Below are 57,671 nucleotides of genomic sequence, written 5' to 3'. Positions count from 1 at the left end.
TTCAACCATTAGTTTCCACTATCTGCGTAAATACGCCTATTACGCTGAATGCCAATCCTAATATAATTACCTACCCAATATTATGGAGCACCGGTGAAACCACCCCCAGCATTGAGGTGAACAAGTCTGCTGCCGGGACTTATTATTTTACGGATACCCTGTACAATGGAGTGTGTAAAAGTTATCAAACGGATACATTAAACGTTAGGGCATTGCCTCATCCCACCGTGTTGCCGGATACGCTTAAAAATTGTAGCAACAGTACTTTTACGCTAAACGGCAATACCCCTGAATCCGGTCAGCAGGGAACCTGGATCATTGGTACGCCTGCTAATGGTGCCACCATTGATCCTACGGAAATCCACAACCCCACTGCTACACTTACCGGCCTTATGGCCGATTCCATGGCTTCCCTTGTATGGAATGTTAAGGACACATTATCACTTACCCAATGCGATAGCAGCGCTAAACTGGTAGTGTGGAACAGACCAATACCAACTACAGCGGTCATTAACCAAACCACACTGACCAATTGTACTGGCAGCTTTAACCTGACGGCCAACAATGGCGTAACAGGAGAAACCGGTACGTGGACAATTGTGTCGAACACCAGCGGCGGCAGCACGGGCGTTGTCATTACCAATATCAACAGTGCTAGTACAACGGTTAAGTTGTCTGGCGCCCAAACACAAACCGTGGTACTGGCATGGACACTGAATAATGGTACCTGTGATGGCCCATCTGATCAGGTAACGCTGCATTATGCTGCACCCCCCACCATTACGGTTGGCTCGGTGCCCTCCTCTTGTAGCAACACCGGATCGTTCACGTTGCCCATTACAAGCTTTACCAACAATCCAACGAAGATCTCTATTTCCAATACAGGTACTCCTGTAATGGCTGGCTTTATCCCTGTGGTGAATGACCCGGTGGACTTTACCCAATCATTGCCCATTAATTATACAGTTCATTATCCATTGACTACGCCTGCCGGCACTTATAATTTCACGGTAACTCCGCTGAATGATAGTTCGGCCTGCACTGGCACGCCAGTTACCTTTACCGTGACGATCAATACCCCGTCTTCAGCGCCTACCAGCGTTTCGGCCAGCCCAACTGCCCTTTGTGTAAGTGGTAACAGTACACTTACTGTAAGCGGTGGAACACTGGGGTCTGGTGCAAAATGGCAGTGGACTACCAGCAGTTGCAGTGGTACCGTACTGGGTACCGGTACCGCATCTTCCCAAACGGTAACACTAAACACCACCACTACTTATTTTGTAAAAGCAGTAGACCCTACCAACACTTGCGCCAGCACCATTTGCGCACAGGTGACGGTAAAAGTAGATACCATCCCTGTGGGCAAACTATCGCCAGTTATCAGCAATATCTGCCTAGGCAGTAGTGTGACGCTGGATGCCGCGCCTACCAAAACAGGTTATGGCATTGATTGGAGCACTGGCGCTACTTCCCAAACGATCATTGTAACACCCGCATTGGTGGGTAGCTATCCTTATACAGTTACCTTGAACAACGGGGCCTGTTCCAGTATTCAAAATGCAACGATAAACGTACTGGCTATTCCTACTGCACAGGTAAGTACAAACTCCATAAAACAATGTGAGAATGGTACCTTTACGTTGAGCGGCAATCAGCCCGCAGCCGATGAAACCGGTACTTGGACGTTGATGGAGCCTTTAAACGGTGCCACCATTGCTACTGCCGATATTCATAAGACCAACCCAACCATAACCGGTCTTGCCACCGGACAGCAGGTAATAGCGGTATGGACGGTGACCAACAACACCAACACCCAATGCGCCAGCACAGCTAACGTAGTGTTGTGGAACCGCAACAAACCCACCACCGCCACAGTTACGGATGCCAGCATCCGCCAGTGCAGCAATGTGTTTTCTATCGAGGGCAATCAGCCTGCAGCAGGAGAAACGGGTAAATGGACCGTCGTATCCACCACCGCCGGCACAACGGTATCGTTTGCCAATGCCAGCCAATACGCTACCACGGCCACACTGAGCGGCCCTGCCACCCAGGATGCCATCATTGCCTGGACGCTGAACAATGGTACCTGCGATGGAACATCGGCTACCATCACACTGCATTATGTACCAGTACCCACCATCACAGTGGGTAACCCTGCTGATGCCTGCGATATTTCCACTACCAATTTTACCCTACCGATCACTAAGGTAACGGGTGGTCCTACTTACATCACCATTAAAGCAGTCACGCCAAATAAACTGGCTGGCTTCGTGGATATAATTGATCATGCGTTTGATTCTACTGCAACAAAGTATATCGCAGACCTTCCCGCCAGTATAACAAAGGGCACGTACAACTTTACGGTAAGCGTGAAGAATGATAGCCTGAACTGCGTGGGGGAAGATGTTCCATTTACATTGACAGTAAAAGAATCTGCCAAAGCGCCCGCCAGTGTTTCTGCCAGTCCGGATGTACTTTGCGAAAGTGGTAGTTCCGTCCTTACGGTCAATGGAGGCTCACTAGGCGAGAACGGCCAGTGGCAGTGGTCTACCGGCAGTTGCACGGGTACCGTACTGGGTACCGGCACCGCAACTACCCACACGGTAACACTAAGTACCACCACTACTTATTTTGTAAAAGCAGTAGACCCTACCAACACCTGCGCCAGCACCATCTGTGCACAGGTGACGGTAAAAGTAGATACCATCCCTGTTGGCAAACTATCGCCTGCCACTAGCAATATCTGCCTAGGCAGCAGCGTGACGCTGGATGCCGCGCCTACCAAAACAAGTTATGGCATTAAGTGGAACAGCGGGGTTACTACCCAAACGATCTCCGTATCACCAACCTCGGTGGGTACCTATTCTTATACAGATACTTTGCACAATGGGGCTTGTTTTAGTTATGAAACCGCTACGGTGAACGTGCTGGCTATCCCTATTGCACACGTAAGTATAGATACCGTAAAACAATGTGAGAACGGTACGTTTACACTAAGCGGCAACCAGCCCGCAGCCGATGAAACCGGTACTTGGACGTTAATGGAGCCTTTAAACGGTGCCACCATTGCTGCTGCCGATATTCATAAGACCAACCCAACCATAACCGGTCTTACTACCGGACAGCAGGTAAAAGCAGTATGGTCGGTGACTAACAATACCAACACCCAATGCGCCAGCACAGATACGGTAGTTGTGTGGAACCGCACCAAACCCACCACCGCCACAGTTACGGATGCCAGCATCCGCCAGTGCAGCAATGTGTTTTCTATCGAGGGCAACCAGCCTGCAGCAGGAGAAACGGGTAAATGGACCGTCATATCCACCACCGCCGGCACAACGGTATCTTTTGCCAATGCCAGCCAATACGCTACCACGGCCACACTGAGCGGCCCTGCCACCCAGGATGCCATCATTGCCTGGACGCTGAACAATGGTACCTGTGATGGGGCATCGGCTACCATCACACTGCATTACGTACCGGTACCCACCATCACAGTGGGTAACCCTGCTGATGCCTGCGATATTTCCACTACCAATTTTACCCTGCCGATCACTAAGGTAACAGGTGGGCCCACCTACATCACTATTAAAGCGGCCTCACCGAATAAGTTGCCCGGCTTTGTAGATATAACAGATGCAACATTTGATTCAACAGCGCTTCAGTATATCGTAACCTTGCCTGCAACACTCACGGCGGGTACTTACAACTTCACGGTAAGTGTGCGCAACGACAGTCTGAACTGCACCGGTGTAGCAGTTCCCTTTACACTGAAAATAAAAGCCTCCGCCCAAACGCCGGATAGTCTTACTGCTTCTGTGAAAGAGATCTGTGCCAGCGGCGCGGTAACCCTCACCGTACATGGTGTATTACCGCCGGATGCAGTTTGGGAATGGTCCGACAAATCTTGCGGAGGCGCCATCATTGCCAAAGGCGTGGTGGCTACGCTGACGCGCAATATTACCACTACTACTACCTTCTATGTAAGGGCCGTAGATACCACCGCTACTTGCTCGTCCAGCGCATGTGCCAGTGTGAAGGTTACCGTAGATGCCATGTCTTCTGCACCGGTAGCGGGTAATAATCAGGAACATTGCGATAATGCTAACTTCACTATGACCGCCACCACACCGGTTTCCGGTACCGGCAACTGGATATTATTATCCGGTTCCGCCACCATTGCCAATAAAACCAACCCGCTTACCAATGTAACAGTACCGGTGGGCAAAACAGCGGTGCTGGGCTGGTACACCACCAATGGCATCTGTAATTCAGATACTGCTAAAGTAACCCTGACCAACTATCCGCCACTGTCCAATAATGTGATCAGCGAAAACCAGCGTTTATGCCTTGGGTCCGACCCGGCATTGCTTACTGGCACTATCGCGGGTGGCGATGGTTCTTATACTTACCAATGGCAGTCTGCAGCTACGGCTGATGGAATATTTAATAACATTACCGGTGCTACGGGCGCTACCTATCAGCCCACCCAGTTGACCGACTCTATCTTCTACCGGAGAATTGTAAACGCTAGAACAGGATGTACAGACATCAGTAATGTAGTGCGCATCATCGTGGTAAATAAGGGACCCGTAGTGAAATCCAAATCGCCGGATAAGGTGGTAGAATGTAACGGCAGCGCGGATTATAGCGCCAACTTTACCCAACCGGTATTTGAACATCCGTTTGGATTAAAACTTACCGTAACGCATGCAGATAATGTGAGTGGTAGCTGCCCGATGATCATCGTACGCACCTGGACGGCTACTGACTCCTGTGGTAACAGCACGGCTGCATCACAGCAACTTACCATTCAGGATGTTACGAAACCTACATTCACCACGCCCGTACCAGCAGATGTTACGGTATTGTGCAGCGCCGTGCAGGCACAGATCGATCTGTCGTACACAGACAATTGCAGCCCGCAGGACAAGATTACGTACGAAAAGAAATCCGTTCGTACCAATACCGGCAACTGCGAAAACACTTATACCATTACCAATACCTGGACCATCACCGATGTGTGTGGCAATACGAATTCGGTGCAGCAACTCGTTCATGTGATCGACACCGTGCCGCCGGTATTCACCGTAACGGCCCCGGCAGACATTACGGTGAACTGTGACAAGATACCCACACAGCCCACGCTGTATGCCAAAGACGCCTGCAACCCGAACCCCATCACAGCTGTAGCCGATGAAAGGAGAGAGGATATACCGGGCGCCTGCGCCAACAACTACCGGCTGGTGCGCACCTGGACCGCCTACGACGCCTGTGGCAATAAAGCCACGCTCACGCAGATCGTAACGGTGATAGATAATACAAAACCAACCTTCCCCAACGGCAAGCCGGCCGATAAGACGGTAGAATGTAATGCCATCCCGGTACAGCAGCCTATCCCGGTAGCAGACAATTGCTCCGCCACCGATAAGATCGTGCAGACCATGTACACTTGGAAAGAGGTCATCAGTGGTGCCTGTGCAAACAATTACAAGCTGCATTATACCTGGGTAGCCAAAGACGAATGCGGTAACATAGATTCCGTATCGCAAATCATCACCGTGCGCAATACCCAGAAACCTACCTTCGACCAGGTTATGCCCCGCGACACGACGATCAATTGTGATCAGACATTGGGATGGCCCACCATCACCGCTAGTAGCGCCTGCGGCACCACCGGTAGTGCCAAGGTAGTAACCAGCAAAACCACGAAGACCAGTGGCAGCTGCGCGAAAAACTATACCGAAACCCGCACCTGGACTGCTACGGACGAATGTGGCAATGTGGCCACCTGGAGCCAAAGCATTAATGTACAGGATACTACCCGTCCGGTATTCACGATGAAAATTCCCCGCGACACTACCGTGAGCTGCGATTCCATTCCTGCAGCGCCGCAACTGGCTGGCACCGATAATTGCAGCACCAGCAAAGAACTGAGTGGTTCTTACAGTGTGAAAACGATCAAGGGCAATTGCGCAAATAGCTATACCCTGATCCGCACCTGGATATTGCGCGATGCCTGCGGCAATCAGAACACGGCTACCCAGACCGTCACGGTAAGGGATATGGTAGCACCGGTAATACAGCCTGCCCCCGCAGACATCACTATCTACTGCCAGGATCTTATCCCGGCCCATGTTTCGCTGAATGCTACGGATAACTGTGACGCATCGTTCCCGAAAAAGGCTACCTACTCAGAAGATCCGTATGTGAAAGACATCTGCAATGGGTACACTATCGTACGCAGATGGAGTGCCATAGATGCCTGTGGAAACATAGCGACCCAGGTTATACAGCGCGTAATCATCAAACCTTGCAGCAAACCAGCATTGATAGATTCCCTGGATATCACCTGCTCCAGTAATCCATACGTTACCCTGCGTACCAAAGGCACGGTGAATCGTCCCACCTACACCCTCACTGGTGTAGAACCGGCAGGGATCATCAGCGTACCGGTAAGCCAGACCTACAATGTCTTTAACCTGAAAGGGGCCACCAGTGCTACGTTTATAGTAACTGACGGTCTTACCGGTTGCGTATCCGATCCAAAAACCTACTCGCTGAAATACAACACCAGCCCTGTAGTAAACCTGGGCAAAGACACCACCATCTGCGGTGGCAACAGCCTGGTATTGGATGCCGGCGCGGCTAACTTTAAGTACAATATTGTATGGTCTACCGGCGAAAAGACCCAGCGCATTAACATCAGTAAAGCGGGTACTTACTGGGTAACCGTTACCAATGCCAATTGCGTGGTGAGCGATACCATTAAAGTAGGCCTCATCCCCACACCGCTGGTAAATATTCCTGATACTACTATCTGCCGCGGCCAGACCGTGAAACTAGACGCCTACGTAAAAGACGCAGGTTACCTCTGGAGCAATGGTGCTACTTCCTCATCCATCCTCGTGGGTGCACAGGACGAATATTGGGTGAAAGTGAGCAAAAATGGCTGTATCACCATCGATACGGTAAACGTAACGGTGAATCCGCCGCCGGATATCCAACTGAAGGAGGATACCAGCATCTGCCCTGGTCAGTCTGTAATGCTCACCGTAACTTCCAATGGTGGCCGTATCCGTTGGATCAATGGCTCAACGCAACCATCCATCACGGTCACGAAACCAGGCGGTTATTGGGTAACGGTAACGAAAGATAATTGTGTGGTGAGAGATACTGTGAACGTAAGGGAGAAACCGAAACTGAAATTAGAACTGGGCCCAGATCAATCGCTCTGCCCTGGTACGGAAATCACCCTCGATGCTACCAACGCAGATGCTATTTCCTACCTCTGGAACGATGGCGATCCAAACCCGGTGAAAACGATCGGTAATGCCGGCTTCTACAAGATTGCTGTAATGGACAAGTATTGCCAGATGGTAACCTTCGACAGTGTGAACGTAACCATGAGCAGTATACCGGTGGTGAACCTCGGCAATGATACCATCATGTGCAATGGCGAAGTACTCACACTCACGCCTAAGGGCAGCAATATCCGCAGTGTGCAGTGGTCGGACGGCTCTACCGGCAGCACCCTGAAAGTTACCAAAGCCGGTACGTACACAGTTACCGCTTTCAACGAGTGCGGCAGCAGTACAGACCAGATAACGGTGAGCTTCCAGGATTGTATTCCGGATCCCACCTTCCCGAACGCCTTCTCTCCGAATGGAGATGGTAAAAACGATATCTTCCTGCCCACTGTACGTGGTCCGATGTATAACTACGAACTGCGCATCTTCAACCGTTGGGGCCAGCTCATCTTCCTCAGCACCGATGCGAAGAAAGGATGGGACGGTACCTTTAATGGAGAGCCAGTAGATATTGGCACCTATGTATGGTGGTTATCGTACAAGGTTACCCCCGGAGGACCAGCCAATGTTCTTAAAGGAGCAGTAACCCTGATCCGTTAATTATTCTCGCATTTTCTCAAAGCTGCCCTCCAGATCACCTGGGGGGCTGCTTGTTGTTACCTGAACCTGGTAGCCGCCTTCAGGCTTTTCCAGCTAGATGGGCTGCTATAATACCCCTATGGCACAAGGCATATTTCTCCGGATCAGATCAAAAATTTTCCCTTTTGGAGCAACCCATCTGAACAAAAGAAGGCAGATTTACGCTCATTTGCAGTGCTGGCATCTTCACCTATTGCCACCAAACACAAATACCTTATAAAAAAAGAGACATACTGATAGCATGACGACTACCGGAACTACTTCCAGACAAACCATTTCCCGCAAAAAAAAAGGGGGCAAAACGCGCACCCGCAAAGTCATAGACTGGCTGCACCGCTGGCTGGGGCTGGTGTCTGGCATTGTGGTATTCATCGTGTGCCTAACCGGTTGCCTGTTTGTATTTTCTGAAGAGATTGCCAATGTGGTATATAAAAAAGAGCGTTTCGTAACACCTGGCTCGCAGGTGCTGCCCCTGTCCACCTTGCAAAAAACCGCACAGGAGGCCATTGGCAAAGACAAACCCATTAAATATTTTTCCTTATCGAGAGAGCCCGATCGTACCTGGGAGTTTACTGCCTATTCCATGAACGACAGCGCCATTACCTATGCCGGCATGGTAAATTATTATCGCACTGCCTATGTAAACCCTTATACCGGAAAGGTTACTGTTGTAATGGATGATAAGTGGGAATTTTTCCACGTCGTAAAATATATGCATTGGAGCTTACTGCTCAATACACCTTACGGCCAGCCTATCGTTGGGTGGAGTACATTTATTTTTGTAGTGTTACTCATCACGGGACTTGTTATGTGGTGGCCCAAAAAGTGGAACCGTAAAAACCGCGAAGATAGCTTTACCATACGCTGGAAGGCCCGCTTTAAGCGGCTCAATTACGACCTGCACAATGTGCTGGGTTTTTATAGCCTGCTCGTTGCCCTGGTGCTGGCGTTTACGGGGATGGTATTCTCGTTTCGCTGGTTTATGGCGATCGTGTACGTGCTGGCTTCCGGTACTATTAAACCGCCTCCGCCTGAACCGGTATTAAAGTCGAAAGTACTGGTCCAAACACCTGCCATGTCGGGATTGGATGTGGCTTATCAAAGCGCGCTGCAAATAATTCCCCAGGCCCGCCGCTTCAGTGTTTCCCCAGCCAAGGGAAAAGATGGGGTGATAGCAATTGCAGGTTACCGTGGCAAAGAAACGTACTATGATTACGACAATCTCTCTTTTGATCAGTACAGCGGCAAGCTCCTTTACCGCAACAATTATACACAACGCAACCGGGGGGTGAAGCTGATCAGCATGGATTACGATATTCACGTAGGCGCCATTGCAGGCCTGCCAGGTAAAATCATTGCGTTTATGGCAAGTTTGGTGTGTACCAGCCTGCCGGTAACGGGTTTTATCATCTGGTGGGGAAAGCGCAAAAAGTAAGTTTTGTCGCAGGTGCTGGTGAAGATCACGGCGCCGCTGCGCGCTAACATTTCACCCGCCGTGGTGGCCTATGCAAGGGTAGGGAAAGGGTAGTGGGGGGGTAATAATAGTCAATAGATGGGTAGGAGCCCCAGCAGAAGAGAACTCCCTTTTTCTGTAAATGCTGCCGGAAACCCCTTATTTTTGGAAAATGTATTTACCGGAATGCCCATACAAATAAGAGATAGCCTACTGCTAACCACTGTACTCCAGTACTTTCCAGTAGCCCTACTCACGGCCGTGCAGGATAAACGGCCCGGACTATGATAAGAAGCTTTTGTTAGGTGTTTACAAATGCATATATTTGTTAGAATTAAACAATGTGATAATGGCCACTTTTTTGCAATCTCCGTTTTTGTTCCTAGGGGAAATGAATGGTAAAGAAATCCTGCTGATCGCTTTGGTAATTTTGTTACTGTTTGGCGGTAAGAAAATTCCTGAGCTAATGCGTGGTTTAGGTAAAGGTATCAGTGAATTTAAGAACGCTAAGGGTGAGGATACTACTAAATCCTCCATCTCCGACCAGCAGAATAACGCATAGTTACCCGCGCTTCCAGCGCCTGGGTTATAAATTTTTTCAGGGCTAATGCAAAGGAAACTTTTGCCATTAGCCTTTTTTTGTGCCTGCTACAATTGATTCCGAGTTAAAAATCATACCCTCATACACTTTCATTGAAGGGTCAACAATAGTTAAGCGTGCCGAAAGTACCAGTAAACCAACATGGCCAGCACCAGCAAAACGGCGGATACCCACCCATAGAGCGGCCTTATAAAAATGCCTGCCATCGGCTGGTACAACCGCGCTTCTTTATAGGTATCCGTTTGAAAAGTAGTGCACTCCAGGCGCTGTTGTGGCCAGGGATCTTCCAACTCCAGGCCTTGTAGCAAGGTATAGCCGGTGGCAATGTTAGCGGCATGTAATTCTTCCCAACAACGTTTTGCCTGCTTGTTTTGTGCAATAACTTCCTGTAACAATACGTCGTCTTCCTCATTGATCTCCCCCAGTAATTTCTGCTTGATAAGCTCAAAAATCCAGGCATTATTATACTTTATCATCTGGTAGCTGTTAAATTCATAAAAACAGGAGCATCAAAGCTGGCATCTATAGTAAAGTGTAATGGCAGGTTATACGTTAAAGCAGGTAATCTCCACGCGGGTACACAAAATACCGGTATTGTTTTATTAAAGCTGGTGCAGTAAGCGCAGGTTCCTATATGCCTGTAAATTACCGCAAAAATACAGTTATAACATAGCTTTAGCGTTAATGCATAGTTAACAATACAAAGGCAAGGAAAAATACCTGGAAGAACAAAAGTGTTAGGAAAAGACCGGTACAGTAATTATACCGGACAATGCAGTAGCCAGCCGACCCCTGCTTTAAACTTCAGGCTGTTTATACAATGCCTGCATCACTGCATGTAGCTGTTGGGCGCTGGCCAGTATCATGGAACACAAGCTGCGCAGTTGCCGTGGATTATCGGTTTGCTGCATTATGGTTACCAATCCCATTAAATTGGCCAGGGGCTGCCGCGCCTCGTGCGATGGCAGGGTAGCACGGGGAAAGTTACTGCCCAATAATGGATACCCCGCTTCATCCAGGCAGGCGGCCAGATGGCTGCCCACACAATACACACCGTGAATATGCCCGCTGTTATTTACCATCGCCTGGCACTCCCACTGCGTAAGCATGAAATCCCCATGCCGGTTTGGCTGGCGCACCAGGAAGGGAAATAACTGTTCCGGATACTGCATGCATTGCATACGGGTGTCACGCGCAATGCCAGTATCTTCCGGGTGCAGGAGCAGATCAAATGATTGACCTAAAAACGAACGGCCTTCCGGGCTGAATGACTGGGTATAATGATCGTTGGTGTAGGTGTAATGGCCCTCTAACCCCATGCCGATCAAATAATAGAGGTTAGAGTGGGATAACTGTTGGCAAAGTTGATCAAACTTATACATGAATGCATATTAAAACAAGGGTTATTGAGATGGCCTAATAGAAGGGCCAGCAAACAATGGAAAGGTAAGGAAATTGTAACTACTATTATTGACCGCCTTCCGCAAATTCGCTGGAATAGCAAACTGATTTATTGCATTTATGAATTGCCCTGCCTTTAGAAATAGGAGCTCCTTACAACTGGCATTGGTAAATCGGATCTTATGTAAAAAAATAGCCCCTGTCATATTTAGATGTAGTTCCCCGGTTAAGAAATATTATAATAAGCACTGTATATACCGCTATTTGCCTGGTGGGTGAACAGTAGGGCAGGGAATGCTAAAATATTATTTACATTCATACGTCTTCCTCTAAAAACAATCTCCATGTATACCATTTTAGGCGCCAATGGCAGCATTGCCAATGCACTTGCCACCCTGCTCATCCAGGCTAATAAACCGGTTCGGCTGGTAAGTCGCCATCCGCAATCTATTCCCGGTGCTACCGAAGTACTGGCCGCAGACCTGCTGCATGCATCCCAAACAAAAGCCGCTGTAGACGGGTCTTCTGTGGTATTTTTGCTGGCCGGGTTGCCATACGACCATACTTTATGGGCCCGCCAATGGCCGGTAATCATGCGCAACACCATGGAGGCCTGCAAAGCCAGTAAAGCCAAATTGATCTTCTTGGATAACGTGTATATGTATGGCATTGTAGATGGCCCCATGACGGAGAACACGCCCTATAAGCCCGCTAGCAAAAAAGGAAAGGTGCGTGCGGCCATCGCCACCATGCTGATGGACGAAGTAATAGCCGGCAGGCTTACGGCTTCCATTGCCCGCAGTGCAGATTTCTATGGCCAGGGTGCCGATAAAACCGGCGTACTCAATATTCTCGCGATCAATAATATCCTGAAGGGACGTACGGCGCAAGTAATAGGCAATGACAACTGTGTACATTCCTACACCTATGTGCCAGATGCCGCAAAAGGCCTGCAACTGCTGGCAGAAGATGAACACGCTTGGAATCAGGTTTGGCACCTGCCCACCACCAATCCCGCACCTACGGGCCAGGCATTCATCGAAAAAATTGCCGCCCCTGCCGGCAAACAACCAAAGTATTTTACCCTCAAAAAATGGATGCTGCAACTCTTCGGCCTGTTTAGCAAACAAACTCGCGAACTGGCCGAAATGTACTACCAGTACGACCGCCCCTATATTTTTAACAGCACTAAGTTTGAACAACACTTTCAGTTTCAGCCCACTCCTTATGAAGAAGGCCTGGCAGCCACGATCGGAATGTAATGCTACATAGGGGCAGTAAAGATGCCAATGGCATAGATAAGACCATATGTTGGTATGAACATAGTAGCATGTACATTCTTTATATTTGCCGGATGAAATGGATGTTATGTTTGTGGTTACTACTTGGCAGCTCGGTGGTGGCAAAGGCACAGCAGGATAGTGCGCAGGCGCCTGTTACCGATTCACTGCGGGGGCATTACCATAGTTTTTTCCCGATTCCGGTGCTGGGCTATTCTCCGGAAAAAGGGCTTGAATTTGGCGCGGCTATGCTGTATTCCTTTTATGCAGATAAAAAACATCCTAGTCCTGTAACACGCAATTCCAGCCTTAACCTGGTACCCGCATTTACCACCAAACACCAGTATAAAATAGACCTGCGTGCCGATGTTTGGACCCGCAATAATACTTGGCATGTAAGAGGCGGCATGCGTTATCAATATTTTCCTTTTAGTTTCTATGGGCTGGGCGACTCTACCCATGCCTCCGATAGATCGCTGGTGGATAACCGCCGTTTTCGTGCGCAGGTAGATGGGGAACGCCGCCTTACAGGCCATTTTTATGCAGGCATTTCCCTGGCCTATCAATACGATGAATACAAATCCTCTAACGACAAAGGCATTTATAGCAGTATGCCACTAAACTATAAAGAGGGCGGCCATGAACTGTTTGCAGGCGTTACGGCTGTTTACGACGACCGGGATAATCAGAACTACACGACCCGGGGAACTTTCCTGCGCCTGAACGTGGCCAATGCATTGGCCTTTGCCAGTACGCAAACGGTCTATACTATTGACTTGCGGGGCAACCAGTTCTTTAGTATATCGAAGAAAAGTATCATTGGGCTGAATGGATATTTCCGCTCTGTGCAGGGTGATAATGTCCCATTTTTTTTACTGCCGGAACTGGGCAGCGATCAGATGATGCGGGGTTACTATACCGGCCGTTACCGCGACCGTAATTACCTTACCGCACAAGTAGAATACCGCTATCTGGTAGACCCTAAAATACATATTAAAATAGGCAGGCTGAATACACATCCCAAGTTTGCCCTGGCCGCCTTTGCTGGTGCCGGAGATGTGTTTGGAAACCATCATTTTGACCTGGGCGATTTTAAACCCAGCTTAGGCGGCGGTATTCGTTATTTCTATGACGAGCATGCAAAACTTACCGTGAGGATAGATGGTGCTATCGGGGAGAAACGACCGGGTGAGAGCCGGCAAAAGGGTCTTTATCTTTCGCTGGCAGAGGCGTTTTAATGCACCTATGCTTTTAGTCGCAGCGCTGCCAGATATTTGTCGATATACGCCTGCTGATACCGCGAGCGATACTGCATAATAAACCGGGGATGCTCCAGCGGTACCAGCTTATTAAAAAACTTATACTTATCATTCACCTTAGTTATAAACGCCGCATTTTTTCCCGTACCCAGGCAGTAACCTACGGAGCGGTCTATGCCCCAAGCCAGTTGCTCTTTTAACTTAGCAATCATAAAATCATATACCAGGTCTGTGAGCGCTTTGGTATCGTAATAATTATAATTCACTTCCTTGCCCTTGCCCTTGTCCATTACAAATCCCAGCGGGCACATAGACGTAAAGTAAAAATGCTGGCAAAATTTTTTCAGTCCTCCATATGCATCCATCATATGATGTATAAATACAGCAGAAGGCTCGTGGGTCTGTAATCCGCCATGGAAGCTAATGCCGGTCTTTTCGGTGAGGCGTTTGGTATCGGTGAAGGGTATGCCGGTAACGCCCGAGCCAAAGCGGCCGGGGTTAATGCCGATCAGCATACGGCGCTTCCCAGGACTGTTGTAAAATATGCGGTAAAACTGTTCCATGATGCTGCGGGCTTCTTGGCCCTCTTCAAAAGGGTTCATCATGCGGATGCCGTTGGGCAGCTTACCATCGAAATGAAGGTGGGTATTAAAATCAATTACTTTTTCGCCAAATGTCATGGTACGCAAGATAAACCATCCAGGCAGATCAGTGAGGCAATTGCTCCCGTATTTTGCCATACACCCAGGTGCCTGCAATGGCGCTGAGCAAGGTGGCTATAACTACCGTGGCGCCACTGCCAATCTGTGCATACAGCGGCCCAGGACAGGCCCCGGTTAAAGCCCAGCCCATACCAAAACAAATGCCGCCGAATATTTGCCCTTTCTGAAAAGCCTTGTCCGGAAATGTAACCGGCTGCCCAAAGAAGGTCTTTACCTTATACCGTTTGATGATAAAAATGCTGATCATGCCCACTACCACTGCCGACCCAATGACGCCATACATGTGGAAAGATTGCAGCCGGAACATTTCCTGTATGCGCACCCAGGAAATTACTTCGCCTTTGGTGAGTACCACGCCGAAATAAATACCGGCTAATATATATAACCACCATTTTTTCTCCCAGCGGGTGGTGGCCTTGAAAGTAGGGGTGGTGGCCTGCGGGGCCACTTCAAAATCTGTTTCCTGCATATAAAAAAGTTAAAGCCCTAAAATAAAAGGAAGCACTACATTGGCCACCAGAAAACCGCCTACCATAAAACTGATAGTAGCCACCAGCGAAGGCCATTGAAGATTGGAAAGCCCCATGATGGCATGCCCGCTGGTACAGCCGCCGGCATAGCGAGTGCCAAAACCCACCAGAAAGCCGCCTACGATCATCAGGATAAAACCGCGCAGCGTAAGCAGGGCGCCCCAGTTAAATAATTGTTCCGGCACCAGCGCATTGGTAGCGGTAATGCCATAACCCGCCAGGCTTTGAGCCAGTTTGGGGTGAATAACAATGGGGGCTGGATTGTGCAGCAAGGTAGTAGCCACCACCCCTCCCAGCAGTATGCCGGCAACGAAAAAAAGGTTCCAGGATTCGGCTTTCCAGTTGTAGGTAAAAAAAGGAATATTGCCCGGTATACAGGCGGCGCAAATGTGGCGAAGCGTGGAGGAAATACCGAACTGCCGGTTGCCCAGCAGGAGCAATAACGGTACCGTAAGCCCAATGAGTGGCCCGGCCACATACCAGGGCCAGGGACCATGCAAGGAGTGTATCATAAAAAGGGGTGTTTCACCAAAAGTAGCAAAATGTACCCGCAATTTTTAAATCAGTTAACGATCTAACAGGTATACTCCCATTAGCAACGCGCGCTATTATTTACAGTTAAAAACGGAAGCATCATCCAAATATTTTTGGTAAGTATTACTATACTAATTAATTTAGCTAAATCTTAAACCTTAAAAATATCCCCATGGCTGAAAAAGAGATTCAAACGATATTATCAGCGTTGAAGGCGCTGGAAACTAAATTTGATCACAGATTTGACGTAGTGGAAGAAAGGTTGGGTGACATAGAAGGGCAATTGAAAAGAATAGAAATTTGGACACCGTATAATTCAAATCAAGACACCGTTGCCGAGTTAGCCGCTTTAAAAAAATAATACTTTTACTCATCATATTTCAAAGCCTTGCTGCCATGAGTAGTAGGGCTTTTTTTTACAACAATCATTTGGCAAGCATACTTTGAGGGAACATTCAAATTGGGTATAACTAGTAGATTGCTACCTACACTAACAAGGCCGGTAATCTAACGCTACCGGCCTTGTTACACTGCCTACCTGCTGTAATGGCTTATCCCAAATGCGGTTGCAATACCTGCAACAACTGGTGGGCTGGCATCACGCCACTTTGCCGCCAAAGAAGTTTGCCCGCTTTGAACAGCATTAATGTGGGTACGCCTGTAATCTGCCACTCCTGCGACAATTTCGGGTTCTTATCTACATCTATTTTGAGAATGCGCATTTTATCGCCGGTTTTAGCCTTCACGTCTTCCAGGATAGGGGCCAGCGTTTTACAAGGGCCGCACCACGTTGCCGAAAAATCCAGCAATACCGGTGTGCTGGATTGCAGGATGTCTTGCAGTTGGTTGCCTGTTGGGTCGGATGTATGCATATGAATATTTTTAAACGTTGTAAATGTAATGGTACAAAGTCTCTGCCAGACGCATTTTCCGGCCCTTATGGCAGGCGGGAAGAAATACTAAATAATTTGGCAAAAGGACTAAAATCCCTATCTTCGCCCGGGCTACCCACTACAGCGAATGACACCCACCCATACATTAGACTTAAGTAACGAAACCTTCACGCTGGCCGCGAATTTCGTGATGAATACTACCCGCCATTTATTCCTGACGGGCAAGGCAGGAACTGGCAAAACGACCTTCCTGCGCCACATCCGTGAGCAGGTGAAGAAAAACACCGTGATCGTAGCCCCTACGGGCGTGGCGGCCATCAATGCCGGCGGCGTTACCGTGCACTCTTTTTTCCAACTGCCCTTTGCGCCCTTTTTACCGGAAACCAATGGCCTGTTCCAGCAAGGCCCTGCAGGGAGCAGCCATCACCCTTTGCTCAAAGGCCTGCGCATAGGCGCCGAGAAGAAAGCCCTGATGCTGGAAATGGAACTGCTCATCATCGATGAAGTGTCTATGCTGCGGGCCGATATGCTGGACGCCATAGACCTCATCCTCCGCCACATCCGTAAGCAGCCCGTACAGCCTTTCGGCGGGGTACAGGTTATCTACATCGGCGACCTGTTCCAGTTGCCCCCTGTGGTGCCGCAAGACCAGTGGGAGCTACTGGCCCCACACTATCCCAGCCCCTTCTTTTTCCATGCCTGGGTGGTAAAGCAAAGCCCACCATTGTACGTAGCCCTGCAAAAGATTTACCGGCAAAACGACCGGCAATTCATAGACCTGCTGAACCGGGTGCGCAATAATGAGGTGCAGCCTGCCGACCTGGAACTGCTGAATGCCCGCTTCCTGGCCGATTTCGACCAGGAGCAGCACAAGGGTTATATTACCCTCACCACCCACAACAGTAAGGCCGAGGCGATAAACCTGGATGCGCTGGAGGCCCTGCCCACGGGGCTGCATACCTTTGAAGGCCGCATTACCGGCGATTTTTCCGATAAAGCCCTGCCCACCGAAATGATACTCTCGCTCAAAACCGGCGCACAGGTAATGTTCCTCAAAAACGATACAGAAAAGGTACGCCGTTTCTACAATGGGAAGATCGGCACCATCAAAAGCATAGACCAAAAACGCATACTAGTAACCTTTGAAGGAGAAGACACGGAGCTGGAAGTGGAGGAGGAAACCTGGCACAACATCCGCTATCATTTTAATGTGCAGACAAGAAGAATAGAGGAGGAGGAAATAGGCACTTTTACCCAGTTCCCCATACGCCTGGCCTGGGCCATTACTATCCACAAAAGCCAGGGCCTTACCTTTCAAAAAGCAGTGATAGACGCCGGCGACGCCTTTGCTGCCGGACAGGTGTATGTGGCGCTAAGCCGCTGCGTAAGCATGGAAGGCATGGTATTGCGCAGCCGTATTGGCGCCCACTGTATTCATACCGATGCTGAGGTAATGGCTTTTGCCCGGCGCGAATCGGGCGTACAGGAACTGCACCACCAGTTATCCAACGAAAAACACCGCACGCTGGTACATCACTACCTGTCTATATTCCAGTGGCAGTTTATTACCGACCAACTGCAACACCAGAAAGAAAAAACACAGATGAAAAGCTTCCCCGAGCGGCAGCCAGCCATCGCCTTTTTTAGTGAATTGATTGCAAAGGCGGAAAAGCAGCAGGCCGTGTCGGAAAGCTTCCAGCGCCAACTCCTGCAATTGCTCCAGGACACCATCGCCACCGGCAACACCACCCAGCTGGAAACCCGCCTACAGGCTGGGTTGCAGTACTTTACTAAAATACTACAGGAAGAATTGTTGCAACCCCTGGAGGCTCACATCGAAACCATGAAAACTAAAACCGGGGTAGGGCGTTACCTGGTGCAACTAGAACCCCTGGAAGACCTGCTCCGCGAAAAATTGAAAAGACTACAATCGCCCGGAGCCGTTACGGTGGCATAATGCGTACTGTCCACTTGTTATGCGCTGTGATAATCCACCTGCATTGCATCACATACAGTATTGTACCACGTATTCTACAGATTGACGCGCGTACGCCCGTACTATGCAGGCATCCTCTAGTGTGATGTACGGGCTGGCCTGCTGTTTGTGCGAAAAAACACAAATCAGTTAATCTATGAAAAAGACTTCCGCAAAAAATAAGGCCAGCCGCCCCGGCAAATCTTCGGATGGTCCTGCCGCTGGCCGCGCAAACCGCGCCACCAATGATTCAAAGCGCACTACTTCCGGCAGTGGCAAAGCTGCTGCATCTTCCAGGCCCGCGGCTACCAAATCATCCCGCACCACGGCTAAAACGGCCACCCAAAAAACAGCCGCCCATAGCAACGTGTCCAAACAAAGTACCCCCCGGTCAGTCGCCCGCCAGCAAACACCGCGTGCGACCAATACCGTTGCCCGCGGAAATATTCGCTCGACTACCCGCATACAGCAGTCCAGCGCTAAAGACCTCCTGATGAACTTCTTCCAGGACGAAATCAAGGATATTTACTGGGCAGAAAAACACATTGTAAAAACGCTACCTAAGTTGAAAAAAGCAGCCACCTCGCCACAACTTAAAACCGCCTTTGACCAGCACACCACCCAGTCGCAAGAGCATGTAAACCGTTTGGATAAAGTGTTTCAACACCTGGGTAAAAAAGCCCAGGCCAAGAAGTGCGAGGCTATGAACGGTATTATCCAGGAAGGAGAGGAGATCATTAGCCATACCGAAGCCGGCACCGCTACCCGCGATGTAGGCCTCATCCTGGCCGCACAAAAAGTAGAGCATTATGAAATTGCTACCTACGGCGGCCTGGCACAACTAGCCCGCACCCTTCAACTAAAGCATATTGCGGCCCTGCTGGAAACCACCCTCCGGGAAGAAAAAGAAACAGACACAATCCTCTCCACGATCGCCGAACAACATGTGAACTACGATGCCCTGCATGAAAGTGAAGCCCCACAAGCCGCTGGAGGCAATGAAGATGAGGACGAAGAAGAAACCGATATTGAAATTGAATTTGATGAAGTCGATATTGATGTAGCAGACGACGAAGCAAACGAAGACTTCGATGATATGGAGGAAGACTTAGACGACGAAGAAAGATAGTACACCTACATGGTTGTAGCAACAACCTGCCGGCATGGCCTTGTGTCCATGCCGGCTATTTTATGCTTTCTACCATTTTCACACCTGCATCCATAGGCATTACTGTCCCTGCCGCCCCGCCTGTGTGTGCTGAACGCGCTCTCTGCCGCTGCCGCCTGAAAGCTGCGGGAAACCTGGCACCTGGCAATAGCGCCGCAATAAATAACTGACTTTTTTGTGCATGAAATGGAAATAGCGCAATTTCCTGCCAGCATGGATGGCATAAAGGCAACGGAGCCTTGTATTTTAAAAAGTCATCCTTGCATTTTGGGAATGGTTGAGCTTCATTCGCAGGTGATTGTTTACATTTGAAAGACCAAAAAATTCTACATCATGCTTACTATAGACGGCATCCAATCCCTGCTCGGACAGGAATCAGACTCTTTATTACAGCATACCTGTAACACCATTTCCAAAGATGTGCTACAGCTTCCCGGCGCTAACACGATAGACGAAGTGTATGCATTGAGCAACCGTGGACCGCAGGTTTTGCGCAGCCTGGGGCAGTTATTTAACCATGGCCGTTTGGGTGGCACCGGCTACCTCTCTATCCTGCCGGTAGACCAAGGTATTGAACACAGTGGCGGGGCTTCGTTTGCGAAGAACCCTGCTTATTTTAATCCGCTTAATATAACTAAACTGGCCGTGGAAGGAGGGTGTAACGCCGTAGCTACCACCTTTGGCGCACTGGCCCTGGCCTCCCGTCATTATGCACATAAAATTCCCTTTATCGTAAAACTCAATCACAACGAATTACTCACCTACCCCAATAAATTCGACCAGGTGATGTTTGGTTCAGTACGCGATGCCTGGAACCTGGGTGCCGTGGCCGTGGGCGCCACCATCTATTTCGGTTCTGAACAGTCGGACCGCCAGATTGTGGAAGTGTCCCGCGCGTTTGAAGAAGCACATAGTTTGGGCATGGCCACCATCTTGTGGTGTTACCTGCGCAACGACGCCTTTAAGAAAGATAAAGATTACCACCTTTCTGCCGACCTTACCGGCCAGGCCAACCATATTGGGGTAACCATACAGGCAGATATCATTAAACAAAAGCAGCCTGAAAACAATGGGGGCTACAAAGCTCTGAACACGGGCAATTCCAGCTATGGCAAACTGGACGAACGCATTTATACCCAGCTTACCACCGATCACCCCATAGACCTTTGCCGCTACCAGGTGGCTAATTGTTATATGGGCCGTATAGGACTGATAAATTCCGGTGGCGCATCTTCTGGGGAAAAAGATATGGCCGATGCAGTACGTTCTGCCGTGATCAACAAACGCGCCGGCGGTGCAGGACTGATCTCCGGCAGAAAAGCCTTTCAGCGCCCCATGCAGGAAGGCGTGCAGTTGCTCAATGCTATTCAGGACGTATATCTGGCAAAGGATGTAACCATTGCCTAGTACCCTACTGTATAAAATAGTGAAGGGGTTGACCCAAAAAGTAAATAAAAACTTTGTGAATCGCTTAAACGATAACAGGTCTCCATCAGGTACCCAAATAAAAAGGGGCTGATCAATACTTTTTGGTCAGCCCCTTTTTTAAATAATAAGCCCAGGTAGCCGGGGCATATTTATGCATTTGTATTTTTTATATAAATTCTTTGTAAATATCTAAGCATCTCCTCTTAAGGTCAGTTCTATTTGCAACTTAATGTCATTGGTGAAACCCTCCAGTTCTATTTTTGGATGTTGGTCAAGGTTAATGCAAATCTTTCCATTTTCACTGGCCATGATGTCTTCTAAAGGCTCTAATAGCGCAAATAACAGGTGTTTTGCAGATTCTGCCAACTGGTTTAGAATGGAATCCTCCATTTGAAAATACTCCCTGTTGTTAAAGGAGTAGGTTACTTGTACCATGTAAATAAGGTTTTCGGATACACTGATTGATAAATGACTTCTCTGAGATAAAGATATAAAAAACATTAAATTACAAAAATTTATATCCTTTATTTCAAAGCTGATTGGAAGTTAATGTGGATAACTATTGGAGGAGTTTCATTTTTTTAGGGTTTTACTATTGAATCATGTTAATATTCAGCCAGGTATTTAGTTATCTTTCGGTCTAAACTACTAGTATCGTATGCGTTCGGTATTTTCATTTACGCTTTTAATATTCCTTTGGATTACCTGTTTGGGCAGGTTGTATGCACAAACAATGCCAGATCCTGTACAAAAATGGTCGCCAGACGGACAGTTCCAGTATAAAGCCCTGGGCAAATCTATTGTTGCCGTGCGCCTTGCTACTGGCGAACGTACGGTGGTACTCAAAGATATTAAACCCGCAGGCAGCAGTACTGCACTGGATATTCGCGATTTTTCATTTGCTGCCGACCAGAAAAAGGTGCTGCTATTTTCTAACAGTAAACGCGTATGGCGGTATGAAACCAGGGGCGACTATTTTGTGTACGACACGGTAAGCAAACAAGTGTTACAACTTGGAAAATCACTTCCCGCATCGTCACTGATGTTCGCAAAATTTTCACCAGACGGTTCCCGCGTAGCTTATGTAAGTAATCATAACCTTTACCTGGAAACCCTGGCCACCGGCGAAATAAAACCCCTTACCACCAATGGTACCCGCCATTTTATTAACGGCACCTTCGATTGGGTGTATGAAGAGGAAATGAGTTGCCGCGATGGTTTTCGGTGGAGCCCCGACGGACAGGCTATCGCTTATTGGCAACTGGACGCCAACAATACCCGCGACTTCCTGATGATCGATAATACAGATTCCCTGTATTCCTTTACCGTGCCGGTAGAATATCCGATTGCAGGCCAGGACCCGGCAGCAGCCCGCATTGGCGTTATGAACCTGGCCTCTGGCAACACTACCTGGATGCAACTACCCGGCGATCCTGCCCAACACTACCTCCCCCGCATGGAATGGGCGCCTAATGGCAATAAATTGATTGTACAGCAACTGAACCGCCACCAGAACGAGAGCAAAATTTTTCTTTGCGACGCAACTAACGGTAACGCACATACGGTATTTACAGAAACCGATAGTGCTTGGGTAGATATACGCGCCAGTTGGGACATGGATAATAGTGTAGGCTGGGACTGGTTACAGCAAGGCAAAGCGTTTGTTTGGGTGAGCGAAAAAGACGGCTGGCGTCATGCTTACCGCATTGGCCTGGATGGTAAAGAAACCCTGCTTACCCCAGGCAAATATGACCTGATCAAGATCTGTAAGGTGGATGAAAGAGGCGGCCATATTTACGCCCTGGCCTCGCCGGAAAACGCTACCCAGCAATATTTATATCGCATTCCCCTGAAGGGTGGTGCCGCCGTGCGGCTTACTCCCCAAAACCAACCTGGCACCCATGATTACGTGATAGACCCCTATGGCGATTATGCCGTACATGAGTTTTCTAATTATTATTGTCCACCTGCCAGTGAGTATGTTCATCTGCCCGATCATAAAAGTGTGAAAGGCGAAGTAGCCGGTATGCTAAAGGATGCTAAGAAAGAAAATAGCAAAGTAGAGTTTTACCAGGTAACAACGCCAGAAGGTGTAACCCTGGATGGCTGGATGAGTAAACCCACCAATTTTGACCCGAACAAAAAATACCCTATCGTTTTTTACGTGTATGGCGAACCGGCATCAGCCACGGCAAAAGACGAATATGGCGCTGGCCATGATTTCATGTACCGGGGCGATATGGCTGCGGATGGTTATATCTACGCATCGATGGACAATCGCGGCGCCCCCTTGCCCAAGGGACGCGCCTGGCGCAAGGCGATATATCGCCACATAGGCCGCCTTAATATTCATGACCAGGCCATGGGTGCCAAAGCGTTGCTGGAAAAATATGCTTTCATTGATAGTTCCCGCGTGGCCGTATGGGGCTGGAGCGGTGGCGGCAGCAGTACCTTGAATTTGCTGTTCCAGTTCCCGGAAATTTACAAAACCGGTATTGCCGTGGCAGCAGTGGGCGACCTGCGCACCTATGATAATATTTACCAGGAACGTTATATGGGCATTCCCCAGGAAACCCAGGCCGATTACATTGCCGGATCTGCCGTACATAATGCCCGCAACCTGCGCGGTAACCTGCTCTACATTCATGGCACTGGCGACGATAACGTGCATTATACCAATGCTGAACGCCTGATCAATGAGCTGGTGAAATACAACAAACAATTTCAATTTATGTCTTATCCCAACCGCTCCCATGGCTTGTCGGAAGGGGAGGGTACTTACCTGCATTTATTTACCCTGTACACTAATTACCTGCGCGAACACTGCGCCCCTGGAGCGAGGTAAGGTAATACTAATCGCGAATCATTCATCGTAGTATTGCCACCCTGGTGCGTAGGGGTACCAGGGTGGCAATACCATGATGCACGTTTTGCTTTGCACCAATAACTTTTGATGTAAATTGCAGGCCTTATGACAAAAACAAGCATTATCGGCATAGTGTCCGCAGTGATGGTCATCATCAGCGCTTTCTTGCCGTGGATTACAGTGGAAAGCCGGCATTTCTTGTTTACCGGGCTACAAACCACCGGTTCCGCCTTTGGGCAGCCCGGCATATTGAATATTATACTGGCAACTATAGCTGTTATTTTATTTGGGCTGAACAAAACATGGACCTTCCGCGTGAATATTTTTATTGCCGGCTTTCTCATGGCCTGGACTTTCCGTAATTACCTGATCTTCTCCCGCTGTGAAGCTGGGGAGTGCCCGGACCAAAAAATAGGCCTGTACCTTTCCCTCATCGGCGGTATTCTCTGTTTTGTGTGTGTGGTGCTAAACCGGCAAAAGCCTAAAGAAAATAAAAACGGTCTTTAAATCGGCAGAAAATATCCCAATAACCAACTGCCCAATATAATGCCCACCGCCGTAAGCAACGTACGCAATACCACCGGCAGGGCTTTCTGCTGGGTAAGCGTTGCTTTTATCAAGGCAAACACCACCGTTGCCACTAGCAGGATGTAAGTGCTTTGCCGGCCTGCCTGTCCGAAGTTTTCATTGGCAAGGTAGGACCACAGTGGCAGGTAGCCGCCCAGTAAAAAGGAAAAGGCAGTAGCAATGGCACTGCGGATAGCGGCACCCATTACGAAAGGCACCCGCTGCACCTGCTCATTTTTTAAGGTGGTTTCCCACTGCTCCGCATCATCCGCCATTCCTTGCTGAATGTCGCCTATCAGCTGGTCGGTAAGCTCCAGTCTTTTTAACCGACCTTTCTCCACCTCCGTCATCGTTTCTTCATGCAGACTACCGGCGCCCCGGTTGGTAAAGAAGCTGGAAATACCTACCAGCAATGAAAAGCCCAGCCATATCCATAAATGAATATTGTAAAAATACTGCACGTTCACGTGCGCTGCCAGGACATGCGTCGTAAAATATAAAAGAAATAACCCGTCTGGGAAGCCCACGAGGAAGTCTGTTTTCCAACCCGTGCTGCGAACGGCGTTTTTACGTGTAGGCATAAACGTTAATCGAGTATTGAAAGGCTTTTTTGAATTATACCCACACTGTCTTTTATCTGTGCAGCCGTGATGAGCAGGGGCGGTGCAAGGCGAATGATATGGCCATGGGTAGGTTTGGCCAGCAGCCCGTTTTCTTTCAACGTCAGGCAAACTTGCCAGGCTGCGTCGGGGTTAGGGTGTTGAATTACGATAGCGTTGAGCAGTCCTTTACCACGGATCACGGCCACGTGGGACGATTGAATAGCTTGTAATTGGTCGCGGAGCAAAGTGCCCATGGCGGCAGCATTATCTGCCATTTTTTCTTTTTTCAATACTTCCATTGCAGCAATGGCCACCTTACTGGCCAGCGGGTTACCGCCGTAAGTAGAACCATGTTCGCCTGGCTTCAGGGTGAGCATTATCTCATCGTCTGCCAGTACGGCCGATATGGGCAATGTACCGCCAGACAAGGCTTTCCCCAGGATAAGAATATCCGCTCTCACCTGTTCATGATCGCAGGCTAGCATTTTGCCGGTGCGGGCCAGGCCGGTCTGTATTTCATCGGCAATGAATAACACCTGGGCGTCGGCACAGTACTGACGGGCACTAGCCAGGTATCCGTCGTCGGGCACCACCACGCCGGCCTCGCCCTGTATAGGCTCTACCAGAAAGCCGGCCACGTTTTTATCCTGCAAGGCCTTTTCGAGTGCAGGCAAATTATTGTAAGGAATTATTTCATAACCCGGCATGAAGGGGCCAAACTGGGCGCGGGCACTGGGATCGGTGCTGAACGATACTACGTTGAGGGTGCGGCCATGAAAGTTCTCGGCACATACAATGATCTTGGCCTTGTCTGCCGGAATGCCCTTTACTGCATAACCCCAGCGGCGGCATAGTTTCAGCGCTGTTTCCACCGCTTCCACGCCGGTATTCATGGGCAATACTTTATCGTACCCGAAATAGCGGGTAATGTATGCTTCATATTCGCCTAAACGATCGTTGTAAAATGCCCGGGAAGTAAGGGTGAGTTTATGCGCCTGCTGTACCAGCGCATTAACGATCTCCGGATGGCAATGTCCCTGGTTTACCGCAGAATAGCCCGACAGGAAATCGTAATAACGCTTATCATCTACATCCCACAGGTGTACACCTTCGCCCCGCGTAAGCACTACCGGTAAAGGATGATAATTATGCGCGCCATATTGTTCCTCCAGCGCTAAAAAATGCCGGGTTTTTTCACTTGCTGTAAATGCGGGTACCATGTGTCAAAGATACTGTATTGTGTACAATGTAGCGGACTATGTATAAGCGGCTGCGAAAGCTGTAATGGTACAGGCCTTGTGCTTTTCCCGTAAAACAATTACCCTTTCAGTTTTGCCACCAGCTCAATATACTCCTGTTCGGCGGCTGCAGTGGTTTTGCCTTTCAGGCCTGCCCAGGCGTCGTGCTTGGCCTTGGCCACAAAGTCAAACGGGTTGGCAGGGCCGTCGCCGCTGGCATCTCCTTCGGTGGCTTGTTTGTAAAGGGAATAGAGCTGTAGCAGCACGTCGTTGCCCGGTTTTTCAGACAAGGTTTTGCTGGCGGCTACGGCGGCTTCAAATGCAGGGGTCTGGCTCATGAAAACGGATTTTAGCCAGGCAATATACTCAATTTAATCTGCCGGAAATATGCTACCTTCGCGCCTTGAAGCACGGGTCAGATCTTGCTGTTCCGGCCTATCCAAAATATTTATGAAGAATATCCGCAATTTCTGCATTATCGCCCACATCGACCATGGGAAAAGTACCCTGGCAGACCGGCTACTGGAACATACAAAGACGATCGCTGACCGTGATATGCAAGCGCAGGTGCTGGACGATATGGACCTGGAACGCGAAAAAGGCATTACCATTAAAAGCCACGCCATTCAGATGGACTATATCTTCAAGGGCCAGCAATATACCTTCAACTTGATAGATACCCCCGGACACGTAGATTTTAGCTACGAAGTTTCTCGCGCACTCGCCGCCTGTGAAGGCGCTTTGCTGCTGGTAGACGCTAGCCAGGGCATTCAGGCCCAGACCATCAGCAATCTTTACCTGGCCCTTGAAAATGATCTGGAGATCATACCCGTGATCAATAAGATCGATATGGAAGGTGCCATGATCCCCGAAGTAAAAGACCAAATCATAGAACTGATCGGCTGTAAGGAAGAAGATATTCTCCTGGCATCTGGTAAGTCCGGCATCGGTATTGAAGAGATCCTGCAAGCAATTGTAGACCGCATTCCCGCCCCCAAAGGCGACGAAACGGCTCCGCTACAGGCACTGATTTTCGATAGCGTATTTAATTCCTTCCGGGGTATTATCGCCTATTTCCGCGTGTTCAACGGTACCCTTCGTGCGGGTGAAAAGATCCGCTTCATCAACACGGGCGAGGAATACGACGCCGCCGAAGTAGGTATCCTGAAACTAGGTTTGGAAAGTCGCAAGCAAGTAAAAGCCGGTGACGTAGGATATATTATCACCGGCATTAAAAACGCCAAGGAAGTGAAAGTAGGGGATACCATTACCGCAGTAGTGAATCCCAGCCCCGATTCTATAAATGGTTTTGAGGAAGTGAAACCCATGGTATTTGCCGGTATATTTCCCGTGAATACCGACGAATTTGAAGAGCTGCGTGACTGCATGGACAAACTGCAACTAAACGACGCTTCCCTGACCTACGAGCTGGAAACCTCCCAGGCACTTGGTTTTGGCTTTCGTTGCGGATTTCTGGGGATGCTGCACATGGAAATTATTCAGGAAAGGCTGGAAAGGGAGTTTAACCAAACCGTGATCACTACTGTGCCCAATGTGAGCTTCATTGCCCACACCACGCGCAAGGAAGTAGTGATCGTGAACAATCCCACGGAAATGCCCGACCCCAGCCGCATAGAACGGATAGAAGAACCTTACATCCGTGCGCAAATTATCAGTAAGCCGGATTATATTGGCAACATCATGACCCTGTGCCTGGGCAAGCGCGGCATCCTGCTGAACCAGAGCTATCTCACGCCCACCCGGGTGGAGCTGTCGTTCGAGATTCCCCTCACGGAAATCGTGTTCGACTTCTACGACAAATTAAAAAGCCAGACCCGTGGTTATGCCTCTTTCGATTACACCCCGATCGGTTACCGCGATTCAGATATTGTGAAAATGGACATCCTGCTGAACGGCGAAAAAATAGACGCCCTAAGTGCGCTTATTCACCGCCAGCGTGCCAACGATTTTGGCCGCAAGCTTTGCGAAAAACTCCGGGAGCTTTTGCCCCGTCAGCAATTCGTGATCGCCATTCAGGCCGCTATTGGCGCCAAAATCATTTCCCGCGAAACGATCAGCGCTATGCGCAAAGACGTTACTGCCAAATGTTATGGTGGTGACATATCCCGTAAACGCAAACTCCTGGAAAAACAAAAAGAAGGGAAGAAACGCATGCGCCAAATAGGCAACGTAGAAGTACCCCAAGAAGCTTTCCTGGCAGTACTGAAACTGGATGATTAAGCAAACGTATTATATAAATTATAGCATAAAAAAACCTGGGTCAACCTCAGGTTTTTTTATGCTATAATGGGAATAATGCAATCAGTATAATCTTTTGTGCCTAACCTGCATTAGCTTACAGTGGCTTTGTATAGCAGGGCACTGTTGCTACTGCTAATGCGGTAATCTTCGCCGTAGGCAATGAAGGCACATTGGCCTTTGAGCAGGGCCACCGTGTTTTCGGAACCGGTAATAGTGGCGTCTCCATCCAGCAGAATAAGTATCTCCGCTGCCTGTGCTGTATGTTCATAATATACATGCTCATCGTCCAGGACAATACGGCTTACCTGGAAATCAGGTGCAGGCGTAGGATATATAAGCTCCGCCTTGTCTTTGCCGGGCGTACCTTTCAGCACATTGGGATGTATGGCTTCAAAGCGGGTATGTTTCAGTAGTTCGGGTACGTCTACGTGTTTGGGGGTAAGGCCGCCGCGCAGTACGTTATCTGAATTGGCCATCAGCTCCACATTCACGCCTTCGAGATAGGCATGGGGAATGCCGGCATCCTGAAAAACGCCATCACCAGGCTGTACATGTACTACGTTAAAGAAGTAGATAGAGAAAATGCCACGATCTAGATGATCCAGTCCTTTAGGATCGTTGGCAATAGCACGGGCAGCCCAGAAGGCTGCGCTGTCTTTATCTAGCGTACCGGCCTGATAGGCTGGCAGGATGCGCGCTCCCAGCGGACGCAGGAAGGTATTCACCGCGTCCTGGGGCATGTCCATCACCTGCTGGTAAAGGGCCTTGTAGCCCCCTTTTTCAAACACGGGCAGGAATACCTGGAATTCCGGCACTTCCTGCAATACGGTTTTCAACTTATCTTCCGGCAGGAAACCATGCAACAGCCAAAACTCCGTGAGGGCTACCATGATTTCCGGCTTGTGATTATTGTCTTTGTAGTTGCGTTGCGGCGCGTTCAGGGGAATGCCGGCAGCGTTTTCACGGGCAAATCCTTTCTCCGCTTCCTCTTTGGTAGGATGTACCTGGATAGAAAGCATGTCTTTTACTTCCAGTATTTTAAAGAGATAAGGCAACTCACCGAAACGCTTATACGTAGTTTCGCCCAATACCCCGGATGGGTCGTTGGCAATATATTCATGGAGTGGCTGGCCGCCGGGTTTACTATCGATGAGGGAAGGAGCGCTGGGATGCGCGCCCATCCAGTATTCCGCGTCGGGTACGTCGGATGCGGGAAGGTTTAGCAGATCCCTCAAATAATGAAATCCGCCCCAGGCGTAATGTTGTACTTTCCCTTCCAGTGCAAAAAGTTTTTGTGCCATTGTATGTATTGAACGATTTAATAATTTTAAATAAGCGCACTCAAAATTAGCTAAAAACAAATGGCTTTTCACTTGGACTTTGGTAAAAAGGGAGAGGAGATAGCTGCTGCTTTCCTGGAGCGTGCGGGATATACCCTGCTGCACCACAACTGGAAGGCGCAGCGCTGGGAGATAGATCTCATAGCCCGCCATCATAACCTGCTGGTGTTTGTAGAAGTTAAAACCCGCACTGCCAGCCAGTTTGCCTGGCCGGAGTCCGCCGTACACCACAAAAAACGGCAACACCTGGAAGCTGCCGCCGAGCTGTTTTTAGATACCTTCCCGGAGCCTTATGCAGACATCCGCTTCGATATTATTGCCATTACTTTTACGGATGCCGCACAATATGAACTGTTGCATTTTGAGGATGCGTTTTAATATAAGCCGCACCAGAGGCTGTTTGTTGCGGGCTCAGGGCTGATGAATGTCTATTCCTGTAGCATTAAACGGGGCTTAACAATCCTGCCACGTACAACATTCATTTAATTCACCTTTTACTTTTATATTTACAGGGTGAATGAAAGGTAGTGTATCATGGTCCAGCTATAAATTAGTCCCGCATCGCATTTTACCCAGTGATCATAAGTAGTTAATACGCCGTTTTAACACATCCACATTACTAGTAAAACGATTGTTCCTGAAGCATAAAAAGCCGTCCCATAAGGTGATGGCTTTTTTGTTTTCCGTTCCAGAAAAAACGGCTGCAAGCCATGATTTCTTGCAGCCGTTGTATAAAAATTATAGAAAGGTCATTAGCCGAAAATGCCGGTGTAGTTCGATGGGTTAATGGCCAGCAGTTCCGCCTTCACGTCATCAGATACTTGTAGCCCTTCAATAAAATTGCGGATGGTATCGGCATTGATCACACCGCCACGGGTCAGTGCTTTCAGGGCTTCGTAAGGCTGCGGATAGCTTTCCCGGCGCAGCACGGTTTGGATAGCCTCGGCCACTACGGCCCAGTTATTTTCCAGGTCGGCAGCTATCTTACTTTCGTTGAGAATAAGTTTACCCAATCCTTTTTCGATAGACTTTAATGCCAGCAAAGAATGTCCCAGTGGCACGCCTATATTGCGCAACACCGTGCTATCCGTCAGATCGCGCTGAAGGCGGGAGATGGGCAGTTTAGCGCTGAGATGCTCGTACAGTGCGTTGCCGATGCCCAGGTTGCCTTCGGCGTTTTCAAAATCTATCGGGTTTACCTTATGCGGCATGGCAGAAGATCCTACTTCGTCTTTCTTGATCTGCTGCTTAAAGTAATCCATGGAAATGTATTGCCAGATGTCTTTACAGAGATCCAGCAGGATGGTGTTGATGCGTTTCAGGCCGTCAAACTGGGCAGCAAGGTGATCGTAATGTTCTATCTGGGTGGTAAATTGCATGCGTTGAAGACCCAGCACCTCGTTTACGAAATGGTTACCAAATATTACCCAGTCTATGTGGGGAAAGGCCACATGGTGAGCGTTGAAATTGCCTGTGGCACCGCCAAATTTGGCTGCAAAGGGCACTTCCCGGAGCAGTTTTAGCTGTCCTTGCAGGCGCTCTACAAACACAGCCATTTCCTTACCCAGAATGGTAGGAGAGGCCGGCTGTCCATGGGTGCGAGCTAGCATGGGTACATGCATCCAGCTTTGGGAGCGGTTTTCCAAGGATTGCACCAAATGGGTTACACCAGGCAGGTAGGAGGTATGCAGGGCTTCTTTCCAGAGCAGGGGAATGGCGGTATTATTAATATCCTGGGAGGTAAGGCCAAAGTGTACCCACTCCAGGCGGTCTGCCAGGTCCAGGGCTTTAAGCTGGTCTTTGAGAAAGTATTCCACGGCTTTTACATCGTGGTTCGTGATCTTTTCGGTGTCTTTGATCGTCTGGGCGTTTGCCAGCGTAAATTCCTGGTAAATGCGGCGCAGGGGCGCATGCAGGTTTTCCGCCAGCGGAAAAATACCCTGGCCAGCAAGGGCAATGAAGTATTCCACTTCTACCAGCACACGGTAGCGAATGAGGGCGTATTCGGAGAAATAAGGCGCCAGCTCTTCCAGTTGCTTGCGGTAACGCCCGTCCAGCGGGGAAATAGCGGTCAGTGCTTGTAGTTCCATTCTATATTTGCTAACTGATTTTGATGATCGGCCAGGCCTGCGAACCAGCATATGAACGCCGGTTATCCGCAAACGCCGTTTGTATTACCGAGCCGCAAAATTAGGCCATTGATAGCAAGAAATCAGGCAAAAGGTATCATTTTTTCTTTTTTTTGCACCTTCCGTTTGAGGCTTATTAGCGCAGCAGCAAATATAAGTATAGGGATAAATGTCGCAGCGGGGTTGCGCGGTAGTGAAGGCCGTGCAGGGAGGATGCTCCGAACCCATGGTATTTGTTACACCAGACAACCTGGTTTAAACACTTCGTACTGGCGGTCTTTATGGTTAATAAGTATAATTGTAGACCCTTACACCCCTTTGATATAAACTACCATCTACATTACTATAATAAGAAATGTCTATCGAAACCTGGGTAGGGTATCCTTGGTCATTGTAGGTATATAAAAAATCGTCTTTTTCTGTTACCATAAAGCGCCCTTTTTCGCTATTATACGTTTCGTGGGTCATCTGAAGCGGGTTGTTTTTGCAAAAGGCAAGGGCATAATCCCAGTTATAACCTTGGGGGAAACTGGCTATCCAATAGCCCTTAACGGCAGAAAAAGGCGATGGCTTATTATCGAGGGAAATCACATTTACCCGGCCATAAACCTGAGAAGATCGAGGCCCCGATAATGTGATGAAAGTTATTTGTTTCAAATTACCATTATCATCATAAGTATAATTATAATTGTACCCGTCCCCATCGGAACTCATCTCTTGTAAAGGATACCCCTCTTTATTGCCGCTTAAATATTCTACGGTTGCAGGCCTACTTTGGGTAGTGCCTGCAGCTACATTATTTTCATAAAAGGAAGATTCCATTTTTAATGGGCACTTGTTATAAATGGTGGAATTGGGATCTCCTAATCCATCAAATGAAAAAACATAACTCATAATATATTGATAATTCAAGTAATATGTATATTTATCTTTATATGTATAGGTATTTGTGATGACGTTGACTGTACTTCCTTTTACCGTGATGAGTAAAGTACTATCCCTTGCCATTTCTTGAATATGGTTATCCTTGTCATAGGTAATGATGGATTTATACACAGTAGAGCTAGCACCAGCATCATAAAACGATTGCACTTTCGGGTACATGGCATTCACAATAGAAGAGTCTACATTTGGAGATTTGTTTAGGTTGCCGGGTTCTTTATGGCAATTACTTAGCAAAAAAATAGCTAAGGCTGCAAGCAAATACCTTCCCGGTTTAATAGTTGTTTCCATAATAAATAGGTGTTAAAGTAAAAGTTAAGGTTGTACCTCACCAACGATGGGCTGATACCTGCAAAATAACTGCTATCGGAAAGAATAGGCATTGTGCGGTGTTGCGAAACCTTGTGCGTTTGTTGCAATATCTATACTACTCATCGCATTGCCTGCTGCATGCCTGCTGTACTGAACTTGGGCTGAAGAGGGTTTATGAAAATGTTAAAACAATGGTCTCTAATATCCAAAAGCAGTATTTTTGGCACCTCAAATCGAAGAACATTGGAACGGAAAGTAAAAGTTGCAGCGGTAAGTTATTTGAATACAAAGCCTCTATTGTACGGATTAAGGAATCACCCGGTGATGGATCTGATGGAACTTTCCGTGGATTACCCGGCAAAAATTGCACAACAACTGGTGGATGACCAGGTAGATGTTGCCCTCGTGCCGGTAGCCACCATTCCCCGCCTGAAGGAATACCATATCATAACAGATTACTGCATTGGTGCCGAAGGCCCGGTGGCCTCCGTTTGCCTGTTCAGTGATGTGCCGCTTTCGCAGATCAAACGTATTTACCTCGACTACCAGAGCCGCAGCTCGGTGGCGCTGTTTAAGATACTGCTGCAAGAGTTCTGGAAACTGGAAGTGGAACTGGTTGAAACTACGGGCAACTATGAACACCTCATTACCGGTACAGACGCTGGCGTAGTGATTGGCGACCGCGCCCTTGTGCAGCGTCACAAATCCATCTATATTTTCGACCTGGCCGAAGCCTGGATGCGGCTCACCAGCCTGCCTTTCGTATTTGCCGCCTGGATTGCTAATAAAGAATTGTCTGATAACTTCATTCGCCAATTTAATGAGGCAGTGGGCATTGGTATAAAGCACCTGCCGGAAGTGGTGGCCGAAAATCCTTACGAACCGTATGACCTGGTTACGTATTATACGAAAAATATAAGCTTCCCGCTCACCCCGGCCAAGCGCCAGGGCCTGTCGCGTTTTGTAAAATATCTTCAAGAAGATAAATCATTCATTACCAGGAACATAGCCTTATAATCTTCATTAAATATAACAACAAAAAAGCCGCGCTACTGCCAGGAAAGGTTAGTAGAGCGGCTTTTTCGTCCTGGGAGTGGGCCTGTTACCTGGAATTTATATACCGGTAAATACTTGTAACAATTTGTATTTCATTACTTTACTTTTCAGGTCAATTGCGAAATTAAATAACCGGCAAAGCGGATCTACTTGATTTGCTTGGTAATGATGTAAAAATTAGGATCTGCTTTAAAGGTTCCGGCCAGGGGGATTGTTTTCCATTGCTCCCTAGGGTAAATGAAGGTGAATACATCCGGGCGAAGGGTCACCTTCACCGGCATGTTAAACCCTTTCACCACATCATTCCAGCGGTAACTCAGCACCTTACCGGCGATCTTGTATTCCAGTACCGGCACCTTGATATTACGCAGGTATTGATCGAACACCTTGGAAAAATCGTGGCCGCCATGCTGGCTTATATAATGTTCTACCTGCTGGGTAGTAACGGTTTGGTGATAAAAAGTTTTATTTAGCCCAGTAAGTATGCTGCGAAAAATATCGTCATCGTTAATGATCTGGCGAATGGTATGCAGCATATTGCCGCCCTTGTAATACATATCGCCAGAACCTTCCATATTCACTCCATACTGTGCAATAATAGCTGCGCGATTCTGGATATCTTTACGGGTACCCTGCACATAAGCATTGCCCGCCTCGTTACCAAATTGGCATTGGAGGTAAAGGGTTTCAGAATAATTAGTGAATGACTCATGTATCCACATGTCTGCCAGGTCTTTGGAGGTGATATTGTTGCCAAACCATTCGTGGCCGCTTTCATGTACCAGGATGAAATCAAATTTCAGCCCCCAACCAGTACCAGACAAATCGCGGCCCAGGTAACCCATCTGGTAATGGTTGCCATACGCCACGGCACTTTGATGCTCCATGCCCAGGTGAGGTGTTTCTACCAGTTTATAGCTGTCTTTATAAAAAGGATAGGGGCCAAACCAATGTTCAAAGCAGGAGAGCATGGGCTTAGCACCGGCAAATTGCACGCGCGCCCTGTCCAGGTTATAATCCAGCGGCCAGAAATCCAGGTCCAGCTTCCCATCCAGGCCGGGATAGGTATCCTTGAAGTTGGCGTAGTGGGCAATATTCAAAGCGATGTCATAATTATTAATGGGGTTTACCACCGCCCAGTGATAAGTAGTGGTGCCGTTGCCATGCACTTCCTTTTCCCGCAGGCGGCCATTGGAAACGTCTATCAGGTCGGAGGGCACGGTTACGGCTATTTGCATACTATCGCACTCATCGCTTTGATGTTCTTTAGTAGGCCACCATACGCTGGCTCCCAGGCCCTGACAGGCACTGGCTATCCAGGGCCGGTTCAGCGAGTCGCGGGTCCATACCAGGCCGCCATCCCAAGGAGCGCGTTTGGCTTTTTTAGGCACCCCGTGATAGTACACGGTAAGCTGTCTAAGCGCTCCCTGGGGCTGGGGAGCGGTAAGGGTGACAAAGAAGGCATTGCCATCGCGGGTATATTTAACCGGTTGCCGGTCTTGTATAATACTATCTATCTGCATAGGCTGCTGCAAATCTATCTGCATGCGTACCACAGGGCCTACCACCCGGTAATGAATGGTGTTGTAACCCAGAATGCTACTGTCTTGCAGATTTAATTGTATGTGCAGGTCGTAATCGGTCACATCCCACCAGGTACGTTCCGGGGTGAGGGTGCCACGCAGAGTATCGGCCCTGTTAGGATGTGTATCTTGTGCAAACAGTTTGGGCAAGGCCAACATGCTGGCCAACAATAAGCTATATCCTTTCATACCGTATTTTGGTTAGTAGCAGCTAAAGTAAAATATTAAATAGAAACAAGGGCAGGGAAATTAATGTGCGGGCAGGTGCGGGTGCATGGAGTGACGGCGGGATCATATTGCCATATAGAGCCTACCCATGCCTGGGAAACTTTAGGGTTGAAGCATACCGGCAGATCCTTCCAGCATTATCCTGCCGGTAGCTTTGCTGCATAATTGCGCTTTAATCTTTATTTTGCTGCTATGAAAAATACCTGGCTGCTAGTTTTTTGTTTTGGGATCATGGCTTGCCAATCTAACCACTCGGGCAATAAGCAGGTATTCAATTATAACCGCATCGAAGGCATCGCTACGCTAGACCCTGCCTTTGCCCGAAACCAGGCGGTTATGTGGGCGGTAAAACACCTATACAATACGCTGCTTGAACCAGACGACCACATGATTTTGCAGCCCTCCCTGGCCACCCATTGGACCATCAGCACCGACCGGCGTACCTATACCTTTTACCTGCGCCCGGATGTGTACTTCCACGACAGCAATCTGTTTCCCGGCGGCAAGGGTCGAAGGATGGTGGCAGCAGATGTGGTGTATAGCCTGCGCCGTATAATGGATCCTGCCACAGCATCGCCCGGTGCTTGGATATTTAACGGAAAGGTGGAAGCCAATGGTTTTAAAGCCCTGAACGACACAGTTTTCCAGCTTACCTTGCTGCAGCCTTTTCATCCCATTCTCGATATTCTTACCATGCAATATTGCTCCATCATCCCCCACGAGGCGGTGGAACGCTATGGCAAAGATTTTCGCAAACACCCCTGCGGCACCGGGCCTTTCCAATTTTTCCTGTGGGATGAGGGCCAGGCCCTGGTGTTGCACAAAAACCCGCATTATTTCGAAACCGACCGGAATGGGCAGCGACTGCCTTACCTGGATGCTGTGAAGGTAACTTTCCTGGATAGCAAGGGTTCGGAGTTCCTGTTATTCCGCCAGGGGCAGCTGGATTTTATTAACGACATCGACGCTTCTTTTAAAGATGAGGTACTAACCCGCCTTGGCACCCTGCAGCCAGCGTGGAAGGGGCGCATGGTGTTGGACAAAGCGCCCCAGCTTAACGTAGAATATTTTGGCATTTTAATGGACAGCACCGCCGCCCAGGTCATGCATTCGCCGCTGCGCCTTTTAAAAATTCGGCAGGCCATCAACTATGGGATAGACCGGGCCAAGCTGATCACCTACTTGCGCAATGGTATTGGCAAACCAGCCACCGCAGGATTTGTTCCCATTGGGCTGCCCTCTTTCAGTGCCGCACTAAAAGGGTATGACTATAACCCCACTAGGGCGGCACAACTGCTTTCGGAAGCCGGCTTTCCACAAGGCAGGGGCCTGCCCTCCATTACCCTTATGAGCGTTCCTATTTATGAAGACTATGCCAATTATGCCGCCGGACAGCTAGCAGACATTGGCATAAAAGTAAAAGTGGAGGTAATGGATAAAAACCTGCTATTGGAACAAACGGCTAAATCGGCCTCCCCATTTTTCCGGGCCAGTTGGATAGCCGACTATCCTGATGCAGAGAGTTTTCTCGCTGTATTTTATAGTAAAAACACGGCGCCACCCAATTATACACGGTATAATAATCCGGTATTTGACGCCCTCTATGAAAAAGCCTTGCAGGAAAACAACGACACCATACGCTATGGCCTGTACCGGCAGATGGACTCGCTAGTACTGTGCGATGCGCCGGTGGTGCCGCTCTATTATGATGAGGTGATACACCTGGTACAACCAGGCATTACGGGGTTCACTAACAATGCGTTGAACCTGCTAGACCTTCGCCGGGTGAAGAAGGTATTTAACAAATCTTTATAGTTCAATCTATCTCCCTGGCTCAATTAATATTACCTTCGTAGCTTCATTTTACCTTTTTTAAAGTCAAGTAATGTTAGCGATTTTGATTTTTTTTGGGGCGCACTGGTTCCTGTCTTTGTTCTTCCACACCTTCTTCCTGCACCGGTACGGTTCTCACCAGATGTACACCTGTAGTAAGGGCGTAGAACGTGTATTTTACTTTTCCACCTGGTTTTTCCAAGGCTCTTCTTACCTGGTACCCCGCGCATATGGTGTGATGCACCGCATGCACCATGAATATAGCGATACAGAAAAGGATCCGCATTCACCACATTTCTTCCGGGATGTATGGCATATGATGGTACATACCCGCCAGATGTACAATAATTTCCTGACCCGCAAAACCCTGCCCGACCAGGAGTTCCTGAAAGATCCCTTGCCGGAATGGGAAGCGCTGGATAAATTTGGCGATCATAACATTACCCGTATCGCCTGGATGTTGAGTTATATTGGTTTTTACGTTGCCTTTGCCCCCAGCTTCTGGTGGTACCTGCTGCTGCCCATCCATTTCCTGATGGGTCCTATTCAGGGTGCTACGGTAAACTGGTGTGGTCATAAGTATGGTTACCGTAACTTCAACAACTTTGATCAGTCTAAAAACACTTCACCCTGGGGCATTCTACTTATGGGGGAGTTGTTCCAGAATAACCACCACATGCATAAAGACAGCGCCAATTTTGCCAAGAAATGGTTTGAACTGGACCCGACTTACCCGGTGATGAAAACGCTGCACTGGCTGCGCATCATCCGCCTAAAAGGTGCTAAGGTAAAGACGGTAAATATCAAAGCTGCTGCATAAATATTTCTTTTAACAGCCTGTTCTATCATAAATCAGGGCCTCGTTGCATGACGGGGCTTTTTTGCTTTAGTCAATGACTGTGTCAATCATTCACTATAACGGGCGGGCATACACGAAAAATGGTTAAGTGAATCATACACTTAACCATTTTAAAAAAATGCAGGTAAAAATTACTTAGTATCTGAAGGGTTTATACACCGCATTGCTGCCAGCCAGGGCCAGCATGGGCCTGTCGCCACGGCTATCGCCATATGCAAAGATGGGCGAATAGTCGGAAAGATTTACCAGGGCTTTAATGCGGTTTACTTTTTCCTTGCCATTACAATTAAGTCCCGAAAGTTTTCCTGTGAGGCGGCCTTCTGCATCTGTTTCCAAGCGGGAGCCAATTAATTCTACGCGCATGCCTAGGCAAAAAGGCCTTACCCATTCTTCAGCAGAAGCGGTGACCACAATCACCCGGTGACCAGCGGCCTGGTGTTTCACAATGGCGTCGCGTGCGGCAGAGCGAATGAATACGGGTTGGGAACGAAGGCCATAGTCATCACACATCTCCCGGAATTCCTTCAGGGGCATGCCTTTAAAAAAGTAGGTGAGTACCCTTTCCTTCACCTCCTGGGCGCTAATGATTTTTAACTTAAACTTTATCAGCGATGGCAGCAGTTTATACATGCCCTGCTTAAAGGCTTCGTCGCCTTTTGCATAGCGGATGATGCCAAACAGTGTATCGTGTTTGGTGATGGTGCCGTCAAAATCGAAGAATGCGATACCTGCCATTACATTTTTAGTTTTTTGAAAATACCTTCCGGAACATTTTTGATCAGGAGCATGATGTAGCGCCAAAACCATTTTACATAGATGACGTTTTTCCCGGCTTTAACAGCTTTGAAGATAGCATTCGCCACCTGCTCCGGCTGGGCAGTGAGCAGGGGAGGTAGGGGTAGGTTTTCGGTCATGCGGGTATACACGAACCCTGGCTGTACGCTCAGCACTTGCACACCGCTATGAAATCCGCGGTTGCGCAACCCCTGCAGATAGGCGGTAAAGCCAGCCTTGGCGCTGCCATAAATATAATTGCTCTGGCGTCCACGTTCGCCTGCTACAGAACTAATGCCTACGATGGTGCCAGCTTTGCGCGCAGCATAATCGTTGGCCACAATGTTCAGGATGGAAACCGCGCCCGTATAGTTGGTAGCAATAATACGGCTGGCTTCGGCCCAGTTGCTTTGGGCTTTTTCCTGGACGCCCAGGTAGCCAAATACGCAAATGGTAATGGCTGGTTTTTCGGGCAGGGCAGCGTAGAAAGCTTCGTGGCTGGCGGTGTCCAGGGCGTCGAAGGCAAATACGGAGGCGGTAATGCCGTAGCGTATTTGCAGGTCTTGCTGCAAGGGAACCAGGGGTTCAGTCTTGCGGGCAGCCAGCTGTATGTTATATTTTTCCTGCGCGTATTTGCGGGCAATGGCCACGGCTATATCGGAGCCGGCGCCTAAGATGAGTACAGTAGACATGCGAGTGTAATGTTGCTGCCGCACTAAAGCGGGCAGGCGTTTTTATTGGTTTGCAGCAGTAGGTTGTCTTTCCTCCGGGGGGGTAATCAGGAGGCGGTCCGACTGCACGGAGCGGAACTTACGCTGGCTATTATATTGGTGTACGATATCGGCAAAGCGTTGGGCATTCGGGTAGCTTTTCCAGAAAATATCCTGCTTCATGCGGGCATCTTTGGAGAGATAAAGCCGGCCTTTGTGCTGTAGCACCAGCTCATCCAGTTCGTCCAGGAACTGGAACAGGCCTTTGCGCACGGGGAAATCCAGCGCCAGCGTGTAACCTTCCATGGGGAAGGAAATAAGGCTTTCCTGCTGTCCGAATACCTTTAGCACGGCCAGAAAGGAACCCCAGCCTTTTTCATTAATACGTTTCAGGATAGTCACCAGGCCTTCCTTTTGATCCATGGGCAGCACAAACTGGTACTGCACAAAACCGGCTTTACCATATCCACGGTTCCAATGAAGAATAGCATCGAGGGGGTAGAAAAAAGGTTCGTAGGGAACTATGTTATTAATTTCCCGCTTCAGGTTTTTACCGTAGTACAGCCAGTTAAAGGCCTTTACGGTAAACGTATTGAGCACAAAAGAGGGCAGGTTGAAAGGGATGGTGAGCTTGCCCTTTTTAGGAAGTTCCAGGGGATGCTCTGCTTGTTTGGGCGACAATTCTTCTTTCTTGGCATGTTCCCCCACGATCAGGATGCTGCGTCCAAAGGCGTCGCCTGTTTTCAGGCAATCTATCCAGGCCATGGAATAGGTGTAATGCTTATACTCATCGAACAAGCGTATTACCTCATCGAGATTTTTGGCCTTGAGTTGTTTTTGCTTGATATAGGCGGTTTCAATCTTTTTCAGATCAAACTTTACCACGGTAATCACGCCGGTAAGTCCCATACCTCCACAGGTGGCCCAGTAGAAGTCGGTGTGTTCGGTGGGAGAGCAGCGAATGGTTTTCCCATCTGCAGTAAGCACATCCATGTACACGATATGGCCCGAAAAGGAGCCATCTACATGGTGGTTTTTGCCATGCACATCGGAAGCCACAGCGCCGCCCACGGTAATATACTTAGTACCGGGGGTGATGGGGAGGAACCAGCCCTTGGGAACAATGATGTCCAGTATCTGGTCTAAGGTGATGCCGGCCTGGCATTCGAAAAAGCCATTTTCGGTATCGAAGTCCAGCACCTTGTCGTATTTGAGGGTAGAGATGCTGTGTACGGCCAGGGAGGCGTCGCCATAACAGCGGCCATTGCCCCTTGCTATCACTGCATCGTGCTGGTGTACAAAGGATAGAAGTTGATCATCTTGTGTAAAGCTTTGCTCATCACAAGTTACCGCCGGGTAGTTACCCCAATTTGCCAATTGTTTCTGCATTATTCGAAGAAGCTTTTATCAGTTGGTAAATAAATGAGCACATAAAAGCTCAGTATCCAGAGCAGTATGGTCAATTGAATAAAGCGGTCTTTGTATAGGATTTTGGTGGGAGAGCCGGTATTGCTTTCTACGTAGGTTATTTGCAAATATCGCAATAATCCGGCAATAACAAACAGGCTGGTATAATAGAGCCGGTAGGTCTTGAAATGTTCCATAGTAGCGGGCGCCAGCGTATACATCAGGTAAGACACAATAATAATGGCTGATACCAGCGAAAGCATTACGTTCATGAAGTCCAGGTTATAACCCTTGGCGGCCTTGCGCATGTCTTTGCCGGAGGTTTGCTTCAGCAGCACATCATCTCGGCGTTTGGCAATGGCCAGGAAAAGGGCCAGGAGGAACACCATAATGACCAGCCATTCCGAAATAGCGATATTAGATGCAATACCGCCGCATTTAATGCGGAATACGAATCCCATAGACAGGATAAGTATGTCTAGGATGGAAATATTTTTAAGGCCAAAGGTATAGGCCACGTTCAGCAAAAAGTATACGCCTATCACGAAGAAAAATTTGGGCTTCACATACCAGGCCAGGGCAAAGGCGGCCAACAGACAAATGCCAAACAGCACCAGGGCCGCCGGTTTGCTCACGGCGCCAGACGCCAGTGGCCGTTTAGACTTTACCGGATGGGCGCGGTCTGCTTCAATGTCCATGTAATCATTAATAATATAAACACTGCTGGCGGCTAGTGAAAAGGCCACAAAACCCAATAACACGGGCCCTACCATGTGCAGGTTAAATATTTCACCGGCAAAGAAGAGCGGTATAAATAAGAAGCCGTTTTTGGCCCAATGGGTGGGGCGGAGAAGTTTCAGGTATTGCACAAGGTAAACGAATGATTTGCCCGCAAGATACACGGAAAATGTCAGCCAACCCAGCCCGAACTCCCTGTTAAGGCCCTGCCTGCCAGGAGTGAGAAATTGTGAACGGCCAGTATAACCCGATGAACGCGCAAGGCTAAGGGGTAAATGTGAAGAATGGTTGGATAAACGTTTTTTGAAAAAAAAGGAAAAAAAATGCTTGTAAGCCAGGTGGTGGCCCAATACCAGCAGCAGGGCAGGCAGCCGGCCAAGCAAATTTCAGCGTTATTTTTCACGCAAATGGTTATTTTTGCCGCGCGTTAAAACATCCCGCCCATATGCAAGCTACTCTCCCCAAGTATACCAGGTTTACTATCATTGAGCTGCTTACGATCTTTGCCATTGCATGCGTACCGCTGTTCCTTAAATTTCCCTACCGGGTAAATATTTTCCTGAGCTGGGAGGGTGCTTACCGCTTGTCGCAGGGCCAGGTACCGTTTAAGGATTACGGTTCCCCGCTGGGTTATGGTTTCTGGTTAATGCCTGCGTTGTGTTTCAAATTGTTTGGTCCACAACTAATTTCGCTGGTAAAAGCCCAGGTGATCCTCAACATCTTGTCTGGCCTGGCTTTTCGCTGCATTCTAAAGAGCTTGGATGTACGTCCCGGCATCCGGGCGCTGTCTGTCATTGTATTTGTATTGTCTTATTCCTTTTTTAATTTCTGGCCTTGGTATAATCAAACCGTGATTGTGTATGAATTAGTGGCCATTTGCTTCCTCCTTCGATTTATATTGCGGGTAGATCGCCTTCGCTGGGCATTTCTGGCCTTATCGGCTTTGTTCGTATTCCTAACTATTTTTACCAAACAAGATGGGGGCGGCCTTACTTTGCTGCTTTGCCTGGCCTTGCTGGCCTACGATACCTTACAACAAGGGCGCTGGCTGAATATCCCGGTTTTCCTGGGCATGCTGGCCGTAATTGCCGCCGTATTCATTGTGCCGCTGTTGCCACATTTCGCTTACTGGTATAATCACGGACAGGCCCCGCATAATTCGCGCCTGAGCGTAGCAGACCTGATTGGAGAATTTTTTGGCGGCTCCCAGTGGATTAAGTTTTATGGCTTATTGGCAGTGTTGCTGCTAATCCCTCATTTGCGGCATTTTCAGCGTTTCTGGAATAACCGTAAGCTAATGTTGTTTACCCTGCTCACATTTGGTATACTGGTAGAGGCGGCCATTTTCCAGGTAACCAGCTATACGCCGCCAGACAATAATATTTTCTTCCACAGCTTTGCATTTGCCTTTATTTTTTCATTGCTGCTGCCGTTGTTGGAGGTACGCACCGAAAGCTGGAAAATTTTTAGTCTGAATGCTATATTGGTATTGTTGTGGTGGTCTGGGGTGTATTGGCGGTATACCGACCGCATTTTATCGCGCTTCCTTCCGGCAGAAGGTGAGGGCAACGGCATTGTAACCAGCGCCACCGGCGAAAACGTGGTATCACGCCGCAACTATATGCTGGAATTTGACTCCACAGATGTACCCACTTCTGAATGGATATTTTCCAGTCTGCCCGAATTTAAAAACATCTACATGCCCGCCAGTACGGTGCATGGCATGGAGCGTTTCCTGGCCTTGCCCGTACTCAAAGAAAAAGGCGCTGCGGTGAAGGTGCTGAACATGACAGAACTTACGCCCCTGGCGCACGCCGTGCCTTACCAACTGGAGCGTGGTGGTGACATTCCGCTGTGGTACCACCTGGGTGTGGCTATGTTTAACCGGCAACTGGAGGCTTACAAAACCAAGGTGCGGAATAATAATTATGACGTGGTGCTATATGAATATGCGCCCCACAATAATAATTTTTATCCCTTTGCGCTGCAGGATGAATTGAAAAAAGATTATCAGCTGGTAGATACTTTCCTGGCCCCGAGAAGGCCTACTAATGCTGTGATAGAAGTGTATCTTCCCAAAAAATAGTGGACCGTAAATGACTGGTGAGGGCGGGCTGTGAAAGGAAGATTTTTAATTTTAAAGTCCTTAACGGGGCTGTTTGAAGATGCCTAAAAACTATAGCTTCGCATTTCGGATGTATTTCTTTAGATGAAATCCGGCTGATTTAATGGATTGTAAGACATCCTTAAACTGGGTGAAAACCATTTGCTATATTGACAGACATTTTTATTGGCTGGCAAAATCCCGAAAGTTTTAGGTTTGAAAACATGCTTTAACCCGACCATTGATTAACTTCTGGCAATTAATATTTCCCGATTGTCCATCAGCGTTTATTGGAATTATCTGCGTCCCCTTATATGGCTAAAATTCTGCTATAAATTTCTTATAATTTATATTATGTTAAATTGAATTTTCCCGCAGATCTTGCCTTCCCCCTGTATGAACCCATCATTATTTTCACCACCTATGTTAAATTGAATGAACCCGAAGATCTATCCTTCCCCTGTGCGAACTCATCATTATTTTCCCCACCTTTGCATCCCTTTACTGCATCAACGATGAATCCGCAACTAATTGAAATATTGGAGGGCTTGCTCTTTGCCGTGTTATGGGCCTCCGCTACACCCGCCACTAAATTTGCCGTGCATTCGGTAGATCCTTTTCTGCTTACCTGTATCCGTTTTTTATTTGTGGGCGTAATCATGCTTGGCTATAGCATTTTCTCTCGGAAAAACCCGCTGGAACGTCCCAGCCGCAAGCAGTTTGCACAGCTCTTTATCCTGGGCTTGCTCAATATAACAGTGTATATGAGTGGCTTTCTAATAGCCATTAAAACAGTATCTGCGGGGCTTATCAGCCTGGTAACGGCTACCAATCCGCTCATATTAATTTTATTGTCGGCGCTCCTGCTAAAGCGTAAACTTACTAGGGCGGAATGGATTGGCATTATCATCGCTTTATCTGGGCTGGTGGTGGCTACCATTCCCAACCTGCGCCACAGCCATGCCACCCTTATAGGTGTGATAGCGCTCATTGCAGGTATTGTATCGCTTTCCCTGGGGGCTATTTATTTCTCGAAAACTGGCCTGGCGCTGAGCCGTACCACGGTGAATATGTGGCAGCTTCTTTTTGGGGGGCTGCAGTTTATCCCCATCGTAGGGTTAAATGGTGCGCATAATTTTCTGCGTGCGGACTTGAATTTTTTCCTGTCGTTTTTATGGCTGGCATTTCCGGTTTCTATTGTGGCTTACCTTCTTTGGCTGAAGCTCCTGCACAAAGATGCTGTGAAAGCCGGCATCTGGTTGTTTCTCACGCCGGTATTGGGATATGCTATGGCGGTTACTATTTTGCATGAGCCGCTCACGGCTTATGGTATTGTAGGTGCTTTGCTGGTGGTGGCGGGCTTATTTTATTCCCGGCGCAAGCCTCACCTACCTGCCTATTAATTCATGATGGGATTAAAACGCACACAGAAAAAGGCATTCCGCAACACTTGCCGAATGCCTTTTTACATAAGCGCCACAGCCTTAAAAACCGCGACTGGCTTAGATTGGATAAGATTTTATTTGAACGTTACACCAATACCCACCTGGATATCGGAGGTATTCCATTTATAATTTTCATTTACGCCGGCTGCGTTCAGGTTGTTTAGCCCGTACACATAGCGGCCATAAAAGCGCCAGTTGTTTAAAGTTACCTGCAGACCACCTAATACACCAATATTGCTTTTCTTGAAAGCGCCTTTATAGTGAATGAGTTCTTCATCATCATAAAACAGGAAGCTATACTGCGGGCCTGCAACTATACTCAATACTTTGGTGAATTTGTATTGCGCCAGCAAAGGCACGGAAAGATAATTCAGGTTTACACGGGCGTTATTAGCGGTACTCAGATCTGCGGTAGTATTATAGTAACCTTTAAAGTTGGAAGCCCTGTTCTGAAAGCGGGTATACAGCAAGTCGCCTTCTAATCCCCAGTGCTTACTGAGTCTGTATTCAAAAAAAACGCCTGCATCGAAACCTACGTTGGTAGCAGCGCTGAAGCCTTTGCCGTCGATGGAGGTCATATCCAGGCCCACCTTAATGCCGTAGTGGATTTTGGCAACTTCTTTCTTTTTTACAGGAGCATCCGTTGCAACGTTGTCTTGTGCCTGAGCACCCACGGCCAGTCCAAATAAGGTAATAGCGGTAAATAGTACTTTTCTGATCATAGCGATTGTGATTAAATCCGGATGCAAGATTAACGAACCTGCGCCAATTGTATGCTACTTGTTAGGCAGTAATAGATGATCCCTTGATTTCGTCCGGTCGGTGTTCCGATTTTGTCGGTGAAATATTTGTTCGACAAAATTAGGTAGCCTGGGTTTAAAGAAGGGTTAATTATTGTTAAGAGAATTTCTAAACGACAGGATATTACTGCGCAAAAGTAGAGCAAAGCAGGAAAGCGCCTGTTTATGTTTCCTGCTGTTGCGCACAGGGAAGTTGCCAGCATAGGGTTTTACGGACAAACCTTCGCGGTTTTTAGCGATTTAATAATCCCAGTTGCTGCATCCAGCTTTCTGCCAATAGCGGCCAGCGAGTCACCGGTTTTTCTGTAGGCCGTAAGCCGTACCCATGGCCCCCTGCGGCATACAGGTGAATTTCTGCGGGTACCCCGGCGTTTTTCAATGCCAGGTAATAGTAGATGCTGTTTTCCACCCGTATAGGATCGTCCTGCGTTTGCAGCAGAAAGGTGGGCGGCGTTTGTGCGTTAACCGGAAGTGCTGGCGCCAGGTGGTCTCCCTGGTCTTTCAGGGTAAGATAAGCCGGATAAATGAGCAAGGTAAAGTCGGGGCGGCAGCTGGTGCTGTCTGCCGCATCCACCGGCGGGTAGCTGCGCTGGGCGTAGTTGGTACTGAGTGCTGCGGACAAATGTCCACCTGCGCTAAATCCTAATATACCGATGCGGTGGGTGTCTAGCTTCCACCGGGAGGCATTGGTCCTCACGTAGCCCAGGGCGCGTTGCGCGTCCTGGAGTGGGGCTTTGGAGCGGGTGGCTTCGTTGGTATTGGGTACCCGGTATTTGAGGAGTACCGCTGTAACGCCAATGTTATTTAGCCACCGGCATACTTCTGTACCCTCCAGGTCCCAGGCCAGTATCTGGTAGCCGCCGCCTGGGCATACCACAACGGCAGCGCCGGTTCGTTTTTCCGGACTGGGTTCATACACAGTAATAGTAGGTTGGGAAACATTGGTGAGGCGGATGATCGGTTTGCCAGCTACCTGGGCAATATCCTTGGTAGGACCTTCCGGCTGGGCGGCGGCTGATACGCCTGGAGCACCATTAGGCCATAGGGTGATAGGTGCAGAAATTTTCTGATCATTCATAGCTTGCGGTGCGGGGAATGGCTGGCCCAAGACTGTACCAGCTATTAATGTGAGGAAAAGTATGTATTTCATAACGGAGTTTAAAGGCATGGTTCCCCAAATTACAACGACAGCGCGTAAAAACAATAGCGGAGGCATCAAAAAGATGATGCCTCCGCCTTTCCTCACAAACAACTACACGTTATGCTTTGGGTGCAGCAGCAGTTTTACCTGCTTTGGCTGCTTTATAATGATGATGTGTTTTTTTAGATGCAGTAGAATCTTGTGCGGTTTTTTTGGCGGCGGCTTCTGTTTTTGCCGGCGCTTTCTTAACTGCTTTTACGCCTTTGGGAGCGGCAAATGAAGCGGTGCCGATCAGTGCGGCGATGGCGAATAATGCGATCTTTTTCATATAATTTTTTTTAATTGGTCGTTAAATTAAAATTAGATTCCTGTTGCGATGAGCAGATTCTCACCAGACATTTATTTTGCTTTCGGCGTAGTGGTGGTGGTAGTGGTTTTCTTGTGCGTTTTCTGCACTTTACTTACCTTCTTTCCCGTGCTATCGGCAGCAACCCTGGGCGCTTTCACGGTAAAAACATTTTCAGTTTTAGCGGGCGCTTTTTTAACAGCGTGTTTGATTACTTTGGGTGCGGCAAAAGAAGCGGTACCTATTAAAGCTGCAACAGCGAATAATGCGATCTTTTTCATTGTATTATTTTTTATGTTTTTAATTTGTTTGTAGGTAAGACGCCCGCTTTGCATGTTTAGTTTAACCCCCTCTCCCGTTTTAAGTATATCTTAATTTATGTTAACAAAAACAAAAGAGACTGTTCCTTGTAGAACAGCCTCTTACTTTAAACAACTAACAAAACAACATGGATAACTTATGCTGGTTTTCTAACCGGCACTGCATGCGCATGTTTTTTACCATGGTGGTGATGTTTTTTCTTATGCTTTTTATGCGGTACCGGCGCTTGTCTTTCCGCATGTTGCGGCGGAGACTGAAACGCAGCAGACAATGGTGTTGCAAAGGTGCCGGTAGCCAGCAGGGCGCTTGTAGCAAGTAATAAGAATTTCTTCATAGTGTATATCCATTTATTTATTGAAAGAAAGATAACCCATATCCGGCTTAAAAGCGCATTATGCGTGTAATTTAATCGCATCTTAATTTTGGGTACATGCTGTTAAAAGGGAAAGGCGTTAGTGAGTGAGTATACAGCAAAAAAAAGGGGCGAGTTTAGATAAACCCACCCATGCACATGTATGTAAATGTATGAGGAACAATTTTATACTTCCAATACACAGGCAAGGATAGTGCCATCGCCTGAAACGGGCATATATCGTATGAATGGGGCATACGCTGTAGCAGGTTATCGCCAACTTGGTGAGGCGTGGGCTACGCGTAGAGAATACGCCCTGCAACGGGCGGTGAAGGAGCAGCTTTCATTGCTGGTATATACCATTATGGTTCTTGTACAATAGCTGTATTCGCTGAAATGCGGCATGGCAAAGGATTTCATTCTGTGGCATGGCTTTCGTACTAGTATCATTAATCACTAAATGCTCACTTTATGAAAAAGCCAATTTTCACGGTAAAGCAGTGCTTGTATAGCGCTGGATTACTCTTCAGCATATGCATGGTGCAGGCCGCAACGGCTCACAAAAATATACCGGCCAGCCCGGTTATTTCAATGCTGATGGATACTGTGCCGGGTATTCCATTACCGGGTACACCTACCCCATCGCCTACACCTACCCCATTGCCATATCCTGCACCGCCCACCCCTACGCCATCGCCCACACCCAAGCCGGGAACACCTCCTTCTATACCAGGTTCACCTACGCCGGGTACACCTTCCCAGCCTACCAACCCTACTCCAGTTCCTTCACCTACGCCCATGCCTGGCACGCCACCAACACCTCCTTCCCCTGGAACGCCATCTTCCAGGTAATACAGCTGGCGAATTTTAATTTCATTATTATAATAGCGCAATAGCCGCTCTACTTAAAATGTAGGGCGGCTTTCTATTTATAAAGATGTTCAAATTTGTATTTCGCTCGTTACTGTTTATAACTACGCTTGATCAGGTTGGCAATGAGACCACTCCAGCCGGTTTGATGGCTGGCACCAATGCCGTGGCCGTCGTCTCCATGATAATATTCGTGGAAGAGAATGTAATCGCGGAAATGCGGATCTTGCTGTAATTTGTCATAGGAGTTAAATACGGGACGGCGACCATGCTCATCTTTTTTGAAAATGCGGATTAAGCGGGAAGACAGTGCATCGGCAATCTCGCGCAGGGTTAGATAGTTACCGGAGTTGGTAGGATATTCCACTTTAAAATCGTCACTGTAATAATCCTGAAAACGCTGGAGGCTGCAAATGATCAGGAAATTGATGGGCATCCACACCGGTCCGCGCCAATTAGAATTGCCCCCAAACATGCCACTGTCGCTTTCTCCGGGTATATAGCGTATGCTCATATCTTGCCCGTTAAAATTATAAGCATAAGGATGATCATTGTGGTATTTAGAGAGAGAGCGTACACCATGATCGCTGAGGAACTCTGTTTCGTCCAGCACCCTTTTGAGTATGCGTTTCATGCGGTGTCCGCGTAATAAGCTCAGCAAATGTTTTTCATTATTCCCTTCTTCGTACCAGCGCGACACCATGGACGCCAGGTCTGGCCGGTGACGCAGGAACCAGTTCATATGAGTGGTAAATTCCGGTAATTGTTTCAGCATATTACTATCTAACACCTGAACGGCAAATAGCGGCACTACATTGGCCAGGCTGCGGGTACGCAGGGTTACCGGGGGCAGGCCTTCGTAGCGGAGCTGATCGTAAAAGAATTCGTCCTGCTCATCCCACAACGCTACAGACTGGCCGCCAATACCGGCAATAGCGCCTGCGATGTATAAAAAGTGTTCGAAGAATTTTACCGCCATAGCTTCGTACACATCGTTTTCGCGGGCTAGTTCCAGGGCTATCGTCAACATGTTCAGTGCGGAAGCCGCCATCCACCCGGTACCGTCTGCCTGCTCCAGCACGGCGTTTGGCGGCAGGGGTGTGTTGCGGTCAAACACGCCGATATTATCCATACCCAGGAATCCACCTTCAAAAATATTCAGCCCATCTTCATCTTTCCGGTTTACCCACCAGGTAAAATTAATCACTAGTTTGTGAAAGATAGCTTCCAGGAAACGGCGGTCGCCCTGGCCACCGGCTTCTATTTCCATGCGGTAAATCTCCCAGGCGGCTCCGGCCATCACAGGTGGGTTGGTATCGTCGAACTCCCATTCGTAGGCAGGTAACTTTCCGCTGGGGTGCATGTACCATTCTTTGGTGAGCAGCAGCAATTGTTGTTTGGCAAATTCCACATCCACCATGGCCAGGGTTTGGCAATGGAAAGCAAGGTCCCAGGAGGCATACCAGGGAAACTCCCACTTGTCGGGCATGGAAATGATATCTGAGTTATGCAGGTGCAGCCAATGGTGGTTGCGGCCTTTATCGCGGCCCGGCGGTGGGGGCGGCATGGCGGGATCGCCCTGTATCCATTTATGAAGATTGTAGTAGTAAAACTGTTTGTTCCACAACATACCAGACAATGCCTGGCGCTGGATGGAGCGCAGGTCTTCATCTGTTATATCTTTTTGAAGCTGCGCATAGAAATCATCTGCTTCCTGCAGGCGGCTTTGAAAAGTGGCGTCGAAGTTGGTGAAGGGCTGCCGCTCAGTGGTGAGTTGCAGGCGGATGGTGTAAGACCCGCCTGGTTCCAGCGAGAGATCATAATGCAGGGCAGCCTTGGTACCGTACATTTCCGGGTTTACACTATTGGCCCCGCTAATCACATGGTCGTTAATGCCGTCTTTGTAGTACCTACCCTGCCCATCCTGTTGGTAGAGGCGTTTTACATTGGTGTCGTTATCGCAAAATAACGGTTGAGGGTTACCTTCATATAGCCAATACTTATTGGCCAGGGTATTATGCCGGATGCGGATAGTATTACCGCTGTCTTTACCCAGGTGAGGCCGGTCTGGCTCGTAACCCCAGGACCAGGAGTTGCGGAACCACAGGGTGGGTAGCACCGACAGCGATGCAGATTCTTGACCACGGTTGTGGATGGTGATGCGTACCAGAATGTCATCCGTAGAGCTTTTGGCATACTCGGTGAATACATCGAAATACGCATTGTTGTTGAAGATGCCAGTATCTATCAGCTCATATTCCGCCATGGTACGGTCGCGGCGATGGTTCTCTTCTATTAGTTGTTGATAGGGATAAGCCGTTTGCGGATATTTATACAGGGTTTTCATGTAGCTATGGGTAGGAGTACTATCCAGATAGTAGTACAGCTCTTTCACATCTTCTCCATGATTTCCTTCGGCGTTATTGAGACCAAAATATCTTTCTTTGAGGATGGGGTCTTTCTTATTCCAGAGGGCCAGTGCAAAACAAAGGGTTTGCTTTTCGTCGCTAATGCCGGCAATGCCTTCTTCTCCCCAGCGATAGGCATAACTGCGGGCCATGTCGTGGGTGGTGTAGTTCCAGGGGTCTTGATTGGCGCTGTAGTCTTCCCGTACAGTACCCCATTGCCGGTCCGATACGTAGGGACCCCATTTCTTCCAAGATGGATCCTTGAGCCTGTTCTGTTCTTCATGCATGGGTGAACATTTTACGATTGCTAAAGTACGGGGAAAAACGGTAGGATGACTTGGGCGGCTATGTACATGGGTGCATATCGCAGCGTTTTTTGTAAATTAGACCCATGTTTCGTCATACGGGAAAGAAGAGAGGATTTATCCACAACATGCGCCTGGCGGTGCTTTTATGCCTTACCGCAGGATTCGTGAACGCTTATGGTTTCCTGGCTTTTATGGTATTAACGACCAATGTTACCGGACACGCTGCCTTACTGGCGGTGCGGCTTACGGAAGGAGATTTTCAATCGCTGGGTATTATTGTGTTATGGCTGCTGCTGTTCCTGTCCGGGGCTTTTTTTACCGGTTTGCACATAGCCCGGGTGGGCCGCAACAAAACCTACGCCTATACCCTACCCCTGGCCCTGGAAATACTGATATTACTGCTGGTAGCCACTTTCGGGCATTTGTATGACCGTACCAATAAAGCTACGGAGTTGTTTGCCGGCAGCCTGCTCTTTGCCATGGGGTTACAAAATGCCCTGGTAACAATGATCTCCGGCTCTGTTGTACGTACTACCCACCTCACGGGTATGTTTACCGACCTGGGTATAGACCTGGCATCAGCCCTGGCTGGCCATCCGCCGTCCCGGGCCGATATTAACCGGCGCATTATCCTGCGGGTTACCATTATTTTTTTCTTTTTTCTGGGGGGTATTTTGGGCGGGTATTGTTTTAACTTTTTCCATTACAAAGCGCTGGTCATCCCTGCCGTTATTTTAATCTTTGCTATTTTTTACGATTATTTCCGGGTAAAGATTTTAAAGGCCCGCTATCACCTGCGGCACAGGCAGGTCCAGGATTCCCTGTAAAAAATAAAGCCGCTTCCGGATGGAAGCGGCTGTGGAACAAAACTAGAACGTGTTGTTTGTTGTTTATTTTTTAGCTAAGCCATTGAACCTGGCCGCGCTGGTTTTAATTACCTGAATGGTGGAGCTATCATTGTCGAACACAGAGTACCAGCCCTGTGCTTCGTGGGGCGGATCGCCCAGAAAATCATCTCCTGGTTTCCACATGCCCCCTGGCACCCTTGGCTTGCCTTCGCCGCCCCAGGCCCAGAAATTCACTCCGGACACAATACTACTGTCTTTATTTGCATAATCAAATACCGCATCAAAAATATTTTGATAGTATTTGTCGCGAATTATTGTAGGGGAATTGCGTTGGTAGTTATTTCCATCCCTGGAAATGCCAAATTCTTCCAGTATCAGGGGCTTTTTCAGTTGTTGGGCATAGGCCACATGCTGATCCAGGTAGTGGTGGGCGTACCGCACGGCAGGTTCAAAGGTAGCATCGGCCTTGGCCGGGTCGTAAATATTCCAGTTTTGTACCCAGATGTGAATGGTGGCGTAATCAATGTTGGGACTCTCATGATCGCGCACCAGGTCGGTGCCGGCACTGGCACCGGAGGTAGCGCCTTCGCTGCCGGTGGTAACCAGGTGGTGAGGGTCCAGGCTTTTGAGCAGGCCCGCTGTTTCATTGATCCAGGTGTGCATGCCGGCTATATTGGTGTCTGCACGTGGCTCATTGGCCAGCTCCCAGGCCATGATGGTGGGATCGTCCTTATAAGCTTTTTTCGTGTAGGGGTTCACGTGATCTACAATAAACCGGATGTGCTGATTAAAAAGGTTTACCGCTTTAGGATTGCTATAAAACTGGGCCGTAAAGGCCTGGTATATACCCCAGCTTTCCGGTTTCTCGGACGAAGGATTGGGAATACTGTCTGCCGCTCCGGCCCATACCAGGTATTGGCTCATACCACCGCTCCAGTTCCAGAAATTGTTGAGGCATACAATCGCGTAGAGGTGGCGCTTTTGCATTTCGCTCAATAAAAAATCCAGCCCGTCCAATACTTCAGGATTATATACACCCGGCTTGGTTTGCAGGGAGGGCAGCATGCGGAAAGGTGCGGTATCCGGGCCTTCGCTACCGCCCATAATACGTAGGTTGTTAATGCCCAAGCTTTGCAGGCGATCCAGCTCCCGCAGCAGCCGATCCCGCTGGCCGCCGCTACCTTTGGATCCCAGGTTGAGGCCTGCCCAGAAATTGGTACCGAGGTAGTAGTAAGGGTGGCCATTTAATGCAAAATGCGTACCCTCCACGGTTACAAAGCCCGTATCGGTTTGCGCGGGTGCGCTAGTGTGGCAGGCCGAAAGCCATACGCCCAGCAGCGCCAGTGGAATGAATTTCAATAACGTCATGACGGAAATTTAAGGCCGGAAAATAATATAAAATAATGCAATCATCCAATGGCTCCTATACACCAGGGGGGCGGATTACCAGCCGTTATCAGTGCTTATGCCGGCCTGGCGGCAACTATGGGGAAAAAGGCATTTTAAGAAAAGCAGCAAACCATACTGAAATGCCCGAATAACATCAATCTTCTTTGCCACCCTTTTCCCCTATAAACCAATGTTCTTTGTTTTTGAATAGTACATTGAACGTTGTGAGCGAACCGTAAATGCGAGTAATGTACTGCTGCAGGTTAATCTTCTCTTCATCACTGAGTACCTTATGGGCATTCAGTTGCTGCTCCAGCACGCGCAGGCGGTCGCGTAGCATTACAATTTTGTGAAAAAATACCGAGATGGGCAGCTCCTTTGGCTGCTGGGTCTTGTCTTTGGGTTGCAGCAACAGGGTGCCATCTTGCCAGCGATCGCCCAGCGGCACTATTTCAGTAATGCCACCCCACTGGCGCAGAATTTTTAATAAAGATACTTCTGCCTGGGAGGCCGTTTCTACTTCGGTACTCCGGTTTTCCGTATAGAGCGATTCAAATAAGGGGTCTGTTTTATCGATTTCCTTAATGCCGTGGTCCATGAAGGTCACCACATATTGCGCATACTTTAGCCCGATGATCACGCCAGGTCCCAGTTTGGCGTGCTGCACCCGGGAACCCACGCCTAGTAATAGTTCTTCCATGTAAGCCTTTTGGTTAGACGACTAATTTACCACTTCTGCCTGGAACAGAAAAAATCAATGCCTGGTAAGGTTGCAGGGTCAGTGTTTTTTCCACCCTTAGCATGGCTGGATAGTTATTGATCAGGGGTTGTTCTTTCACTGCCAGGGGCAGTTCATACACTACTTGCTGCTTGCTGAAATTCATGACCACCAGAAAGCCATCCTGGTTCAGGATGCGGGTGTAAGCATATACTTGCGCATGATCGGGATCTAACAGGGTATAATCGCCGTAAATTAAGGCGGGTTGTGACTTTCTGAGGCGGAGCAGGATCCGGAAGAATTGTAACACGGAGGCAGGATCTTTTTCCTGGTCGGCCTGGTTAAGCAAGGGAAAATTTTCATTTACTTTCAGCCAGGGGGTACCTGTGGTAAATCCGGCATGGGGCGTATGATCCCACTGGAAGGGGGTACGACCGTTGTCGCGGGCGCTGGTCTTCATATCTTCCAGGAAGGCAGCCACGTCTTCATGACGGTTCTGAAGATAACGATACATCATGTGGGTTTCTATATCGCGGTAATCGTCGATGGTGTTGAAGCGGATATTGGTCATGCCCAGTTCGTCGCCGGCATAGAATATGGGTGTGGCCCGCATGCTTAGCAAAAAGGTGATGAGCATTTTGGCAGACACCTGTCTATATTCCGGCGCATCGTTTCCCCAGCGGCTGGTCATGCGGGGCTGGTCGTGATTACCAAGGTAAATGGTACCCCACCCGGCTTTGGCAAATACCCCATCCCATTTGGAATATACCTGTTTAAATGCTGTGAGCGCATACCCGCTGGGATCCGGGCGTTTAAAGCCAGTAGCCGTATACCCCAGGTTCATGCCTTCAAAATGGTAGAGCATGTGTAGTTCTTCACGGTCGCTGTGTACAAAGAGCAAGGCCTCTTCTGCACGGATGCCGGGTGCTTCGGCCATGGTAACAATATTATAGTCTTTCAGCGCGCGCTGGTGCATTTCCTTCAGGTATTCATGCAAGCGCGGTCCATGGGAGTAATAATAGCTCCAGTCGTTATAATATTTGGCTGCCAGCTCCTCCGGCGGAATGGGTGCCAGCGGTGTTTCTTTAGAGATAAAGGAGATGACATCCATGCGGAAACCATCTACCCCTTTATCGAACCAGAAGCGCATCATGTTGTACACGGCTTCCCGCACGGTGGGATTTTCCCAATTCAAGTCTGGTTGTTTGCGGGAAAAATAATGCAGGTACCAGGCTTGGGTATGCTCATCAAAAGCCCAGGCATCTGCATTGGGGTCAAAGAAGCTGAAACGCGGTGGTGGTGTACCTTTTTCTGCCGGCCACCAATGATAGAAATCGCGGTAAGGATTATCGCGCGACGAGCGGGATGCCACAAACCAGGGATGTTCATCGCTGGTATGATTTACTACCAGGTCCATGAGCAGCTTCATGCCCCGCTGGTGCAGGCCTTGCAGCAAAACATCAAAATCGGCCATGGTGCCAAATTCCAGCATAATGTCCTCGTAGTTGCTAATGTCATAACCATTATCATCATTTGGCGAACTATACACTGGATTTAGCCAAATGAGATCTACTCCCAGGCTGGCCAGATAATCGAGTTTCTCCAAGATACCTGGCAAATCCCCAATGCCATCCCCATTACTATCTTTAAAACTGCGGGGATAGATCTGGTAAATGATCGCTTCTTTCCACCATTCGTGTACCATTATTTAATTATGAATTATGAATTATGAATTAATTATGAAATCTGTTTAGATACATTGTACTTTGTCACGAAATTAAAGCAATGATAAGCATGCCTTTAATGTACAGAATTCTTAGGGGCATTAAATAATATTGGAAATGTATGGTATTCTATTCTAATTTTAAGTCTTTAAATATCATTCATAATTCATAATTCATAATTCATAATTCATAATTCATAATTCATAATTCATAATTCATAATTCATAATTCATAATTCATAATTCATAATTCATAATT

47 protein-coding genes (1 of these 47 running past the window's edge) are annotated in these 57,671 nt (G+C 48.4%); 19 read left to right on the top strand and 28 right to left on the bottom strand.

The annotated features are described in order from the left end of the window. The 3 genes from GA0116948_RS16785 to tatA all read left to right on the top strand — a co-directional run. Window positions 1-7,910, top strand: the 3' portion of a protein-coding gene (locus GA0116948_RS16785) for a gliding motility-associated C-terminal domain-containing protein (RefSeq protein ID WP_089714324.1). The gene continues 1,636 nt to the left of window position 1, outside the view; only the last 7,910 of its 9,546 coding nucleotides appear in the window; the start codon falls outside the window, past its left edge; it ends in the stop codon at window positions 7,908-7,910. Window positions 7,911-8,190: 280 nt separating this feature from the next. Next, window positions 8,191-9,384, top strand: a complete 1,194-nt coding sequence (locus GA0116948_RS16780; RefSeq protein ID WP_089714322.1) for a PepSY-associated TM helix domain-containing protein — start codon at window positions 8,191-8,193, stop codon at window positions 9,382-9,384. A gap of 367 nt (window positions 9,385-9,751) precedes the next feature. Continuing rightward, window positions 9,752-9,964, top strand: coding sequence for a twin-arginine translocase TatA/TatE family subunit (tatA, locus tag GA0116948_RS16775; protein WP_205686181.1), 213 nt, complete (start codon window positions 9,752-9,754; stop codon window positions 9,962-9,964). A 149-nt stretch (window positions 9,965-10,113) separates the two neighbouring features. Here the strand turns inward: tatA and GA0116948_RS16770 are convergent, their stop codons facing one another. Continuing rightward, window positions 10,114-10,479, bottom strand: a complete 366-nt coding sequence (locus GA0116948_RS16770) for a hypothetical protein (protein ID WP_089714320.1) — start codon at window positions 10,477-10,479, stop codon at window positions 10,114-10,116. Between the two features lie 321 nt (window positions 10,480-10,800). Continuing rightward, entirely contained in the window at window positions 10,801-11,385 is a 585-nt protein-coding gene (locus GA0116948_RS16765) for a hypothetical protein (RefSeq protein ID WP_089714319.1), read from the bottom strand. A 363-nt stretch (window positions 11,386-11,748) separates the two neighbouring features. On the opposite strand from GA0116948_RS16765, the gene GA0116948_RS16755 reads away from it, so the two are divergent. Further along, the gene (locus GA0116948_RS16755; protein ID WP_089714315.1) at window positions 11,749-12,666 is read left to right on the top strand and encodes an NAD-dependent epimerase/dehydratase family protein; all 918 of its coding nucleotides are present in this window, start codon (window positions 11,749-11,751) and stop codon (window positions 12,664-12,666) included. A 92-nt stretch (window positions 12,667-12,758) separates the two neighbouring features. Continuing rightward, a complete protein-coding gene (locus GA0116948_RS16750) occupies window positions 12,759-13,922 on the top strand; it encodes a BamA/TamA family outer membrane protein (RefSeq protein WP_089714314.1) in 1,164 nt (387 codons plus the stop codon). A 5-nt stretch (window positions 13,923-13,927) separates the two neighbouring features. On the opposite strand, the gene GA0116948_RS16745 is transcribed toward GA0116948_RS16750, so the two are convergent. The 3 genes from GA0116948_RS16745 to GA0116948_RS16735 are packed head-to-tail and all read right to left on the bottom strand — an operon-like array spanning window position 13,928 to window position 15,707. Next, complete coding sequence (locus tag GA0116948_RS16745; protein ID WP_089714312.1) at window positions 13,928-14,623, bottom strand: uracil-DNA glycosylase family protein; 696 nt, start codon at window positions 14,621-14,623, stop codon at window positions 13,928-13,930. 28 nt (window positions 14,624-14,651) lie between these two features. After that, a complete protein-coding gene (locus tag GA0116948_RS16740) occupies window positions 14,652-15,134 on the bottom strand; it encodes a DUF6691 family protein (RefSeq protein ID WP_089714310.1) in 483 nt (160 codons plus the stop codon). Window positions 15,135-15,143: 9 nt separating this feature from the next. Then, window positions 15,144-15,707: a YeeE/YedE family protein gene (locus tag GA0116948_RS16735; protein WP_089714437.1), complete on the bottom strand. Its 564-nt coding sequence runs from the start codon at window positions 15,705-15,707 to the stop codon at window positions 15,144-15,146. A 194-nt stretch (window positions 15,708-15,901) separates the two neighbouring features. On the opposite strand from GA0116948_RS16735, the gene GA0116948_RS16730 reads away from it, so the two are divergent. Beyond that, the gene (locus GA0116948_RS16730) at window positions 15,902-16,090 is read left to right on the top strand and encodes a hypothetical protein (protein WP_089714308.1); all 189 of its coding nucleotides are present in this window, start codon (window positions 15,902-15,904) and stop codon (window positions 16,088-16,090) included. Window positions 16,091-16,280: 190 nt separating this feature from the next. Here the strand turns inward: GA0116948_RS16730 and trxA are convergent, their stop codons facing one another. Continuing rightward, entirely contained in the window at window positions 16,281-16,601 is a 321-nt protein-coding gene (gene trxA / locus GA0116948_RS16725; RefSeq protein WP_089714306.1) for a thioredoxin, read from the bottom strand. Window positions 16,602-16,749: 148 nt separating this feature from the next. Between trxA and GA0116948_RS16720 the strand changes: the two genes are divergently transcribed. The 3 genes from GA0116948_RS16720 to GA0116948_RS16710 all read left to right on the top strand — a co-directional run bounded on the left by GA0116948_RS16720 (window position 16,750) and on the right by GA0116948_RS16710 (window position 21,172). Then, window positions 16,750-18,579 carry an ATP-dependent DNA helicase gene (locus GA0116948_RS16720; protein ID WP_089714304.1) on the top strand — a complete coding sequence of 610 codons (1,830 nt, stop codon included), beginning with the start codon at window positions 16,750-16,752 and terminating at the stop codon, window positions 18,577-18,579. A gap of 175 nt (window positions 18,580-18,754) precedes the next feature. Then, window positions 18,755-19,726, top strand: a complete 972-nt coding sequence (locus GA0116948_RS16715) for a YciE/YciF ferroxidase family protein (protein ID WP_240619263.1) — start codon at window positions 18,755-18,757, stop codon at window positions 19,724-19,726. 372 nt (window positions 19,727-20,098) lie between these two features. After that, the gene (locus GA0116948_RS16710; RefSeq protein WP_089714302.1) at window positions 20,099-21,172 is read left to right on the top strand and encodes a class I fructose-bisphosphate aldolase; all 1,074 of its coding nucleotides are present in this window, start codon (window positions 20,099-20,101) and stop codon (window positions 21,170-21,172) included. Window positions 21,173-21,382: 210 nt separating this feature from the next. Here the strand turns inward: GA0116948_RS16710 and GA0116948_RS16705 are convergent, their stop codons facing one another. After that, window positions 21,383-21,628 (bottom strand): hypothetical protein, encoded by a 246-nt coding sequence (locus GA0116948_RS16705; RefSeq protein ID WP_089714300.1) that lies wholly within the window; start codon window positions 21,626-21,628, stop codon window positions 21,383-21,385. 298 nt (window positions 21,629-21,926) lie between these two features. Between GA0116948_RS16705 and GA0116948_RS16700 the strand changes: the two genes are divergently transcribed. Beyond that, a complete protein-coding gene (locus GA0116948_RS16700) occupies window positions 21,927-24,038 on the top strand; it encodes a S9 family peptidase (protein ID WP_240619262.1) in 2,112 nt (703 codons plus the stop codon). 126 nt (window positions 24,039-24,164) lie between these two features. Further along, window positions 24,165-24,566: a hypothetical protein gene (locus GA0116948_RS16695; RefSeq protein WP_089714296.1), complete on the top strand. Its 402-nt coding sequence runs from the start codon at window positions 24,165-24,167 to the stop codon at window positions 24,564-24,566. On the opposite strand, the gene GA0116948_RS16690 is transcribed toward GA0116948_RS16695, so the two are convergent. From GA0116948_RS16690 to GA0116948_RS16680, 3 genes are all read right to left on the bottom strand, one after another. After that, entirely contained in the window at window positions 24,563-25,207 is a 645-nt protein-coding gene (locus GA0116948_RS16690) for a VIT1/CCC1 transporter family protein (protein WP_089714295.1), read from the bottom strand. The genes GA0116948_RS16695 and GA0116948_RS16690 overlap by 4 nt on opposite strands. Window positions 25,208-25,212: 5 nt before the next feature. Further along, entirely contained in the window at window positions 25,213-26,448 is a 1,236-nt protein-coding gene (gene rocD, locus GA0116948_RS16685; protein WP_089714292.1) for an ornithine--oxo-acid transaminase, read from the bottom strand. 98 nt (window positions 26,449-26,546) lie between these two features. Next, window positions 26,547-26,804 carry an acyl-CoA-binding protein gene (locus GA0116948_RS16680; RefSeq protein WP_089714290.1) on the bottom strand — a complete coding sequence of 86 codons (258 nt, stop codon included), beginning with the start codon at window positions 26,802-26,804 and terminating at the stop codon, window positions 26,547-26,549. 112 nt (window positions 26,805-26,916) lie between these two features. Here GA0116948_RS16680 and lepA point away from each other — a divergent pair, with 112 nt between their 5' ends. Beyond that, entirely contained in the window at window positions 26,917-28,707 is a 1,791-nt protein-coding gene (gene lepA, locus GA0116948_RS16675; protein ID WP_089714288.1) for a translation elongation factor 4, read from the top strand. Window positions 28,708-28,817: 110 nt separating this feature from the next. Here lepA and manA read toward each other — a convergent pair whose 3' ends face one another. After that, on the bottom strand, window positions 28,818-30,029 hold the full coding sequence (manA, locus tag GA0116948_RS16670; protein ID WP_089714286.1) for a mannose-6-phosphate isomerase, class I: 1,212 nt from the start codon (window positions 30,027-30,029) through the stop codon (window positions 28,818-28,820). Between the two features lie 60 nt (window positions 30,030-30,089). On the opposite strand from manA, the gene GA0116948_RS16665 reads away from it, so the two are divergent. Beyond that, complete coding sequence (locus tag GA0116948_RS16665; RefSeq protein ID WP_089714285.1) at window positions 30,090-30,446, top strand: YraN family protein; 357 nt, start codon at window positions 30,090-30,092, stop codon at window positions 30,444-30,446. A 374-nt stretch (window positions 30,447-30,820) separates the two neighbouring features. On the opposite strand, the gene purB is transcribed toward GA0116948_RS16665, so the two are convergent. Continuing rightward, window positions 30,821-32,158, bottom strand: coding sequence for an adenylosuccinate lyase (gene purB / locus GA0116948_RS16660; RefSeq protein WP_089714283.1), 1,338 nt, complete (start codon window positions 32,156-32,158; stop codon window positions 30,821-30,823). Window positions 32,159-32,482: 324 nt separating this feature from the next. Continuing rightward, window positions 32,483-33,430, bottom strand: a complete 948-nt coding sequence (locus GA0116948_RS16655) for a hypothetical protein (RefSeq protein WP_089714281.1) — start codon at window positions 33,428-33,430, stop codon at window positions 32,483-32,485. Window positions 33,431-33,694: 264 nt separating this feature from the next. Between GA0116948_RS16655 and GA0116948_RS16650 the strand changes: the two genes are divergently transcribed. Next, the gene (locus GA0116948_RS16650) at window positions 33,695-34,468 is read left to right on the top strand and encodes a menaquinone biosynthetic enzyme MqnA/MqnD family protein (protein ID WP_089714279.1); all 774 of its coding nucleotides are present in this window, start codon (window positions 33,695-33,697) and stop codon (window positions 34,466-34,468) included. A gap of 185 nt (window positions 34,469-34,653) precedes the next feature. On the opposite strand, the gene GA0116948_RS16645 is transcribed toward GA0116948_RS16650, so the two are convergent. Beyond that, the gene (locus tag GA0116948_RS16645) at window positions 34,654-36,279 is read right to left on the bottom strand and encodes a M1 family metallopeptidase (protein WP_089714276.1); all 1,626 of its coding nucleotides are present in this window, start codon (window positions 36,277-36,279) and stop codon (window positions 34,654-34,656) included. A gap of 231 nt (window positions 36,280-36,510) precedes the next feature. Between GA0116948_RS16645 and GA0116948_RS16640 the strand changes: the two genes are divergently transcribed. Further along, complete coding sequence (locus GA0116948_RS16640) at window positions 36,511-38,133, top strand: ABC transporter substrate-binding protein (RefSeq protein WP_089714274.1); 1,623 nt, start codon at window positions 36,511-36,513, stop codon at window positions 38,131-38,133. Window positions 38,134-38,203: 70 nt separating this feature from the next. Then, the gene (locus GA0116948_RS16635) at window positions 38,204-38,971 is read left to right on the top strand and encodes an acyl-CoA desaturase (protein WP_089714271.1); all 768 of its coding nucleotides are present in this window, start codon (window positions 38,204-38,206) and stop codon (window positions 38,969-38,971) included. Window positions 38,972-39,145: 174 nt separating this feature from the next. On the opposite strand, the gene GA0116948_RS16630 is transcribed toward GA0116948_RS16635, so the two are convergent. From GA0116948_RS16630 to GA0116948_RS16615, 4 genes are read right to left on the bottom strand one after another with little or no spacing between them, the layout of a single operon-like run. Next, on the bottom strand, window positions 39,146-39,745 hold the full coding sequence (locus tag GA0116948_RS16630; RefSeq protein ID WP_165798537.1) for an HAD-IB family hydrolase: 600 nt from the start codon (window positions 39,743-39,745) through the stop codon (window positions 39,146-39,148). Beyond that, entirely contained in the window at window positions 39,745-40,476 is a 732-nt protein-coding gene (locus tag GA0116948_RS16625; RefSeq protein WP_089714267.1) for an SDR family oxidoreductase, read from the bottom strand. Before GA0116948_RS16625 ends, GA0116948_RS16630 begins: the two co-directional genes overlap by 1 nt. A gap of 42 nt (window positions 40,477-40,518) precedes the next feature. Beyond that, on the bottom strand, window positions 40,519-41,883 hold the full coding sequence (locus tag GA0116948_RS16620; protein WP_089714265.1) for an FAD-binding oxidoreductase: 1,365 nt from the start codon (window positions 41,881-41,883) through the stop codon (window positions 40,519-40,521). Continuing rightward, window positions 41,883-42,770, bottom strand: a complete 888-nt coding sequence (locus GA0116948_RS16615; RefSeq protein ID WP_089714433.1) for a decaprenyl-phosphate phosphoribosyltransferase — start codon at window positions 42,768-42,770, stop codon at window positions 41,883-41,885. Before GA0116948_RS16615 ends, GA0116948_RS16620 begins: the two co-directional genes overlap by 1 nt. Window positions 42,771-43,084: 314 nt before the next feature. Between GA0116948_RS16615 and GA0116948_RS16610 the strand changes: the two genes are divergently transcribed. Together GA0116948_RS16610 and GA0116948_RS16605 are read left to right on the top strand one after the other, a co-directional pair. Next, window positions 43,085-44,725: a hypothetical protein gene (locus GA0116948_RS16610; RefSeq protein ID WP_089714263.1), complete on the top strand. Its 1,641-nt coding sequence runs from the start codon at window positions 43,085-43,087 to the stop codon at window positions 44,723-44,725. 533 nt (window positions 44,726-45,258) lie between these two features. Continuing rightward, window positions 45,259-46,146 carry a DMT family transporter gene (locus GA0116948_RS16605; protein WP_089714261.1) on the top strand — a complete coding sequence of 296 codons (888 nt, stop codon included), beginning with the start codon at window positions 45,259-45,261 and terminating at the stop codon, window positions 46,144-46,146. Between the two features lie 116 nt (window positions 46,147-46,262). On the opposite strand, the gene GA0116948_RS16600 is transcribed toward GA0116948_RS16605, so the two are convergent. From GA0116948_RS16600 to GA0116948_RS16575, 7 genes are all read right to left on the bottom strand, one after another. Then, window positions 46,263-46,910, bottom strand: a complete 648-nt coding sequence (locus GA0116948_RS16600; protein WP_089714259.1) for a porin family protein — start codon at window positions 46,908-46,910, stop codon at window positions 46,263-46,265. 310 nt (window positions 46,911-47,220) lie between these two features. Continuing rightward, entirely contained in the window at window positions 47,221-48,138 is a 918-nt protein-coding gene (locus GA0116948_RS16595; RefSeq protein ID WP_089714431.1) for an alpha/beta hydrolase, read from the bottom strand. 109 nt (window positions 48,139-48,247) lie between these two features. Continuing rightward, window positions 48,248-48,457, bottom strand: a complete 210-nt coding sequence (locus tag GA0116948_RS16590; RefSeq protein WP_089714258.1) for a hypothetical protein — start codon at window positions 48,455-48,457, stop codon at window positions 48,248-48,250. Window positions 48,458-48,528: 71 nt separating this feature from the next. Then, the gene (locus GA0116948_RS16585; protein WP_123891867.1) at window positions 48,529-48,756 is read right to left on the bottom strand and encodes a hypothetical protein; all 228 of its coding nucleotides are present in this window, start codon (window positions 48,754-48,756) and stop codon (window positions 48,529-48,531) included. Between the two features lie 176 nt (window positions 48,757-48,932). Continuing rightward, window positions 48,933-49,130, bottom strand: coding sequence for a hypothetical protein (locus GA0116948_RS21105; protein ID WP_123891866.1), 198 nt, complete (start codon window positions 49,128-49,130; stop codon window positions 48,933-48,935). Between the two features lie 575 nt (window positions 49,131-49,705). Next, a complete protein-coding gene (locus tag GA0116948_RS21315) occupies window positions 49,706-50,041 on the bottom strand; it encodes a hypothetical protein (protein WP_165798536.1) in 336 nt (111 codons plus the stop codon). A gap of 68 nt (window positions 50,042-50,109) precedes the next feature. Next, the gene (locus GA0116948_RS16575; RefSeq protein ID WP_089714254.1) at window positions 50,110-52,713 is read right to left on the bottom strand and encodes an MGH1-like glycoside hydrolase domain-containing protein; all 2,604 of its coding nucleotides are present in this window, start codon (window positions 52,711-52,713) and stop codon (window positions 50,110-50,112) included. A 104-nt stretch (window positions 52,714-52,817) separates the two neighbouring features. Here GA0116948_RS16575 and GA0116948_RS16570 point away from each other — a divergent pair, with 104 nt between their 5' ends. Further along, window positions 52,818-53,561, top strand: a complete 744-nt coding sequence (locus GA0116948_RS16570) for a YoaK family protein (RefSeq protein WP_089714252.1) — start codon at window positions 52,818-52,820, stop codon at window positions 53,559-53,561. Window positions 53,562-53,624: 63 nt separating this feature from the next. Here the strand turns inward: GA0116948_RS16570 and GA0116948_RS16565 are convergent, their stop codons facing one another. The 3 genes from GA0116948_RS16565 to GA0116948_RS16555 form a co-directional block, all read right to left on the bottom strand. Then, window positions 53,625-54,950: a glycoside hydrolase 5 family protein gene (locus GA0116948_RS16565; RefSeq protein WP_089714250.1), complete on the bottom strand. Its 1,326-nt coding sequence runs from the start codon at window positions 54,948-54,950 to the stop codon at window positions 53,625-53,627. Window positions 54,951-55,125: 175 nt separating this feature from the next. Then, window positions 55,126-55,671 (bottom strand): hypothetical protein, encoded by a 546-nt coding sequence (locus GA0116948_RS16560; protein WP_089714248.1) that lies wholly within the window; start codon window positions 55,669-55,671, stop codon window positions 55,126-55,128. A gap of 13 nt (window positions 55,672-55,684) precedes the next feature. Further along, a complete protein-coding gene (locus tag GA0116948_RS16555) occupies window positions 55,685-57,394 on the bottom strand; it encodes a glycoside hydrolase family 13 protein (RefSeq protein ID WP_089714246.1) in 1,710 nt (569 codons plus the stop codon). Between the last annotated feature and the right edge of the window lie 277 nt (window positions 57,395-57,671).

Source organism: Chitinophaga costaii (genome assembly GCF_900094705.1).
GTDB lineage: Bacteria > Bacteroidota > Bacteroidia > Chitinophagales > Chitinophagaceae > Chitinophaga > Chitinophaga costaii.
The sequence above is the reverse complement of the archived record's forward strand: the minus strand, read 5'-3'. Positions and strand labels throughout refer to the sequence as shown.

Coding starts and splice junctions, on each gene's coding strand:
- GA0116948_RS16780 (WP_089714322.1), top strand. CDS start 8,191: ATGACGACTACCGGAACTACTTCCAGACAAACCATTTCCCGCAAAAAA.
- tatA (WP_205686181.1), top strand. CDS start 9,752: ATGGCCACTTTTTTGCAATCTCCGTTTTTGTTCCTAGGGGAAATGAAT.
- GA0116948_RS16770 (WP_089714320.1), bottom strand. CDS start 10,479: ATGATAAAGTATAATAATGCCTGGATTTTTGAGCTTATCAAGCAGAAA.
- GA0116948_RS16765 (WP_089714319.1), bottom strand. CDS start 11,385: ATGTATAAGTTTGATCAACTTTGCCAACAGTTATCCCACTCTAACCTC.
- GA0116948_RS16755 (WP_089714315.1), top strand. CDS start 11,749: ATGTATACCATTTTAGGCGCCAATGGCAGCATTGCCAATGCACTTGCC.
- GA0116948_RS16750 (WP_089714314.1), top strand. CDS start 12,759: ATGAAATGGATGTTATGTTTGTGGTTACTACTTGGCAGCTCGGTGGTG.
- GA0116948_RS16745 (WP_089714312.1), bottom strand. CDS start 14,623: ATGACATTTGGCGAAAAAGTAATTGATTTTAATACCCACCTTCATTTC.
- GA0116948_RS16740 (WP_089714310.1), bottom strand. CDS start 15,134: ATGCAGGAAACAGATTTTGAAGTGGCCCCGCAGGCCACCACCCCTACT.
- GA0116948_RS16735 (WP_089714437.1), bottom strand. CDS start 15,707: ATGATACACTCCTTGCATGGTCCCTGGCCCTGGTATGTGGCCGGGCCA.
- GA0116948_RS16730 (WP_089714308.1), top strand. CDS start 15,902: ATGGCTGAAAAAGAGATTCAAACGATATTATCAGCGTTGAAGGCGCTG.
- trxA (WP_089714306.1), bottom strand. CDS start 16,601: ATGCATACATCCGACCCAACAGGCAACCAACTGCAAGACATCCTGCAA.
- GA0116948_RS16720 (WP_089714304.1), top strand. CDS start 16,750: ATGACACCCACCCATACATTAGACTTAAGTAACGAAACCTTCACGCTG.
- GA0116948_RS16715 (WP_240619263.1), top strand. CDS start 18,755: ATGAAAAAGACTTCCGCAAAAAATAAGGCCAGCCGCCCCGGCAAATCT.
- GA0116948_RS16710 (WP_089714302.1), top strand. CDS start 20,099: ATGCTTACTATAGACGGCATCCAATCCCTGCTCGGACAGGAATCAGAC.
- GA0116948_RS16705 (WP_089714300.1), bottom strand. CDS start 21,628: ATGGTACAAGTAACCTACTCCTTTAACAACAGGGAGTATTTTCAAATG.
- GA0116948_RS16700 (WP_240619262.1), top strand. CDS start 21,927: ATGCCAGATCCTGTACAAAAATGGTCGCCAGACGGACAGTTCCAGTAT.
- GA0116948_RS16695 (WP_089714296.1), top strand. CDS start 24,165: ATGACAAAAACAAGCATTATCGGCATAGTGTCCGCAGTGATGGTCATC.
- GA0116948_RS16690 (WP_089714295.1), bottom strand. CDS start 25,207: ATGCCTACACGTAAAAACGCCGTTCGCAGCACGGGTTGGAAAACAGAC.
- rocD (WP_089714292.1), bottom strand. CDS start 26,448: ATGGTACCCGCATTTACAGCAAGTGAAAAAACCCGGCATTTTTTAGCG.
- GA0116948_RS16680 (WP_089714290.1), bottom strand. CDS start 26,804: ATGAGCCAGACCCCTGCATTTGAAGCCGCCGTAGCCGCCAGCAAAACC.
- lepA (WP_089714288.1), top strand. CDS start 26,917: ATGAAGAATATCCGCAATTTCTGCATTATCGCCCACATCGACCATGGG.
- manA (WP_089714286.1), bottom strand. CDS start 30,029: ATGGCACAAAAACTTTTTGCACTGGAAGGGAAAGTACAACATTACGCC.
- GA0116948_RS16665 (WP_089714285.1), top strand. CDS start 30,090: ATGGCTTTTCACTTGGACTTTGGTAAAAAGGGAGAGGAGATAGCTGCT.
- purB (WP_089714283.1), bottom strand. CDS start 32,158: ATGGAACTACAAGCACTGACCGCTATTTCCCCGCTGGACGGGCGTTAC.
- GA0116948_RS16655 (WP_089714281.1), bottom strand. CDS start 33,430: ATGGAAACAACTATTAAACCGGGAAGGTATTTGCTTGCAGCCTTAGCT.
- GA0116948_RS16645 (WP_089714276.1), bottom strand. CDS start 36,279: ATGAAAGGATATAGCTTATTGTTGGCCAGCATGTTGGCCTTGCCCAAA.
- GA0116948_RS16640 (WP_089714274.1), top strand. CDS start 36,511: ATGAAAAATACCTGGCTGCTAGTTTTTTGTTTTGGGATCATGGCTTGC.
- GA0116948_RS16635 (WP_089714271.1), top strand. CDS start 38,204: ATGTTAGCGATTTTGATTTTTTTTGGGGCGCACTGGTTCCTGTCTTTG.
- GA0116948_RS16630 (WP_165798537.1), bottom strand. CDS start 39,745: ATGGCAGGTATCGCATTCTTCGATTTTGACGGCACCATCACCAAACAC.
- GA0116948_RS16625 (WP_089714267.1), bottom strand. CDS start 40,476: ATGTCTACTGTACTCATCTTAGGCGCCGGCTCCGATATAGCCGTGGCC.
- GA0116948_RS16620 (WP_089714265.1), bottom strand. CDS start 41,883: ATGCAGAAACAATTGGCAAATTGGGGTAACTACCCGGCGGTAACTTGT.
- GA0116948_RS16610 (WP_089714263.1), top strand. CDS start 43,085: ATGCAAGCTACTCTCCCCAAGTATACCAGGTTTACTATCATTGAGCTG.
- GA0116948_RS16605 (WP_089714261.1), top strand. CDS start 45,259: ATGAATCCGCAACTAATTGAAATATTGGAGGGCTTGCTCTTTGCCGTG.
- GA0116948_RS16600 (WP_089714259.1), bottom strand. CDS start 46,910: ATGATCAGAAAAGTACTATTTACCGCTATTACCTTATTTGGACTGGCC.
- GA0116948_RS16595 (WP_089714431.1), bottom strand. CDS start 48,138: ATGAAATACATACTTTTCCTCACATTAATAGCTGGTACAGTCTTGGGC.
- GA0116948_RS16590 (WP_089714258.1), bottom strand. CDS start 48,457: ATGAAAAAGATCGCATTATTCGCCATCGCCGCACTGATCGGCACCGCT.
- GA0116948_RS16585 (WP_123891867.1), bottom strand. CDS start 48,756: ATGAAAAAGATCGCATTATTCGCTGTTGCAGCTTTAATAGGTACCGCT.
- GA0116948_RS21105 (WP_123891866.1), bottom strand. CDS start 49,130: ATGAAGAAATTCTTATTACTTGCTACAAGCGCCCTGCTGGCTACCGGC.
- GA0116948_RS16575 (WP_089714254.1), bottom strand. CDS start 52,713: ATGCATGAAGAACAGAACAGGCTCAAGGATCCATCTTGGAAGAAATGG.
- GA0116948_RS16570 (WP_089714252.1), top strand. CDS start 52,818: ATGTTTCGTCATACGGGAAAGAAGAGAGGATTTATCCACAACATGCGC.
- GA0116948_RS16565 (WP_089714250.1), bottom strand. CDS start 54,950: ATGACGTTATTGAAATTCATTCCACTGGCGCTGCTGGGCGTATGGCTT.
- GA0116948_RS16560 (WP_089714248.1), bottom strand. CDS start 55,671: ATGGAAGAACTATTACTAGGCGTGGGTTCCCGGGTGCAGCACGCCAAA.
- GA0116948_RS16555 (WP_089714246.1), bottom strand. CDS start 57,394: ATGGTACACGAATGGTGGAAAGAAGCGATCATTTACCAGATCTATCCC.